This is a genomic window from Microvirga calopogonii (assembly GCF_003347665.1).
GTDB classification, from domain to species: domain Bacteria; phylum Pseudomonadota; class Alphaproteobacteria; order Rhizobiales; family Beijerinckiaceae; genus Microvirga; species Microvirga calopogonii.
Window position 1 is genome coordinate 56,430 of sequence record NZ_QDGA01000014.1, and the last position, 55,794, is coordinate 112,223.

Genomic DNA, 55,794 nt, shown 5'->3' on the forward strand with positions numbered 1-55,794 from the left:
ATCAGGATTCCCATCCCCCTATCCAGGATTGACATCCTTCGCATGGAACGGGGCCGCCCCTGTGCCGTTAAGCGCTAAGCTTGACCACGCTGAGGAGATCACCATGCGCCGTGCCGTTCTCTCCGTTGCCGCCCTTGCTGCTCTTGCTGCTTTCGGGGCCACCGAAGCCCAGGCTCAGAACCGGGGGCGGGTCGGCGTCCTGTCCTGCAGCGTCTCGGGTGGGATCGGCCTCATCGTCACGTCGCAGAAGACCACGCTCTGCACCTTCAATCCCCGGCGTGGGCGGCCTGAGCGCTATGTGGGTGCGATCCGGCGCTTCGGGCTCGATATCGGGGCGACGCGGCGGGGCATCCTGACATGGGCCGTGTTCTCCCGCGGCAGCGTGGCGCCGGGCTCGCTCGCCGGAAGCTATGTGGGCGGAACCGCCGAGGCGACGGCCGGTGCCGGCGTCGGCGCCAATGTCCTGGTCGGCGGCTCGAACCGGAGCATCTCCCTCCAGCCCCTGTCCGTCAGCGGCCAGACCGGCTTCAACCTCGCCCTCGGGGTCGCCGATTTCGAGCTGCGCCCGGCGCGATAGGCGGCCACCGGGGTATTCGCGAGCGGGCCCAGGAGTGCGGCGGGGAAATCGGCCCGCCGGGACGTCACGCTTCGGACATGGATTCGACCAGCTCGACCACCCGCCGCCGAAGCTGCATGTTTTCGATGGCCGAAAAGGCTTTCGCCAGACGCTGGCCGTCCGCGGTCGCGAGCGTGTCCGAGGCGATCCTTTCCGCTGGATTGGAGAGAGCCCTGTCTCTGGTCAGGTCCTCAAAGAAGTACTCAATCGGTACCTGGAGGATCCTGCTGATCTCCAGGAGGCGCCCCGCTCCGACGCGGTTTGCCCCCTTTTCGTATTTCTGGACCTGCTGAAAGGTGAGATTGAGCAGGGCGCCGAGCTTTTCCTGGCTCATCCCGATCGCGGTCCGACGAGCCCGAATCTTTTGGCCAATATGGCGATCCGCATCATTCGGTGACTTCTTCATAGGCTCTTCAATCCTGCACCGTTTCAATGCAGGCCATTTGGACGTGGCGGTGCCCAGAAACTCAGGATACGGCTCACGTCCTCCGTCAGCCGCTCCTGGTCACTCCCGGGCATCATGGCAATTCGATCAGCCACATAGGCCAGGATCCGCTGCCAGTCGTCGCCACAATGTTGCGCTGCCTCTTCACATAGCTCAGCCAAGGTGGGAGTCCCATGACTATTGCTTTGGGTCATAACCCTCTTCCGTTCAACGCTGGTGTTCAACCGCTCCACATCTTAGCGTCTTCAAAGCTCTTGGGCACCCGTGCTCACTATTCGCATCCAATCTGGCTTCAAGGGCTTATCCATGGATCAGACACCCCCAAGTGCGAGGTATGACAACCTCATCCGGGTCGAAGTTGTGACAACGCCGGAGCAGCTGCTCCACGCCCATGCCATTCGCGCGATCTGCTTCATGGAAGAGCATGGAGTAGCGGCCCGGCAGACCTATGACGGGAACGATTATCAGGCGACCCACATCATCGTTTATGCGGGAAGCGAGCCGGTCGGCACTGCACGGATCCGCTGGTTCAAGGATTTCGCCAAGATGGAGAGGACGAGCTTCCGCAAGGCATGGCGCGATCCTCGGATCATCAAACGGTGCGCAGAATTCATTTTTGAGCATATCAGCCGCAAGGGCTACGACCGGGTGATCACCCACGCGCAGCCGGTCTATGCTCGCCTGTGGCAGCGAATGCTCGGGTTCAAGCCTGCGTCAGGCAAGGAGCCTGTCTTGTTCGAAGGTCACGAAGAGCCCTACATCGAACTCGTGAGAGACCTTTCGCCGCCGCAAAACGCCATCACGGTTGACACCGATGCGACCGTGCTGTTTCGCATCGAAGGATATTGGGATGCTCAATCCGAATTCGAGACGGTGGGATCATGAGCACGGCCCCTGTTCCAAACCTTCCCGATCTCAAGCAAATCGATGCAGCCACCATCATGGACTTCTTTCGAGCTTACCTTCAGCAGGTCGTGACGTTGCACACGGCCACATTCCAAAAGCTGCTGTTCGAGGGGGAAGGAGTATCGCTCGAGTTGGCCGAACTCTTCGAGGATGTCGGCAACACCTATATCAGCATATCGGAGAGCATCAGCACTCACCATCTGCAACGGCGAGCTTCACAGATTAAAGAGAAGCTTGATGCCGACGTCGAACCGGCTCTGGGGCGGGTCAAGCCGAAGCTTGGGGCTAAACCACGGGTTCGCCGGGCCAAACATCTCGCACAGCCAGTCAAAGACTAAGCGGACGGGCCGTGCATTGAGGCGCTCCGTCAGGACCAGCGCGTAGAGCGGCACCGATACCTTCACGTCCAACTCCAAGGGGACCGCGTTGGGCTCCAGGATCGTGTAGCTGCCGAGCAGACCGATGCCGAGCCCGGCTTTGACGAGCATGCCATAGGCCATGGAGTTGTCGCAGAAATGCGCAACCTGCCCTTGGTCGACGGCACGGTTCCAATCGCTCCACAGGCCCGTCTTGGCCGAATAATACTCCGACTGCAGAAAGAAGTGCTGCGAAAGGTTCGACCGTGTCGGGATGCCATGCTGCTGGATGTATGACTTCGCCACGATCGGGATGAAATGAAGATATCCCAGCTTCTGCATCGAGATGTCGGCCGCTTCGATGGGGCTGAAGCCGATCATCATATCGGTCTGATTGTCCCGCAGGCTGACGACGTTTGCCGGGCTTTTGAGATGGAGCTGTATCCTCGGGTGCTCCGCGGCAAAAGTGGACACGGCAGGGGCCACGAAGAACGTGTTCAAGCCGTCCGTTATGCTGACCCGGACAATCCCCTCCGCTTCCTTGTTCTCGGCACGAAGATCGTTGGTCAATGCGAAGAGGGAGTGATCGAGCGCCGTGAGGGCTTGCGCGAGGGCTTGTCCCTTTGGCGTCAGCTTCACGCCGTTTTGGGTCGGGACGAAGAGCTGGGACCCCATCAGGTCCTGAAGCCGCCGGACCTGACGGCTGACCGTCGGATGGCTGGTGTTGAGAATCTCAGCCGCCCGATTGAAAGACTTGGCCTTGGCGACGGCCAGGAAGACGCGGAGCTCGCCCCAGAACTGACCGCTCAGTATGTTCTCGTTATCGAGAGGGGAGCGGACGAGATTCCGCTGATCGGGGTCAAAGGGTTTCATGCGGCTCCGGTCAAAGCGACAGTCCCGCGCTGCGTTTCCACTCGGGATACACTTCTGAGTGTCATGTCATTACAGCCAGTTGCGGGGCGGGAGTCAACTACACCGGAAGGATGTCACGGGCCTTAACCTACCGTTGTGGAAGGTTGCGACATCAAAGGAAAAGTGGCTCTCTCCACGGCCTGTCGCGGCCGTCAGCAAGGATCGTGCAGCAAGGATCGTGCCAGAACCCTCTTGGCCCGGACGCTTCGATGGGCAGCCGGGCGCCTCCTTGGCTCGCCCGTATTCAGCCATCGATACAATCCCTCTTGCCATTCCGCATCGAGAGGCAGAGCATCGACCTAACGCGCCGGCTAAAAAGGGCGTCGGGTCGGTTCTGAACGCGGAACCCAGTTATTGCGTCCGATGCTCTGGAAGAGCGCGCCGATGAATGGGGGCGGGAGGATCATGTCCTATGGCACCCAACGGCAGACTAGGTACGGGCCCACGATGCATCGCAATCGTCGGCCCGTTTCAGAGCGGCAAGACCACGCTTCTGGAAGCCATCGTGGAGCGGACCGGAGCGATTTCACGCGCGGGCCGCGTGTCCAATGGCGACAGCGTCGGCGACGCGAGCGCGGAGGCCCGCGCCCATGCCATGAGCATCGAGCCCAATGTCGCGACGGTCGAGTTTCTCGGCGAGAGCATGACCTTCGTGGACTGCCCCGGCTCGACTGAATTCCTGCACGAGATGCGCAACGTCACGCCGGTCTGCGACGCGGCGGTCGTCGTCTGCGAGGCGGACGAGCGTAAGATCCCGGCGCTTGAGATCATCCTGCGGGAGCTGGAAGAGGCGGATATCCCGCGCTTCCTCTTCATCAACAAGATCGACACCGCGACCCAGCGTATCCGCGAGACGCTCGCGCTGCTGCAGCAGGCCTCGCGCACGCCGCTGCTCCTGCGCCAGATCCCGCTCTGGAAGGACGGCATCGCCATCGGCTTCATCGACCTCGCGCTGGAGCGCGCCTTCATTTACCGCGAGCACGCACCGAGCGAGATCGTGGACCTGCCGGAGGGCGAGCTGCCCCGGGAGAAGGAAGCGCGCTTCGCCATGCTCGAACGCCTGGCCGATTACGACGACGAGCTCATGGAGGAGCTGATCTCGGAGATCGAGCCGCCGCGCGATCAGATTTTCGACGACCTTTCGAAGGAGCTGAGGGAACGGCATGTGGTGCCGGCCCTGATCGGGTCGGCCGAGCGCGGCAACGGCATCACGCGGCTTCTCAAGGCGCTGCGCCACGAGGCGCCGACCCTCACGGAGACCCGTGCCCGCCTGGGGCTTCCCGAGGAGGGGGCGCCCCTGGCCCAGGCCATGAAGACCCTGCATATGGGGCAGGGCGGCAAGCTCACGATCGCCCGCGTCATGCGCGGCGCCTTCCACGAGGGCGACACGGTCGTCGGCTCGCGCGGGGCCGAGGCGCGGATCGGCAGCCTCGTCACGCTTCTCGGCAACACCCTCAATCGCAAGGCGGAGGCGGTGGCCGGCGACACGGTCGGCTTCGGCCGGCTGGAGGGGATCGCGACCGGAGATGCCTTCGCGGCGGGCAAGGGGAGACCCGAAGCCGTCGTATCGCCAGCGCCGCCCGATTCCGTCTACGTCCTGGCTCTTAAAGTCAGGGATCGAAAGGACGACGTGCGCCTCTCGAGCGCGCTCGCCAAGATCACCGAGGAGGACCCGTCCCTTGTGGTCGAAACGCGGCCGGAGATGGGGGAAATCCGTCTTCACGGGCAAGGCGAGATGCATCTGCGCGTCGCCGTAGAGAAGCTGGCATCCCGTTTCCAGGTCGGCGTCGAGACGGCCAAGCCCCGGGTGGCCTATTGCGAGACGATCAAGCTGCCCGCCGCGGCACGCGGGCGACATCGCAAGCAGACTGGAGGGCACGGCCAGTTCGGCGACGTGATGATCGAGATCAGGCCGCTGCCGCGCGGGGAAGGATTCGCGTTCCAGGACCAGATCACCGGCGGTGTCGTGCCGCGCCAGTACATCCCGTCGGTCGAGACCGGGGTGCGGGACGCGCTCAAATGCGGTCCGCTCGGCTTTCCCGTGGTCGATCTCGCGGTGACGCTGACGGACGGTTCCTACCATACGGTGGATTCCTCGGACGCAGCCTTCCAGGCGGCCGCCAAGCTGGCCTTGGCGGAGGCCCTGCCGAAGGCCAAGCCCGTGCTGCTGGAGCCGGTGCTGTCGGTCGAGATCACGATCCCGTCCGAGGCCCTGTCCAAGGCAACGGCCCTCGTGACCGGACGGCGCGGGCAGATCCTGGGCTATGACGAGCGGCCCGGCTGGACCGGCTGGCAGGTGTTGAGCGCCACCATCCCGGAATCCGAGATCGGCGACCTCATCGTGGAGTTGCGCTCGGCTACGGCCGGCGTCGGGAGCTTCTCGACCCGCTTCGACCACATGGCGGAAATGAGCGGTCGCCCGGCCGACATGGTGCTGCACAAGACGCACTGAGGATATGGGGGGCTGACACCCACCACGTCATGGCCGGCCTTGTGCCGGCCATCCCAAGGCGGTGAGGCTTGGCGTTTCAACCAATCGGGATCACCGGCACAAGGCCGGTGATGATGTGGTAGAGCGTACTTTGACGGTACCGGTCGTGCACAGTGCTCCGACTTTATGGCTTCCATCCTCGCAGACCTTCAGGCCGGACCACTCTCATCCAATCGTTCAGGTATAAACTATTTCCATCGACAAATGGGGTGGTCCGCGCCAAGTTATCCTCTTATGGAGACGCCATCTCCCAGGAAGCCAACCTCGCCGCGAAGCGGAGGACAACAATGACCGTGTCGACCCCGGCCCCTGCCACGGCAGGTGCGACGGATTCTTATGCCGCCCGTCCCTGGCTTAATTCCTATCCGGCGCAGGTTCCCAAGACGATCGACGAGGCCGGGATCGGCACGCTCAACGACATTTTCCGCCAGGCCGTCGCCGATTTTCCGAACCGGGCCGCCGTCGAGAGCTTCGGCACGCGCATGACCTACGCGGTCCTGGGGCGGGAGGCCGATGCGGTGGCTTCATGGCTTCATGGGCAGGGGCTGAAGAAGGGCGACAGGGTTGCGATCATGCTGCCGAACGTCATGGCTTTTCCGGCAATCCTGTTCGGGGTGCTTCTGGCCGGGGGCACGGTGGTCAACGTCAATCCGCTCTATACCCCGCGGGAACTGACCTATCAGCTCAAGGATTCCGGGGCACGCTTTCTCTTCGTGCTCGAGAATTTTGCCACGACGGTCGAGGAATCGCTGCCGGAGCTGAAACTGGACCGGGTGGTTCTGGTCACGCCCGGCGATCTCCTGGGTCTCAAGGGAGCCATCGTCAATCTGGTCTCGCGCCATGTGAAGAAGGCGGTGAAGCCCTTCAGCCTGCCGCAGGCCGTCGCCTTCAAGACCGTCATCGGCACCGGCGCCAGGCAGAAGCCGCAGGCGGTGGCCGTGTCGCCCGACGACGTTGCCTTCCTGCAATATACCGGCGGTACCACGGGCATCGCCAAGGGCGCGACCTTGCTCCACCGCAACGTAGCGGCCAACGTGCTCCAGTGTGAGGCCTGGATGCGGCCGTTCTTCGGCGACCGCGAGGATCACGTGATGGTCACGGCCCTGCCGCTCTATCACATCTTCGCCCTTACGGTCTGCGCCATGCTGATGACGAGGATCGGCGGGTGCCAGCTCCTGATCGCCAATCCGCGCGACATTCAGGGCTTCGTCAAGACCCTGCAGAAGAGCCGGATCACCCTCATGTCCGGCCTCAACACGCTCTACAACGCGCTGGCCAACGCGCCCGGCATCGAGAAGGTCGATTTCTCCCAGATGGTCTTTGCGGTCTCCGGTGGCATGGCCACGCAGGAGGCGGTGGCGAAGAAATGGAAGGCGGTGACCGGGCAGCCCATCGTCGAGGGCTACGGCCTGTCGGAGACGTCGCCGGTGGTCTGCGCCAACAGGCTCGACGTCGAGGAGTTCACCGGCACGATCGGTTATCCGCTGCCCTCGACCGATGTCTCGATCCGCTCCGGCGATGGAACCGCTCTTCCGCCCGGCGAGCGCGGAGAACTCTGCGTCAAGGGTCCCCAGGTCATGGCGGGTTACTGGCAGCGTCCCGACGAGACCGCGAAGGTCATGACGGCGGACGGCTGGTTCCGGACCGGGGATGTGGCCGTGATGCTCCCCGACGGCCAGATCAAGATCGTCGACCGGATGAAGGACATGGTCCTCGTCTCCGGGTTCAACGTCTATCCGAACGAAGTGGAAGACGTGATCGTCAAACATCCTGGCGTCATGGAGGCGGCCGTCATCGGCCTGCCAGACGAACATTCAGGCGAGGCTGTGGTGGCTTATGTGGTCAGAAGGGACCAGGCCCTCACCATCGAGGAGCTGCGCGAATTCTGCCGCGAGAACCTCACCGGCTACAAGGTGCCGCGCCGGATCGAGTTTCGGGATACCTTGCCGAAGACCAATGTGGGCAAGGTCCTGCGTCGCGCGCTCAAGGAAGAGGTGGGGCAGAGCCGATCCTGAGCCCCTGAAAAGAAAAAAAGCCGGGCACGAAGCCCGGCTAAAGTAGAGGTCCGACAAAAGTCAAAACCTTCCAGAGGGAACGGCCGACACGGCAGCGCCGGGAGGAAGAAAAGCGGTGCCGCGTTGAAATCAGCCACGGGTGATATCGACCGCCGGCCGCCTATTTGCAATGCAGCATGCCTCATAAAAGGGCTGCGCAAAGCGCATGGCTCTTGTCATCCGGGGAACAAAATTGGAGCAGCTATCGAGCTTGGCAGGGGATTCGGGTCAGAACGTCCAGCGCTGGGCCTTGGAGATCAGGAAGTCACGGAAGGCCTGAACGCGCGCAACGGAACGCATTTCCTCCGCATAGACGAGATAGCTGTCGAGCGACGGCATTTCGACGTCCCGAAGAATCTGGATCAGGTCTGGATTGCCGACCACCGCATAATCCGGCAGCACGGCGATGCCCGCGCCCGTCTCGACCGCCAGCTTCAGGGCAGTGATGTTGTTCACGACATAGTGATACTGCCGCGGCTCACGTCCCTCGCGCCCGGCCGTCGAGAGCCAATGCACGGCCATGAGATAGGACGGCTGGTCGCCGCCGAACGAGACGATCCGGTGCTCGTCCAGATCCTCCAGGGTCTTGGGCTCGCCGAACCGCTTCAGGTAATCGGCTGAGGCATAGACGTGGAAATGCACCGTGAAGAGGCGGCGCTGAATCAGATCGGGCTGAGCTGGGCGACGCAGGCGGATGGCCACATCGGCCTCGCGCATGGCAAGGTCCAGCTCCTCGTTGGATAGGATCAGCTCGACCCGGACGTCAGGATAGAGGTCCAGGAACTCGGCGATCCGCTGGGCGAGCCAGATGGAGCCGAGACCGACAGTCGTCGTCACCTTCAGCTCGCCGGAGGGCCTCTCGCTCGTCTCGACGAGCCGCGCCTTGGTGGTCTCCAGCCGCATGCGCATGTCGCGGGCAGCCCTGAACAGCAGGTCTCCCTGCTCGGTCAGGATGAGGCCTCGGGCATGGCGGTGGAAAAGGGGAGCCTTCAATTCGCGCTCGAGAGCGCTGATCTGGCGACTGACGGCCGATTGGCTCAAACCCAGATCGTCTCCGGCCCGGGTGAAGCTGCCTGCTTCAGCGACCGTATAGAAAATCCGGATTTTATCCCAGTCCACGGCGTTCCCCTCATGCCTCGCATGCTCGTGACGCAAGGCAACCCTTATCTCTTATGAGCCGAGGGTCCTATGCAACAGGAAATCGACTAGAGGACTAACCAGTTGTTAATAAACTCTATTCGGCGGCTTCCTGCGTAGCCTCCAGGGCGGCCAGATAGCGCTCCGCATCCAGGGCCGCCATGCAGCCCATGCCTGCCGAGGTGACGGCCTGCCGGTAGATGTCGTCCGTCACATCACCGGCCGCGAAGACGCCGGGAATGTTGGTCTCGGTCGAGCCGGGCTTCGTCAGCAGATAGCCGCCGGACTTCATGTCGAGCTGTCCGGTGAAGAGTTCCGTCGCCGGCTTGTGGCCGATGGCGATGAAGACGCCGTCGGTCTTGAAGTCGGAAGCCTCGCCCGAAACGAGGTTTTTCAGCCGCACATGGGTGACGGAGGAGGGGTTCTCCGAACCGCAGATCTCCTCGACGGCCGAGTTCCAGACCACCTCGATCTTGGGGTGCTTGAACAGGCGATCCTGCAGGATGCGCTCGGCGCGCAGGGAATCCCGGCGGTGCACAAGCGTGACCTTGGACGCGAGGTTGGCGAGGTAGAGCGCCTCCTCGACGGCGGTGTTGCCGCCGCCCACCACCACGACTTCCTTGCCGCGATAGAAGAAGCCGTCGCAGGTGGCGCAGGCCGACACGCCGAAGCCCTGGAACTGGCCCTCGGACGGCAGGCCCAGCCACTTGGCCTGGGCGCCGGTGGCGACGACCAGCGCGTCGCAGGTATAGGTATCGCCGGAATCGCCCTCAAGACGGAAGGGACGCTGCTTCAGGTCCACCTTGGTGATGTGATCCGAGATCATCCGGGTCCCCACATGCTCGGCCTGCATGCGCATCTGCTCCATGAGCCAGGGGCCCTGGATCACGTCGGCGAAGCCCGGATAGTTCTCCACATCCGTGGTGATCATGAGCTGCCCGCCCGGCTGGAAACCGGAGATCATCACGGGTTCGAGAAGGGCGCGTGCCGCATAGATCGCCGCCGTATAGCCAGCTGGTCCCGAGCCGATGATGATGAGCTTGGCGTGAGAATGGGCCATCAGGGGGTCTCCAATGAAAGGGCGATATCCGGCAGGCCGAGAGCGTGGCGATGGCGCCTGAAGCCTTCGGCGATGGCCTTCGCGACCGTGGGTGTTGAATTTAGGGGCTCATAGGGCTGTCCTTCAAGACGGCCCTCGAATGGATGCACAACTCCATGGGCTTTAAGGGCCCGCGTGTAAACATCGAGTTTAGGGTGGCCCCCTGAAGGCTCGAAGGCCAGGATCGGCCGTCCCGTCGCGGCGGCCTCGCCGATCATGTTGAAGGAATCCGCCGTCGCGACGATGAAGTCGGCCTGAGCGAGAAGATCCACATAGGGGTTCTCGCCGGCGCCGTCCCAGAAGAAGCCTTCGTGCGCGGCGGCCAGGCCCATCAGGGCCTCCCGCAGGGCCGGCGGCGTGCGGCGCGAGGCGGTGACCATCAGGCCGGCCCCGGTCTCGGCCACGGCTGTCAGGCGTCGAATGAAGCGGGCGACGTCCTCGTCCGTAAACCGATGATGGCGAGAGTTGCCGCCGGTCAGGACCGCGACGCGTGGCCGGGGGAGGTGGGCAAGGCGAGGATCCGAATGAGCGCGGGACGCTTCGAGCTTTCCGGCCGAGATCCGGTGCGGCGGGGTGAGAGTGTTGAGGACGTTGGAGCCTCGCAGGCGGTCGTACTCGGGCGACCAGATGAAATCGGCCGTTTCCGGGCCCGTTCGGGGATCCTTGAGGAACACGGTGTAGGTTCGTCCGCTCGTGGCTTTCTTCACATAGCGCAGATAGGCCACGGCCCGGCGGCCCGAGGCGACGAGCAGGTCCGGGAAGGGCGGTGCGAGAGGGCTGTCCGGGACGCTTGGCCGCTCCCGAGGGTCGATGGGGCCCCAGGGCATGAACCAGGTGAACGGCGGCCTCGGCTTGATCCGACGGAGCTCGGGAGTGATGCCGAGGGCCTCGGTGACGCTCAGGGCCTGCAGCTCGTCCCCCGCCTTGCCATCGGTCAGCACCCAGGTGATAAGGCCGGTATCCTTGCGCAACATTCGATCAATGAGCCTGTGGAGTTCATGAAGTTCGTTGCGACTTAATCGCCTGTCCTTCTTGTGCAGACCCTCTACACGGTCTACTCAGCCAAGACGAGATTTTTTGACCTGATGCCGTATGGTCAAGCAATGGCGGCCCGCCGGTTCCCTTGCCTGATCATGCATGAGCGGAGTTACCGTGCGCGGACGCCTCGATTCCATAGACTGGGCCATTCTGAGAGAGTTGCAGGCCGACGGCAGCATCACCAATGTGGAGCTCGCCCGCCGGGTCGGCCTGTCGGCGCCGCCGTGCCTCCGCCGGGTGCGGGCGCTGGAAAGCGCCGGGATCATCAAGGCCTACCGGGCGATCCTCGACCCGAAGAACCTCGGTTTCGAGATCGTCTGCTTCGCCATGGTGCAGCTTGACATCCAGGGCAAGAAGGAGCTGCAGGAGTTCGAGCAGCGGGTGAAGGATTGGTCCATGGTCCGCGAGTGCTGGACCCTCTCGGGCGATATCGACTTCATCCTGAAATGCGTGGCCCCGAACCTCGCGTCCTTCCAGGGTCTCGTGTCCGAGCTGACCTCGCTGCCGAACGTGCGCAACGTCCGCACCGCGCTCACCCTCGACCTGATCAAGGACGAGCCGCTGGTGCCGATTGAGGACGTGGCGGAAGCCGAGGGGGCTTGACGCCCCTCTCGCTAGATCACGAAGAAATCCGCCGCGGTGAGCGCCGGCTTGTTCGAGAACACCGCGATCTCGACCGCCTTGGCCGCGCCGCTGCCGTCCTTGTCGTAGGACAGCACGCCGGTCTTCTTGTCGTAGACGACATAGTCGTTCTTGTCGTGCGCCGCGCCGAGGGCGAAGAAGCCCTTGCTCAGCTTGGCCGGGGCTGACACGGAGCCCTTCTTGCCGAGCTTGGTGAAGATGGCGTTGTCGAGATGGATCGAATCCTTCTTCGGATCGAAGTCGGTGATCGTGTCGCGGTTGGTCTTGCCGGGCTTGGTGTCGAACACCACGATGTCCTTGCCCGTGCCGGTGAGGATTCGGTCCTTGCCGAGATCGCCGCCGAGGATGTCGTCGCCGGCCAGACCGGTGAGGGTGTCGTTGCCGAGCTCGCCGCGCAGGCTGTCGTTGCCGGGCGTGCCGGTCTTGCGGAAGGGGGTGGTCTCGAGCACGTTGGTGACAGTGACGGTGACGTCCTGGATGTAGCTGCCGCCGAAGGCATCGGCGACCTTGACGCGCAGGGTGTGGGCCGTGGCGGTCTCGAAGTCGAGCGCGCCGCCGGCCTTGACCCGCACCGTGTTGCCGACGATCTCGAACAGCGGATGGGCGGTGGCGGCGCCGGCCGCATCGACCAGCGTGTAGGTGAAAATGCCCGCTTCCGTCGGATCCGCAGCCGTGGCTGAAAGGCTCCCGGCCACGAGACCCGCTGCGGCGTTCTCCTTGATTGTCCCTGACAGCGAGAGGCTCGTCGGGGCGGTGCTGAGGCTGAAGCGCTGGAAGAATATGCCTGCGGAATCTTCCTGGCCCGGCTGGGTCCCGTTGCCTTCCCACCCGATGATCCAACTCCCGTCAGGCAGAACTTTGAATTCCATCGCAACCTGTGATCCGGCGGTGGTCGTGTTGACCAGGATCTCGCTGCCGATGCGGTTGCCGTTGTTGTCGAAGACCTGCTGGTAGACGTCGAACGTCCCGTCTGCGTTCTGGCTATTCCATACGCTGACCCAGCCGCCATTGGGCAGGGCTTCGTTATACATGGGCGTTTGCGTGCCTGCGGTCGTAGTGTTGACGCGGATCTCGGAGCCGATCTTGACGCCGTTGCCGTCGAACAGCTGCATGAAGAAGCCTACGTCGTCCTCCTGGCCCGGCTGCGTCCCCTTGCCTTGCCACGTGACGACGAAGCGCCCATTCATCGTAAGGGACGTTGATTTGATGAATGTCGTCGCAAGTGAGCCTTCCGTCGTGGTATTGACGCGAACCTCCGAGCCGATCTTGGCGCCACTGGCATCAAGCATTTGGATGAAGATGCCGTCGGAGTCCTCTTGGCCCGGCTGCGTTCCGTTGCCGTACCAGAGAAAGACGGTCTTGTCCTTGACGCGCTGCCCGTCTTGAAGGGTCAGGTAAGTGTCCGAGACCTTTGTCACAGTTTGTGAGCCGGTGTTGGTAGCGCAAAGGCGCGTCTCGCTGCCCACCTTTGCGCCGTTCGCGTCGAAGCGTTGGTAGAAATAGCCGCTATCGTCCTCTTGGCCGGGCTGCGTTCCTTTCCCTCGCCATAGGAACAAGAAATGTCCGTTCGGGAGAGACACGCTATAAGCTGAACGAGTCTGATTGCCTTCCGTCGATTCCGTCGCCAGGAACTTGTCGCCTGAAACGCTGCCGTCGGCATTGAAGACTTGGGAGTAAAGATCGTATGGTGTGGCGCTGTTGCCTTCCTCCCAGAAAGTCATCCACTTCCCATTGGCCAGCTCCTTCACGCCAGGGCGAAATGAGGTAGTCCCTCCTTCGGACGTGAGCTTGATTTCGCCGCCGCGTTTCGTGCCATCCGCATTGAAGGCTTGCTGCCAAAAATCATAGACATTGTTCGTCTGATCGATCTGGGAGCGGTAGACAGCGACCCATCCCCCGTCGGATAGAGGCGTAAGGAGGAGCAAGTCCTCATTGCGCTCCCGCACAAAGGAATTCATGCGCGTCTCGGAGCCGATGGTCCCGTCCGCTCCGATCAAACGGAAGAAAATACCGGCATCGTCCTCCTGGCCCGGCTGCGTTCCCGAGCCGTCCCAGGTTATGAGGGAGTTGCCGTTCGCGAGCTTGTAGACGTCCGGGTAGCTTTCGCCTTGGCCTGGCGTGGAACTGATGCGGATCTCGCTGCCTGCCTGCCCATTGGCCTGGAAGACCCGAAAGTACGTATCGTAGGCTGCGTCGGTCCCCGAGCTGTCCACGCTCCAGAACGCCATGTAACGGCCATTGGAGAGCGGAAGATCGTATCCTGAATCTGTCACGATTCCGGTAGTCGTGCCGTTGACCCGAACCTCGCCGCCGATGCGATTCCAATTGGCATCGAAGATCTGCTGGAACATGCCGTCGTCGTCCTGCTGGCCGGACTGCGTACCTTTCCCGAACCAATTTGCAACGATCCGCCCATCCGTGAGAATGGTGTAAAAGACGTTCGTCTGATTCCCGTCTATGGACGTATTAACGCGGGTTTCGCCTCCGCGGCGAGCAACATTGACGGACATGGATCCCTCCGAGGCTGTTCCGAGCGGCGGAGGTTATACTAATGCTATAACAAATCAAAATGTTAGGTTTGAGCCGAGGCTCTTTTCCCTGGAAATGTGGCCCGAAGCTTTCGCTCCAGAGGCTCCCGACAGGAGCTTCGCGTCCTTCCAGAGGCTTGTATCCGAACTCACGTAATTGCGGAACGTGCGTGCCGCGCTCCCCTCGATCTGATTAGGACGAGCCGCTGGTGGCGATCGAGGATATGGCGGAAGACGACGGTTGCCTTCAGGCGCCGAAAGGCTGCAGGGCTGATGCCCGGATCATATAGGACGGATTAAATCTGCCGCCTGAGCCAGCGCACGTAGTGCTGGGCCACCTCCACGGCGCGGCCCTGCTCGTTCGGTGTCAGGGGGCTGGTGTTCACGTCGCGGACCGCCAGCATCGGATGGCTGGCCAGGATCTCGCCCCTGCGGCCGACGGCCATGGCCTCGCCCTCCAGGGCATCGTGCCCGCTGTTTCCTCCGCCGCCCCTGCCTTTGTATCCGCTGCTGTTGTCGGGGAACGCCGTCATCGTGACGCTCGTGAGGCGCAGCACCAGACGAGGACCGCGCGGGTCGGTACGATCGGCGAAGGAGCGGCGCAGTTCGTCGAGGGCGGCCGCGCCGATGATGTCGGCGAAGGGGCCGAGGCCCTTGGCCTTGAGCTCGCTGACGTCGACGGAGAAGGACGAGAAAGCCTGCGGGAAGCTCTGGGCACGAGCAGGCACGGCAAAGCCTGCGCCGGCGAGACCGGCACAGGCGAGAGCCTTAAGAATGGTTCGCCGGGAGAAGGGGGGCATCATGGGATTGCTCATCGTTCCTGCCCCCTTCGCGGATCAGGCGCCGAATTGGACGCCGACGACCTCGTAGGATTTGCCGCCGCCGGGGGTCGAGACCTCCACCGTATCGCCGATGGTCTTGCCCATCAGGGCGCGGGCGATGGGCGAGGCGACCGAAACCCGGCCCGAGCGGACATCCGCCTCGGGCTCGCCGACGATCTGGTAGGTCTTCTCTTCCTCGGTGTCCTCGTCCACGAGCTTCACCGTGGCGCCGAACTTGATCCGGTCGCCGGAGAGTTTTGCGATATCGATCACCTCGGCGCGGGAAATCAGGCTTTCAAGCTCAAGGATCCGGCCTTCGTTGAGGGATTGGGCTTCCTTAGCGGCATGGTATTCGGCGTTTTCCGACAGGTCGCCAAGCGCGCGGGCTTCCGCGATCGCCTGGATGATCCGGGGGCGTTCAACCTGCTGCCGGTGCTTGAGTTCGTCCTCGAGCGCCGCAAAACCCTTGATCGTCAGAGGGACCTTGTCCATCGTTTGTCTCGTCCAAAAAGAGGTACGAGGCCGCTGTTTCCAGCGCCCTCGCATGTCAACGAAAACTTACCAGAAGCTTCGCAGTTCCAATGTGAGGCCGGATGCCTCAGGCAAAGTATTCCTGAAGCGCCCGGACTTCGAGATCGCCGCTGAGGTATGCCTTGATGCCCTCGGCCGCGGCAATCGCTCCTGCAAGAGTGGTGTAGTAAGGTATCTTATGCAAGAGGGCAGCTTGTCGTAGCGAACGGGAATCCGAGAGGGCGCCTGCCCCTTCGGTGGTATTGAAGACCAGCTGAATATCGCCGTTCTTGATGGCGTCCACCACGTGCGGGCGGCCCTCCAGCACCTTGTTGATCCGCGTCGCCTTGACGCCGTTTTCCTCAAGAAACTTTTGGGTTCCGGCCGTTGCCATGATCCGGAAGCCGATTTCCTCCAGCATCCGGACGGTGGGCAGGATGCGGACCTTGTCAGAGTCGCGAACCGAGACGAAGAGCGTTCCGGTCTTGGGAACCTGGCTGCCGGCGCCGAGCTGACTCTTGGCGAAGGCCACGCCGAAGCCGCGGTCGAGGCCGATCACCTCGCCCGTGGAGCGCATCTCGGGCCCGAGCAGCACGTCCACCCCCGGGAAGCGGGCAAAGGGGAAGACCGCTTCCTTGACGCCGATATGCGGCAGGTCCTTCGGGGTGAGGCCGAACTTGGCCAGGGGCTCGCCGGCCATGATACGGGCCGCGATCTTGGCGATGGGCTCGCCGATGACCTTGGCCACGAACGGGACCGTGCGCGACGCGCGCGGGTTCACCTCAAGCACGTAGATGACACCGTCCTTGATGGCATATTGCACGTTCATGAGGCCGCCCACATCGAGGCCCAGGGCCAGGGCCTTTGTCTGGCGTTCCAGCTCGGCGATGGTCTCGGGCGAGAGCGAACGGGGCGGCAGGGAGCAGGCGGAATCGCCCGAATGGATGCCAGCCTCCTCGATATGCTCCATGATGCCGGCGATGAACACGTCCTTGCCGTCCGCAAGGCAGTCCACATCCACCTCGATCGCATCCGAGAGATAGCGGTCGAAGAGCAGCGGGTTCTTGCCCAGGACCGTGTTGATCTGGCCGGTCTTGTCGTTGGGGTAGCGCGCCTTGATGTCGGACGGGATCAGGCTGGGCAGGGTGCCGAGCAGGTAATCCTCGAACTGGGTCTCGTCGCGGATGATCGCCATGGCCCGGCCGCCGAGCACGTAGGACGGGCGTACCACGAAGGGCAGGCCGAGATCGGCGGCGATCAGGCGGGCCTGCTCCACCGAATAGGCGATGCCGTTCTTCGGCTGCTTCAGGTGCAGCTTGTCGAGCAGACGCTTGAACCGGTCGCGGTCCTCGGCGAGGTCGATGGCGTCCGGCGAGGTGCCGAGAATGCGCACATCCGCCTCTTCCAGCGCGCGGGCGAGCTTGAGCGGGGTCTGGCCGCCGAACTGGACGATCACGCCGTGGAGCGTTCCCTTCGAGCGCTCGGTCTCGATGATCTCCAGCACGTCCTCCTGCGTCAGCGGCTCGAAATAGAGCCGGTCGGAGGTGTCGTAGTCGGTCGAGACCGTCTCCGGGTTGCAGTTGATCATGATGGTCTCATAGCCCGCGTCCTTGAGCGCGAAGCAGGCATGACAGCAGCAGTAATCGAACTCGATGCCCTGGCCGATCCGGTTCGGGCCGCCGCCGAGGATGATGACCTTGTTGGCGTCGGAAGGCGTGGCCTCGTCGGCCGGCTGGCCGGCGAAGGGAGCCGCGTAGCTCGAATACATGTAGGCGGTGGGCGAGGCGAACTCCGCCGCGCAGGTGTCGATGCGCTTGAAGACCGGCCGGACGGAGAGCGCACGGCGCGCCTCGCGCACCTCGGCTTCCGTCTTATGGACGAGAACGGCAAGACGCGCATCCGAGAAGCCCATGGCCTTCAGGTGCCGGAATGCGCCCGGCGTCTGCGGCAGGCCGTGCGCCTTCACCTTGGCCTCCAGGTCGACGATGTCCTGGAGCTGCTCCAGGAACCAGCGGTCGATCTTGCAGGACTCGTAGACCTCGTCATGGCTGATGCCGAGGCGCAGCGCCTGCGCGACCTTGAGGATCCGGTCCGGGGTCGGGGTACCGAGCGCCGCCTTGATGGCGTTCTTGTCGTCGCCTTTGCCCATGCCCTCGATCTCGATCTCGTCGAGGCCGGTGAGGCCGGTTTCGAGCGAGCGCAGGGCCTTCTGGAGCGATTCCGGGAAGGAGCGGCCGATCGCCATGGCCTCGCCCACGGATTTCATGGCCGTGGTCAGCGTCGGCTCGGCGCCGGGGAATTTCTCGAAGGCGAAGCGCGGGATCTTGGTGACCACGTAGTCGATGGTCGGTTCGAAGGAGGCCGGCGTCGCTCCGCCCGTGATGTCGTTGGCGATCTCGTCGAGCGTGTAGCCGACGGCCAGCTTCGCCGCGACCTTGGCGATGGGGAAGCCCGTGGCCTTGGAGGCGAGCGCCGAGGAGCGCGACACGCGCGGGTTCATCTCGATCACGATCATGCGCCCGTTCTCCGGGTTGATCGCGAACTGCACGTTCGAGCCGCCGGTCTCGACGCCGATCTCGCGCAGCACCGCCAGCGAGGCGTCGCGCATGATCTGGTATTCCTTGTCGGTGAGCGTCAGGGCCGGGGCGACGGTGATGGAATCGCCCGTGTGCACGCCCATCGGGTCGAAGTTCTCGATCGAGCAGATGATGATGCAGTTGTCCGCCTTGTCGCGGACGACCTCCATCTCGTACTCCTTCCAGCCGAGCACGCTCTCCTCGATCAGGACCTCGTTGGTCGGGGAGGCATCGAGGCCCCGCTCCACGATGTCGAGGAATTCCTCGCGGTTATAGGCGATGCCGCCGCCGGTGCCGCCCATGGTGAAGGACGGACGAATGATGGCGGGCAGGCCGACCTCGGAGAGCGCGATCAGCGCCTCTCCCATGGCATGCTCCTGGTAGCGCTTGCGGCGGTCGTTCTCGCCGGCGTCCCACTTGAGCTTGTAGGCGGCGATCATCCGCTTCTTGTCGCCCGGATGCATATCCATGGCTTCCATGCGGGCGAGTTCGGCCAGATAGGCGTCCCGGTCGGCCTTCTTGAGGGCCGAGGCATTGGCGAGTCGGGATTTCGGGGTATCCAGGCCGATTTTGGTCATGGCCTCGCGGAAGAGCTGCCGGTCCTCGGCCTTGTCGATGGCTTCCGCCGTCGCGCCGATCATCTCGACGTTGAACTTCTCGAGCACGCCCATCTTCTTGAGCGACAGGGCGCAGTTCAGCGCCGTCTGGCCGCCCATGGTTGGCAGGATCGCGTCCGGGCGCTCCTTCTCGATGATCTTGGCGACGATCTCGGGGGTAATCGGTTCCACATAGGTGGCATCCGCCAGATCGGGATCCGTCATGATCGTGGCGGGGTTCGAATTCACCAGGACGATGCGGTATCCCTCCTCCTTCAGGGCCTTCACGGCCTGCGTTCCCGAGTAGTCGAACTCGCAGGCCTGACCGATGATGATCGGACCGGCGCCGACGATGAGGATGGAGGAGATGTCTGTCCGCTTTGGCATTGGGCCACCCAGGCGTGTCCAGCCGCGCGGCCGTAGAGCTACGGCGCTTCAAGCGCAGCCGGGATGTGATCGGATTGTAGGTTGAGAGAGGCTCTTACACGGACCTTGAGCAAATTCAAAGGCCTGAGCCATGATTTAGACAGGCAATGCCCATGCGGTATGAGGCGCAGGGTGTCGCCCTGGAGGAGAACTGGGAAAAGATGGTCATGACGAAAGAGCCGCGCTGGGCGCTAATCACGGGGGCATCCAGCGGGATCGGCGCTGAATTGGCGCGGGTTTTCGCCGGCAGGGGCTATTCCCTTGTGCTCACGGCCCGCCGGCACGAGCGCCTGGAGGCCCTGGGCGCGGAGATTGGGCAAGCTCATGGAGTTCCCGTCGAGGTCGTCGCTCTCGACCTCGAGGACAGGCAAGCCCCGCAGGATCTTCATGAGCTGCTCCTGGAACGGAAGATCGCGGTCCATACCCTGGTCAACAATGCAGGATTCGGCCTGCGGGGCTATTTCGCGTCTCTTCCGCACGAGAAGCAGCTTGCCATGATCGACCTCAACGTCACGGCTCTGACCTCGCTTTGCCGCCTGATGCTGCCGGGAATGATCGAGCGCCGGAGGGGAGGGATCCTGAACGTGGCCTCCATCGCGGCCTTCCAGGCCGGACCCTCCATGGCCGTCTATTACGCCACCAAGGCCTTCGTCCTGTCGCTGTCCGAGGCTCTGCACGACGAGGCGAAGCCGCATGGGGTGACCGTGACGGCCCTCTGCCCGGGGCCGACCGAGAGCGAGTTTGGCAAGACGGCAGGCCCGAAGGGGACGGGGTTGTTCAAGGGAGGTGCCATGTCGGCCGCCGAGGTCGCCCGCGCCGGGATCGAGGGTTACGAGGCCAGGCGGGCGATCGTCATCCCGGGAGCCGGGAACCGGATCGGGGCCGTCGCGGCGAAGTTCGCTCCACGCTTCATGTCCCGCAGGATTGCCGGGCTTCTGCAGGGAATGAGGTGACGGAGGCTCGGTAAGCCGCTATCGAGAGGACGTGACTGCATCCCGCTCCCTTCATCGTCTCACCCGTCAATTCACCGCCTTCTTCGGGGTCGGCCTGGCGGCTGCCCTGGCGCATTACGGACTTCTCATCGCTCTCGTCGAGGGTGCGGGAACACATCCCGTGCCGGCGACGCTTGCAGGCTACGTAGCGGGAGGGCTCGTATCGTATGTCCTCAACCGCAAGCATACCTATGAGAGCGACCGGCCTCATCGGGAGGCCACATGGCGCTTTGCTCTCGTGGCCTTCGTTGGCTTCCTCGTGACCTGGTTCCTGATGCATGCGTTCACGGTGTGGCTCAACGGTCCTTATCTGCCCTCGCAAATCATCACGACAGGCGTCGTGATGCTGTGGAGCTTCATGGCGCATAAAAAGTGGACATTTGCATAGGCTCCGGGCAAGCAAGGGACCGGTTTGCCAGGTTCCAGGCTTTCAGCGCAGCCCTGGCTTGCATTCCTGCGAGTCCCGCGAATCTTTTTGCAATGCAATATGAATGTCGCAGGGGCTTCCCACAATTGCTCCGCCGCTCATCTCACATCCGCACCGCCTAAAAAGCTTAGGGGCTTCATGTCCGATCTGGCCATTGCCGAGGAAGCCTGTCTCGCACAGGGCAAGGCTCCCGCCGTTCCGCAATCTCGTCTCGCCGTCGCCCTGATCGAACTGGCGCTTGCAGTCGGCAGCTTCGGCATCGGAACTGGCGAGTTCGCCATCATGGGATTGCTGCCGAACCTCGCGCAGGAATTCCACGTCACGACGCCCCAGGCGGGATATGCGATCAGCGCCTACGCGCTCGGGGTCGTGGTCGGCGCTCCGATCATCGCCGTCCTGGCAGCCAAGCTCGCCCGCCAGACGCTGCTCCTCGCACTGATGGCCGTCTTTGCTGTCGGCAACGCGGTCAGCGCCTTGGCGCCGAGCTTTGAGTCCTTCGTGTTCCTGCGCTTCCTTACCGGCTTGCCGCACGGCGCATATTTCGGCGTGGCCGCTCTGGTTGCGGCCTCGCTGGTTCCGCCCAACAAGCGCACCCAGGCAGTGGCACGGGTCATGATGGGCCTGACCGTCGCGACCCTGCTCGGCACGCCGGTGGCGACGTGGTTCGGCCAGATCCTGACCTGGCGGCTTGCCTTCGGCGCCGTCGGCTTCATGGGCGCATTGACCGTGGTGCTGATCTGGCTCTTCCTGCCCAAGGACAAGGTCCAGGAGGGTGCGAGCCCGATGCGGGAACTCGGTGCCTTCAAGCGTAAGCAGGTCTGGTTCACCCTGGGCATTGGTGCCGTGGGCTTCGGCGGCCTGTTCTCCATCTTCTCCTACATTGCCTCGACGGCCACGGAAGTCGCCCAAATGCCGGAAAGCGCCGTTCCGGTCATGATGGCTCTGTTCGGCTCGGGCATGATCGTAGGCAATCTCGTCGGCGCCTGGTTCGCCGACAGGAACCTGATGGCTACGATCGGCGGCGTGCTCGCCTGCAGCGCCGTGGTGATGACGGTGCTGTGGCTGACGGCGGAAAACCCTTACATGCTTTCGGTCTGCGTGTTCCTGGTCGGCTGCAGCGTCGCCATCGGACCCGCGCTGCAGACCCGCCTGATGGACGTGGCAGCCGATGCCCAGACCCTGGCGGCGGCTCTCAACCACTCGGCCTTCAACATCGCCAATGCGCTTGGCGCCTGGCTCGGCGGCCTCGCCATCGCGGCCGGCTATGGCTTTGCCTCGACAGGTTGGGTCGGCGCGGCTCTGGCCGTTGCAGGGCTCGGCGTGTTCGGCCTGTCGCTGGCGAGCGATCAGCGCTCGGCGAAGTCGTCCGCGTCGAGGGCCTGAGCGGGCCGGCCGACGAAGGTCATGCGGGCCTGATTGTGCCCGAGGTTCCTCTCCGCGCGCTCGGGCACGAATCCGGCATCGTCGAGAAGGTCGAGGATCTCCTCCTCACTGTACTGGGCGAGGCCCAGTTCCTCGCGGATCTTGCGGTATTCGGAGAAGGCCGTGCGGGCGAGGCCGGCTAGCGCGGCGCTCATGAAGCCCCCCTGCCATGCGAAGGAAAGCAGCGCCTTGGCATCGGTGAGAGGGCTGATATCAGGCGGGATGACGTCGCCTAGAACCAGCCTGCCGCCGGCCTTCAGCTTCTCGCCTAGGAGCTTCAGGAGCCCTCGGAACTCGTCGAGCGAGAGGTACTGGACGAGCGAGTTCACCACGATGAGGTCGAGCGAGGAGTCCCCGAGGCTGGCGACATCGTCGGTCGCAAGAACCGTGATCCGCTCGTTGCTTTGGAATCGCTCGTTCAGGCGCTCGCGGACGAGCGGCGCGGCATCGCTCAGGTAAAGCCTCGCGCATCTGGCAGCGACCTTGTCGGCCAAAAGCGCCTCGCCGCAGCCGTAATCCAGGACGACGGCATCCGGGGAGGGGATGAGCCCGACGATGTCGTTGGCGATCAGGCGATAATGCAGGAGCTTGTGCCGCTCGTTCACATAGATCGGCGTATCCTGGTTCCAGTAATCGCGCCAGTTCATCGAAAGGCTGTCCTTGTTGACGTCAGGTGTCGTGCGAGAGCGTGGCCGAGTCATGGAGCCTGCGGCGCAGTTTCGCAACCTCTTGGGTCAAGGCACGGGCCTCGTCGGCCGATATGCCCAGCACGCAGCCAACCTGCTGGGGAATCTCTTCTGCCTTCTCGCGCAAGGCATGGCCGGCCTCGGTCAAGTGGATCCTGACCTGCCGCTCGTCCTTCTTGTCTCGCATTCGGCGAACGTGGCCGGCACTCTCGAGACGCTTCAGCAGCGGGGTCAGGGTGCCGGAGTCCAGAAACAGCCGTTCGCCTATCTCCTTGACCGTCAGTTCGTCATGCTCCCAAAGCACCAGCAGGACCACATATTGCGGGTATGTCAGGCCGAGGGGATCCAAGAGCCTCCGATAGGCCCGGCTGAAGGCATGAGAGACGGAGTAGAAGGCGAAGCACAGCTGGTTGTCGAGCGCCAAAGTCCTCGGTTTTCTCGTCATCATCTCCTCCGTGGAACCAACCTACGAAAGAAATAGGTTGCGCACAATTTAATTCGCGGTTACGCCTATATGTAGATTGTGCGCGATTGAATTGCGAGCGTACGATTGATCCGGCGAATTCGCTTGTCCGGCCTTTCAAGGAGCTTCTCGATGACCCCTCTCTACACAGCCCATGCCTCAGCCCGTGGTGGACGTGAAGGCGTTGCCGCTTCCAACGACGGAAAGCTGGAAGTTCGCCTCTCCACGCCGAAGGAACTCGGCGGTGCCGGCGGGGAGGGGACCAATCCCGAGCAACTGTTCGCCGCCGGATACTCGGCCTGTTTCCTTGGGGCGCTGAAGTTCGTCGCTTCGCAGAACAAAATCACCCTTCCGGCCGATGCCCATGTCGAGGCCAAGGTCGGGATCGGCAAGCGCGACGACGGCGCAGGCTTTGGTCTGGTGGTCGAGTTGAAGGCGAACCTGCCCGGTCTGTCCCAGCAACAGGCGACGGATCTGGTGCAGAAGGCCGATGTGGTCTGCCCCTATTCGCATGCCATCCGCGGCAACGTGCAGGTCACGCTGTCGGTCTAACACAACACAACAAGCCGGAGGGGCAAGGGCCTCCTGCCTTTCGGGGCCGGGGGCCTTATCGCGTTCAGGTCCACAGCTTCATGAGCGGCCCGTCCGCACCGTCGACCGGATCGGCATCCGGCAGGGGGACCTGGGCGATCCGCTGCTGCGACATCGTCAGGGCAGCGGGGTCGTCGCGGACCGTGTCGTAATCGGCGCCGCCCGGATATGCGCCGACCACGGAGAAATCGTCGCTCGCGTTGATGCACGCATGAGCGACGCCAGCCGGGATGATCACCACGTCTCCGGCGCTCACGGCCACGAGATCGCCGTCCTCACCGCCGAAGCGGACCTGAGCCGAGCCCGACACGATGCCGAGCACCTCATGGGTGTTGGGATGGTAGTGATGATAGTCGTGAATGCCGTTCAGCCACGCATTCGTCCAGCCATGCTTGGCGAAGGTCGCCTTGAAGCTTCTGACGGCGTCGTGTTCGGAGGGTGAAATCGCCCCGCGGCGCACGATCAGCGGCAGGGAGGAGTTCGGCACGATACCGTTGCTGCGGAAGACGTAGGTCTCCGTGCCGAGCGGCGCGTTGTAGCCTTGTGGATCGCCGTAGCCTTTCGCCTGAGCCATGCTTCTCTCCCTTCGATCGGGGAGGGAACGCTTGGTTCAGGCGAAAGATCGAGCGGGACCTTAAAATCCGGCCGGTTCTACATGCCGATGAACATAGCCGCGACCGCGCGGTCGATCGACAGGTAGAACATCCCGAAGGCCACGACCGCCGCGATGGCGAACTCCACGATCTGGCTCTTGAAGATGCGGAACTTGGCGAAGAGGTTCTGGCCGAAGATCGAGATCAGCCAGGCCGTCGTGAGCACGACCGGGAAGATGAAGAGATACGACCAGGTGCTCTCGACCGGGCCCACATTGCCAGGGTCGATCAGCGGGCGGATGTTGCGCACCCAGGGAGCGTAGAGAGCGGCGTAGAGCGACGTCAGCCAGGAAAGCGTGACGGCGATGCCGAGGTGAAACGTGAACAGGTTGTGCAGTCGGCTGAATTCGCCGGAATCGTCATCGAAATCCATTGGATGAAACCCCCAAACCAAGGTCCGGAATCATTTTGTTTTTATGGTTAATGATCGGTTACCGTGATTTGGGCGGCTGGCGCAACAGACGCGTTTGTCGCGGCGCCAGCCCTCACAATTTTGTTAAGCCCGCACCTTCTTCTGGTCCATCAGCTGCACGAAGCGGTCGAACAGGTAATGGCTGTCCTGCGGGCCGGGGGAGGCCTCCGGGTGGTACTGGACCGAGAAGGCCGGACGGTCGGTGAGCGAGATGCCGCAATTCGAACCGTCGAACAGGGACACGTGGGTCTCCACGGCGTTCTTCGGCAGGGTCTCCGGATCCACCGCGAAGCCGTGGTTCATCGAGGTGATCTCGACCTTGCCGGTGGTCTTGTCCTTCACCGGATGGTTCGCGCCGTGATGGCCCTGGTGCATCTTCTTGGTCTTGGCGCCGACGGCCAGGCTCAGCATCTGGTGGCCGAGGCAGATGCCGAAGGTCGGGATCTTCTCGTCGAGCACCTTGCGGATCACCGGAACCGCGTACTCGCCGGTCGCCGCCGGGTCGCCGGGGCCGTTGGAGAGGAACACGCCGTCGGGCTTGAGCGCCAGCACGTCCTCGGCCGAGGCGGTGGCGGGGACCACCGTGACCTTGCAGCCGGCGCGGGCGAGGAGGCGCAGGATATTGCGCTTCACGCCGTAATCGATGGCGACCACGTGGTGTTTCGGGGCTCCGTCCTGGTGGCCGTAGCCTTCGCCGCGCGTCCAGGTGGTCTCGTCCCAGTCGAAGCGCTGGGCGCTGGTGACGAGGGGCACGAGGTCGAGGCCGTCCATGGAGGGGAGGGCGGCGGCCCGGGCCTTGAGGGCCTCGATGTCGAACTTGCCCTCGGGGTCATGGGCGATGACGGCGTTCGGCATGCCCTTGTCGCGGATCAGCGCGGTGAGCGCCCTTGTGTCGATCCCCGAGAGGCCGACGATGCTGCGGGCCTTGAGCCAGGCGTCGAGGTCGCGGGAGGCGCGCCAGTTGGACGGCTCGGTGATGGTGGCCGCCAGCACGACGCCGCGGACACCCGAGGACGAGGCGGCATTGACGCTCTCGATGTCCTCCTCGTTGGTGCCCACATTGCCGATATGCGGGAAGGTGAAGGTGATGATCTGGCCGGCATAGGACGGGTCGGTCAGGATCTCCTGGTAGCCCGTCATCGCGGTGTTGAAGCACACCTCGCCGGTCGCCTCGCCCACGGCGCCGATGCCGAAGCCTTCGAGAACCGTTCCGTCCTGGAGCACGAGAACCGCGGTCGCGCGCGGCTCGGCCCAGCCACCCGAGGAGGACCCGGTGGTGTCTTTGTCTTGCAGCATCGTCATGATCTCTTGTAAGTCCGGGGCCAACAGGCCGTGCTTGAGCAGGCCGTACCCGGGCCGTCCTTGAACTACCCCCGTGACTTAAGGGGCCGTTCGCGTTCCGTCAACGCTCAAGCGCATCGTGCGGAAAAGTGGATCCGGTTTTCCGCGTCAACGATGCGCCAGACTGAAGAATAAGCATCGGATGGATCCCAAAAGTGGAATCCACTTTTGGGTCCGATGCTGTAGCGACTTAAAACCAAGGAGAACTCCATGCTGCGCGAACGCTTTACCGCCGAGATGAAGGAAGCCATGAAGGCCGGCGACAAGGGCAAACTCGGCGCCATCCGGCTGATTCAGGCCGCCCTCAAGGACAAGGACATCGAGGCTCGCGGCAACGGCAAGGAGCCCCTGTCCGACGAGGAGATCCTGGCCCTCCTGCAGAAAATGGTGAAGCAGCGCCAGGAATCGATCACCATGTACGAGCAGGGCGGCCGCACCGAACTCGCCGATCAGGAGAAGAACGAGGTCGCGGTGATCTCCTCCTACCTGCCGCAGCAGATGGACGAGGCCGAGACCAAGGCCGCCATCGAGGCCGCCATCGCCGAGACCGGCGCCGCCTCCATGAAGGACATGGGTAAGGTCGTGGGCGCCCTGCGCGCCAAGTACGCCGGCCGCATGGACTTCGCCAAGGCCAGCGGTCTCGTGAAGGACATGCTGCCGAAGGGGTAAGTGCCCCGGTCGTCCCCGGGCCGCGCTAGGCTTCGCCCGGGTGTGTGCTGATCCGTCTCTGTCAAAGAGCCAGCACCTTGAGGCCCGCAGCTTGCGCTGCGAGCCTGCAGGGCTCGAGGGAGGTGCGAGAGGCCGCCGGCTCGATGCTAGGGTTGAGTGGAAGAGCCGGACGGCGCCTCGCACGCGGGATTTTTAGGCGTTTCGACTTGGCAGCCCACAGGCACCAAGGGCCTCCTGTCCGCCGGCTGCGTGACCGGCGGGCAGGCCCGCTCCCTGCCCCGACACTCGTGACGCCTCGCGAAGCGCGCCCCTCGGCGGGCGGGAATGGGCAATGATATAGCCGAGCTTGAGCCCGCTGTCAAGAACAAAGTGAGAACATAACGTTGTGCAATCCTCTGACCTCATCCTGAGGAGCAGCGCAGCTGCGTCTCGAAGGATCCTCCAGTGCGCTCGGGAGACGCCCTCGTCCTTCGAGACGGTCTCTGACGTGACCTCCTCAGGATGAGGGCTGTGGGGGTGCCCGCAGACGTGGATGTACATCCCCGGATCAAGTCCGGGGACCGGTGACGGGCAGGGTGTCAGTCCTTGACCTAACGGATCAGGAGAGGGCGTATCCGCTCGTTCACGTCATCCAAATCGTGCTAAGACGGAACGGTTCTCTTTCAAGACGCGGCATCGCGCGCGGGCATCGGTGACACATGAGCCTTGAACTCTGGTTGATCTATCTGGTCGCTGCTGTCGGCCTCTCGCTCACGCCGGGCCCCAACGGGCTTCTGTCGCTGACGCACGGCGTCTGCTATGGCTTTCGGCCCACAATCTATACGGTTCTGGGTGGGGCCCTCGGGTTCTTCGTTCTCATCGCGGCGTCGCTCGCCGGCATGGGCGCGCTGCTCGCCGCTTCCGAGAAGGCCTTCACCATCGCCAAGTGGATCGGCGCCGCCTATCTGGTCTACCTTGGCATCCGGATCTGGCGGTCGCCCGCTTCCGTGCTGGACGTTGGTTCCCGTGACCAGGGGCCGCGCAGGGCTCGGCCTCTGTGGATGTTCAACCAGGGTTTTCTCGTGGCGGTGTCGAACCCGAAGGCGCTGATCTTCTTCGCGGCCTTCCTGCCGCAATTCATGGTGGCGGGCGTGTCCTTTCCCGTCCAGCTCGCCATCTTCGGCGGCACCTTCGTGGTGGTGGAGATCGTGTACGAGCTGCTGCTCGCCGGCATGGCCCAGCGCATCGCACCCTGGCTGACCCGTCACGGCCGCTGGTTCAACCGCGGTGCCGGCGCAACGTTTGTCGGCATCGGGGCGGCGCTGACGACCGCGAGCCGCTGACAGTTGCCATCAGCCTGGAGAGATTCCAGACGTTCATCCCTGAAAGTGAACGGAAAACGAGCTCGACCGTTGTTCTTCTACAAACATTGTTAGATGTGCGATGGACAAACTCTTCGCCAGGTTCGCGACCACGACAGCCAGGGTGACAGGCAGTCCGGCGGCGTTCCTGCTTTGCGTCGTCGTCGTGTTGGCTTGGGCGGTCTCGGGGCCCTTCTTCGATTATTCGGAGAATTGGCAGCTGGTGATCAACACCGGAACGACCATCGTGACCTTCCTGATGGTCTTCCTGATCCAGAACACGCAGAACCGCGATGGCGCCGCCGTTCAAACCAAGCTGGACGAGCTGATCCGGACATCGAATGCCGATGACGCCTTCATGGGAATTGAGAAGCTGACCGACAAGGAACTTGAAGCTCTCCACGAACAGTGCGAGCAGATGGCCAGGCAAACCCAGGCTGCCCTGGAGAAGACCAAGGCGGAACGCGCGAAACGAGCGAAAAGAAATGGCTCGCACCGGCTCAGCGCGTGACGAGGCTCTGGTCGAGCCGTTCGTCGAAGCGTATCATCGATCCATCACCAGCTGATCGAACCCCGTAGGCGCTGGTGGCGGAGAGACCTGTGCTCCCGCCTGCATGGTCGAGGAGCATCCTCATGACCAATCTGCAACAGGAACGCGACGAACTGATCCAGGCCGACCGACACCTCGCCGAGGGCGAGCGCCGGATCGCCGAGCAGATCGACCTGATCCAATGGATGAACAAGCACGGCTACGACACAATCGTGGCTCAGGACCTGCTGCGGCTGCTGGAGGAGACCCTGACGATCTGGAAGGAGCACCGCCAGCTCATCATGACGGCCATCGCGCGACACGAACTGTCCGAGCTTGAGCGTCCTAGGAACCCCTCTCCTCGGCCAAGAGTTTTCTGACGGCCTGAATCTCGCTGGGCGGGTGGGGCAGCAGAGGATCCAGTTCGGCCCCGATCCGGGCCAGCTCCTTGGCCTGATGCAGGGTCTTCTCCCGAACCTGAGCCAGAGTTTGACGGAGGCGCGAGGCCTCGGACAGAGCGGCCTCCGCGCGCCGGAGCAAGGGATCATCCTCGATAGCCATGACGAGACCTCAAGCCGGTTGTCGGCTCTAACGCGACGGGCGTGACGGCTGTTCCAGAGGGGCGACGTGATCGGCAGGCGATGGCACGGCTGTGGATTGCGGGCACAGAAAAGCGTGGCCTTGGGGTTTTTAACTCTGCCGTGACCGCACTAGTTTATGGAGCAGGTTTGGAGATTCACGCCTCGTGCGCTACCCGCCCCAAATCCTGGAAGAGATCCGCGCCCGGCTGCCGACCTCGGCGGTCGTGGGAAAGCGCGTGCGCCTGAAGAAGGCAGGGCGGGAATGGAAGGGGTTGTCGCCCTTCAACGCGGAGAAGACGCCGTCCTTCTACGTGAACGACCAGAAGCAGTTCTATCACTGCTTCTCCTCGGGAAAGCACGGGGACATCTTCACCTTCCTGATGGAAACGGAAGGCCTCTCCTTTCCCGAGGCCGTGGAGCGGCTGGCCGGCGAAGCGGGCGTGCCCCTGCCGACGCTCTCGCGCGAGGACCGGCAGCAGGAGGTCAAGCGCAAGAACCTCCACGACGTCATGGAACTGGCGGCGGAGTTCTTCGAAGCCTCGCTCCAGGGGCGCTTGGGCGGCAAGGCGCGGGACTATCTCGCCGGGCGCCAGCTCAGCCGCGAGACGCAAGCCCGCTTCCGCATCGGCTATGCGCTGTCCGAGCGCTATGCGCTGCGCGACCATCTCGCCGGCAAGGGCGTGCCGGTCGAGATGATGGTGGAGGCGGGTCTCGTCCATGCGGGCGAGGAGGGGAAGATCCCGGCGGACCGCTTTCGCGACCGGGTGATGTTCCCGATCTGCGACGTGCGCGGCCGGGTCATCGCCTTCGGCGGCCGGGCCATGAGCGCCGACGTGCCGGCCAAATATCTCAATTCGCCCGATACGCCGCTCTTCAACAAGGGCCGGCTCCTCTACAACTACCATCTCGCCCGCCAGCCGGCTCATGAGAAGGGCACGGTCATCGCCGTGGAAGGCTATGTGGACGTGATCTCCCTGAGCGTCGCGGGCTTTCCCCATGCGGTCGCGCCGCTCGGCACGGCATTGACGGAGGACCAGCTCACCCTGCTTTGGCGCCTCGCGGAAGAGCCGATCCTCTGCTTCGACGGCGACAAGGCCGGACAACGGGCTGCCTACCGGGCGCTCGACGTCGCCCTGCCGAACCTGATGCCGGGCAAGTCCCTTCGCTTTGCCATGCTGCCGGAGGGGCAGGATCCGGACGATCTCGCCCGCGCCGGAGGAAGCGCCGCCGTGGAACGCGTCCTCGCGTCGGCGCGGCCCCTGGTCGATGTGCTCTGGACCCGGGAGCTCGAGGCCGGTCCCCTCGATACCCCCGAACGCCGGGCGGCCCTGGAGCGCCGCCTGCGCGAATCACTGGCGCTGATTCGCGACGAAACCCTCAAGAAATACTACCGGGAGGACATCGCGAGCCGGATTTCGGCCTTGAATGCGGATTCAAGGCCGAAAAGGTTCGACCGCCAGGGCGGGGGTGGCCGGCGGGATTTCGGCAAGCCCCAGCCCATGACGCCAAGTTCCCGCCTGAGCGTCTCGCCGCTGCTTGCCCGCAACCCGCTTTTTGCCGGCAGCACGGCCGAGAGCCCCCGGGAGGCCATGATCCTCTGCACCTTCCTGGTCCACCCGGAACTCGTTCAAAATCATGTAGAAACCCTTGCAGATCTTGAACTTGAGGGCCGGTCCACCCAAATGGTGCGCAGTCTCCTGCTCGATGGAGCGGCGAGCGGCGAACCGGCCGATCCGACCGTCATGAGGGCCCGCCTTGAGCGGGCCGGACTGACCGGGGCGGCCGAAAGATTGACGGCTCTGGTCCGTCCAGGCGACCGGTGGATGCTGGATCCACATGCGGATCCCTTGCGGCTTGAGGACGCATTGAGGCAAGCCATCACCTTGCATCGCCGCGCACGCACGTTACATAGCGAACTTCGAGCTGCTGAGCGCGCGCTCGCCGAAGAGGACAACGAGGCCAATCTCGCCTGGCTGCGAGAGGTCCAAAACCAACTGTCCTCCGTCGAGGGTGCCGAGGCCGACATGGACAATGCGGGGGCTCTCGGTCTCTGACATCCGTGAATGGCAGAGTGCGGCAAGCTGGGCGGTTGGAGCAGGGGATGGTTAACGGTTAGTCAAGCGACTCACTGTTTATAATTGGCAATGAATTTCGGGTGGCGGAGCTCTGCAGGCTTGGCCGCCCATTCGCGCATCGCGGGTCCTGTAGGGGGGATGAGCGGGGCGCTGGAGTTGAGCAAAGCATGGCAACGAAGGCAACCGAACGGGACGAAGGCGAGACGACGGCTCCGGAGCAGCAGAGCGACGGGCCCCTGCTCGACCTGAGCGATGCCGCCGTTAAACGGATGATCAAGCTCGCGAAGAAGCGCGGGTATGTCACTTATGACGAACTGAACGAGGTTCTGCCTCCGGAGGAGTTCTCCTCGGAGCAGATCGAGGACGTGCTCGGCCAGCTCTCCGAGATGGGCATCAACGTCGTCGAGTCCGAGGAGACCGAAGAGGGCGCCCAGCCGGAAGCCGAAGAGGAGGAGGCCGATGGCGGCGACCTCGTCGAGGCGTCGCAGACCCGCGCCGTGGCGGTGCGGGAAACCACGACCAAGGAGCCGACCGACCGCACGGACGACCCGGTGCGCATGTACCTGCGCGAGATGGGCTCGGTGGAGCTTCTCTCCCGCGAGGGCGAAATCGCCATCGCCAAGCGCATCGAGGCCGGCCGCGAGGCGATGATCGCGGGCCTCTGCGAAAGCCCGCTCACCTTCCAGGCCATCATCATCTGGCGCGACGAGCTCGTCGAAGGCCGGGTGCTCCTGCGCGACATCATCGACCTCGAGGCCACCTATGCGGGCCCCGACGGCAAGGGTGCGCCCAAGGTGGAAGGCATGGGCGAAGGGGAGGCCGAGGAAGAGACGGCCGAGGGTGAAGAGGGCATGACCCCGCCCGAGGGCGAACTCGACGACGACGACATGGAGAACAACGTGTCGCTCTCGGCCATGGAGGCCGAGCTGAAGCCGCGCGTTCTCGAGACCTTCGATTCCATCGCCGACAACTACAAGAAGCTGCGCCGCCTGCAGGTCGAGCATGTGGAACAGCGCATGCAGAACAAGCAGCTGACCCCGGCCCAGGAGCGCAAGTACAAGGAGCTCAAGTCGGATATCGTCACGTCGGTGAAGTCGCTGTCGCTGAACAACAACCGCATCGAGGCCCTGGTCGAGCAGCTCTACGACATCAACAAGCGCCTCATCTCCCATGAAGGCCGCCTGATGCGCCTGGCCGAGAGCCACGGCGTCGCCCGCGAGGAGTTCCTCAAGCACTACCAGGGCTGGGAACTCGACCCGAAATGGGTGCTGCGCGTCTCCAAGCTCGGCGGCAAGGGCTGGAAGGACTTCGTCGCCAAGGCGAAGGACGGCATCCACGACCTGCGCGAGAACATCCACAACCTGGCGAGCGAGACCGGTCTGGAGATCCAGGAGTTCCGCCGCATCGTCATGATGGTGCAGAAGGGCGAGCGCGAGGCCCGTCAGGCCAAGAAGGAAATGATCGAGGCCAACCTGCGCCTCGTGATCTCCATCGCCAAGAAGTACACGAACCGCGGCCTGCAGTTCCTGGACCTGATCCAGGAGGGCAATATCGGCCTCATGAAGGCGGTCGACAAGTTCGAGTACCGGCGTGGCTACAAGTTCTCGACCTACGCCACGTGGTGGATCCGGCAGGCCATCACCCGCTCGATCGCCGACCAGGCCCGCACGATCCGCATTCCGGTGCACATGATCGAGACGATCAACAAGATCGTCCGCACGTCGCGCCAGATGCTGCACGAGATCGGCCGCGAGCCGACCCCGGAGGAGCTGGCCGAAAAGCTCGCCATGCCGCTGGAGAAGGTGCGCAAGGTTCTCAAGATCGCCAAGGAACCGATCTCGCTCGAGACGCCCATCGGCGACGAGGAGGATTCGCATCTCGGCGACTTCATCGAGGACAAGAACGCGATCCTGCCCATCGACGCGGCGATCCAGAGCAATCTTCGCGAGACGACGACGCGAGTTCTCGCGTCGTTGACCCCGCGCGAGGAGCGCGTGCTGCGCATGCGCTTCGGCATCGGCATGAACACCGACCACACCCTGGAAGAGGTGGGCCAGCAGTTCTCCGTGACCCGCGAGCGTATCCGCCAGATCGAGGCGAAGGCCCTGCGCAAGCTGAAGCATCCTTCACGGAGCCGGAAGCTCAGAAGCTTCCTGGACAACTGAGCGAATTGAAAAAGGCGGGTTTTAAGACCCGCCTTTTTTATTGCATGGGTGATTGTCGAGGACACTGCGTGGGTGAGACTATTTTCGAAGCGTGGTATGATCTCGCCGACAGCAGCGTTGCCTTGCTTCCGTTGAGCGAGGTCCATCGGTTGCAATCTATCGGGCGTTGGCTGACGGAACCTGTTTTCCTTCATCGGATCCATGCCGAGTCTCTGGAAGCTGCCGTCGAGATTCATGAGCAGAAGATGGATTGGGAGAACTTTTGGGCCCAGAAGGATCTTCTTGCCGACTGCCCTCACTGCGGTGCTCGCTACTTTGTGCGACGCTCCACCACATGCCCTCGTTGCGAAAGCACTTCTTGAGCATCGAGCGTTCGTCATCAGCCGAACATCATGAAAGCCGCGCCGCCCGCCGCGATCGCGGCGGCGCTCGCAGCCGAGACGATCCAGCCTGCTTTTCCCGTTCCTAGGCTGAACGTCATTCCCGCCTTCACCACCGTGTTCACTGCAACGGCGGTGCCGATGCCGAGCGCCGCCGTGACGGGCGTGATGCTGTCATTGGCGAGACGCGCGAGCGAGAGCGTGATGGCATCGACATCCGCGATGCCGGAGAGGGCCGCCAGGATGGTGATGCCCATGTTGCCGGCGGAACTGCCGATCACCTTCGCCAGCAGGCTGATCACGGCGATCAGGCCCGCGAGCTTCAACGCGGTCCCGAGATCGAAGGGGCTCTTCATGCCGAGCTGAGGACGCTCCGTGCTTCCCTGGCCGTGAGTGAAGAAGAGCAGCCCGGCCGCCGCGATCAGAACAATGCCTCCGGCGCCGAGAGGCCAGGCGAGCGGCACGAGCAGGGCGTTGTTCAGGACGCTGGCGATGACCAGCACGCGGATGACCATTACCGATCCCGACAGAAGGATGCCGCCGGCGAGCAACGGGCTCGCGGCCGGATGCTCGCGCGCCAGCCGGGCGAGGGTGACGGTCGTCGCGGTCGACGACGCCAATCCGCCCGCGAGCGCCGCGAGCGCCACGCCCGCCTGACTGCCCATGATCTTCACCGCGATGTAGCCGGCGAAGGAGATGGCCGCGATGATGGCGAGCAGCCAGATTTCGAACGGGTTGACGGCATCCCAGGGATCGACCGTCCGGTTCGGGAGCAACGGCAGCGCCAGGAACGTCATCGCAAGGAGAATGAGCGCCGACCTGATCTCCAGCCATGTGAGCTTGCGCACCCATTGGTGAAGGGGCTGCTTGAGCGCGAGGATGAGGGTGACCACGACGCCCGCGGCGGTCGCGATTTCGAGGTTGCCCAGCACCGCATAGGCGCCCAGGCAGAAGGTGAGGAGGCCGGCGACGACGCCCGTGACGCTGAAGTTCTCCTCGGCCTTCGCCTCCAGCCAGGAAAAGGCGCTGAACGCGAGAGCGAAGCCGAGGAAGGAGAGAGCCAGAAAGGCCGGGCTGGTATAGCCCGCCAGAACGGCCGACAGGGCGCCGAGCAGGGCGATCAGCGTATAGGTCCGAAGCCCGGCGGTGCGCTCGCCCTCCGCCTCCTCACGTTGCTTCCAGCCGCGCTCCAGGCCGATCAGCAGGCCGATGGCCAGGGCAACGACAAGACGGAAAAGCAGAGACGTGTCGGTCATGACGCTTGTTGCCCAGCCGGCCAAGATGACAGACGGATATCTTCAGCCGTTCCGGTTCATTTAGCACGGGCAAGTTTCAGGAGACAGCCCAGCTTCACCGGATGCTGCCATCGGTGCTTTGCACGAACCCTGCATCACGATAACTCTAGCATCACGTCCGCTCCCGAGGCCGCTCATGATCGTCAGTCTGACCGTAATTCTTCTCTGCCAGTTGCTCGGCGAGATCGTCGCCCGCGGCTTCGGCTGGCCGCTTCCGGGACCCGTGCTCGGAATGCTGTTCCTGCTCGGTTTCCTGAGTCTGCGCGACCGCATCAGGACGAAGATCCCGGAATTCGGCAGGGCCCTCGACTCGACCGGGAAGGGGCTTCTGGCCCATCTCTCGCTGCTGTTCATCCCGGCGAGCGTCGGCGTGATCCAACGGTTCGACGTTCTGGCCGATTATGGCGTCGGGCTCGGCGTCGCGCTCGTCGTCTCGACCTTCGTGACGCTCGTCGTAACGGTCGTGGCTTTCGTCGTGGTGTCGCGCCTCACCGGCTCCTCGATGGAAGCGGCCGAGGAGGGCAAAGCCCGTGACTGATCAAGCCTTCTCCCTCTGGGTTTATCTCTCGCAGACACCGCTGCTGTGGCTCGTGGTGACGCTCGGGGCCTACGTCATCGCGGACCGCATCTCGCAGGCCTTCAGGCGGCATCCGCTGTGCAATCCGGTGCTGATCGCCGTGGCGGCCGTCGCTCTCGTGCTGTGGGTCACGGGCACGTCCTATCCGGTCTATTTCGAAGGCGCGAAGTTCGTTCACTTCCTGCTCGGTCCCGCGACCGTCGCGCTCGCCATACCGCTTTACGAAAACCGCGCCATCGTGCTGCGCTCGATCGTACCGATGATGGTGGCGCTCGTGGTGGGATCCGTCACGGCCATCGTGTCGGCCGTCACCGTCGCGCAGCTGTTCGGCATTCCCAATCCCATCCTCATCTCGCTGGCGCCGAAATCCGTCACCGCTCCCGTGGGCATGGGCATCACGGAAGCCCTCGGCGGCGATCCGGCTTTGACCGCGATCCTGATCATGCTCACCGGCGTCACGGGCTCCATCATGGTGACGCCGCTGATGAACGCGTTGCGCATGAAGGACTGGCGCGCCCGCGGCTTCGCCGTGGGTCTTGCTTCGCACGGCATCGGCACCGCGCGCGCCTTCCAGGTCCATTCCCTTGCCGGCACCTTCGCGGGCATCGCCATGGCGCTCAACGCGCTTGTGACGGCACTGCTCCTGCCGCTGGTGCTGAAGCTGCTGCTGGACTAGGCTTTTCCTGACGCGAGACGCAACGGGGCGGAAACGGACATGAAGAAAGCGACGGCAGAAGCGGTGAAAGAAGGCGGATCGGACGGTGTCCTTCAAGGCGAGACGCCCTCCCGGCTGATCGACGCGAGAATCGGGGAGCTGCGCGATTGGCGCGGCGAGACGCTCGCTCGGGTCCGGTCCCTCATCAAGCAGGCTGTCCCCGACGTGGTCGAGGAGTGGAAGTGGAGAGGGGTTCCCGTGTGGTCGCACGGTGGAATCATCTGCACCGGCGAAACCTACAAGAATGTCGTGAAGATGACCTTTGCCAAGGGCGCCTCGTTGGAGGATCCGTCACGCCTCTTCAATTCCAGCCTCGAAGGCAACACGAGGCGCGCCATCGATATTCATGAGGGCGAGGAGATCGACGAGAGAGCGCTGATGGCGCTCATTCGCGCAGCGGCGGCACTGAACATGTCGAAGAAACCCGCGGCTCGTTCCTCCCGTTCGTAGAAGGCAGGCGACCAGGAACGACTTTGCCGTCATGGCCGGCCTTGTGCCGGCCATCTCGATCCGAAGAGCGCTGCGCTTAAATCAATCGGGATCACCGGCACAAGGCCGGTGATGACGTAAGAGAGGTCAATGAGCCTACCAATCAGAACAGGAAGTCGGAAGCTCCGATCAGCGCATGTTTCACGTTGAGCAGCGTGATCGATTGGCCGCCGGCCTTGATGAGCACGTCGTCTGCCCTGCCGTCGCTGTCCGCGTTGAAACCGCTGATGCTGAGGCCTTTGAAGCTCAGGCCCGTGCCGTGCAGGTCGATGAGGTCGATGCCGTCCCGAAAGTCGGTGATCTTGTCCGCTCCCCAGCTGCCGTGGAACCGGAAGGTGTCCGCATCCGCGCCGCCGGTCAGGGTGTCGTTCCCGCTTCCGCCAGTGAGGATGTCGTTGCCGCTGCCCCCGGAAAGGGCATCGTTCCCACTGTCTCCGAAGAGCCGGTCGTCTCCACCATTGCCGCTGAGCGCATCGTTGCCGGCTCCGCCATAGAGCTTGTCGTTGCCACCGTTGCCGTGGACTTTATCGGTGCCGCCCAGCGCCTTGATCGTGTCGTCTGCGGCTGTCCCCTTCAGGGTGTTGTTGCCGGCAGTGCCTTTGATCGTGGTCGATACGGTCGGAGCTCACTGTGCCGGGTTGATCAGGTCCAGTTTCACGTTCGAGGCGCCGATGCTCACCTGCTTGGTCACGGGAGCATAGCCGCCGCCGGAGAAGGTGACCGAATAGGTTCCGGCCGCCAGTGCCAGGGTGTAGCCGCCGGCGCTTTGCGTCGTCGTGCTGTATTGGGCGCCGGTCGAACTGACGGCGGTCACGGTCAATCCGCCGAGCCCCTCGCCGATGTCGTAGAAACGGTCGCCATCCTTGTCGGCCATGCCGACGCCGGTGAGATACACCGCCGTGCCAGACTTTGCGAAGTTCTCGGTGACGAAGGCGCCGTCCCAGCTCTGGTAGGGGCCGGTGTCGAAGCCGATGCCGATTTCGCTGTAGGTCCCGTTGAGGATATTGGCCTTGTGGCCCGGGCTGTTCATCAGGTTCGTGTGCAGCAGCTCGACCTCGTCCTGAAGGCCCTCCGGCGCTCGCGTGCTGACCCAGGCGATGTTTTCAGCCGATGCCCAGGAGCCCAAGAAGGCATAGCCGGCCTGGGTCATCCGGTCGGTCGGCGTCGAGCCGCCCGATCCCGTATGGGAGAACGTGTCCGTCGCGATCATCCAGCTGCTGTGCGAATCCGCCGAGTCGTTCAGGTTGGCGTTGAAGGCAAGCGGCTGAGCTCCGGTCGTGGCGCGTTCGCGATTGACCAGTTCGAGCATGAGCTGCTCATAGGCCGTGGCTTGCGACATGAAATACCCCTTGATGCTACGAATTTTTTCATAATTGCCGGGACGGTCCCCCGAAGATTGGGACTTAGAGCCTAAATGGGAAAAAGTTGTGGCTCCCGGCTATATCGTTGCGGATTGTGCCGGCTCTCGGAGCGACTGAAGGAAATTCGCCCTACCTGCGCCGTAACCCTGTCCTGCAGCACGAGAGGGAGATCGGAAACGCATTCTGGTCTATAGCGGAACCTGGAAACGCCTTAAGGCTGGGCTTGGCCGCAAGCTTGGCAGCATAACGAAGAATGTCGATGACCAATCAAACGCCAGCCATGCCTCTCGGCTCCCGCCCTGCGCTCGTGGAGCGGACCGCCGTCCCGATCCTGGCCGCCATCAGCGTTTCGCATCTGCTGAACGACCTCATCCAGTCGCTGCTGCCGGCGATCTACCCCATCCTCAAAAGGGATTTCCATCTCGATTTCGGCCAGATCGGGTTTCTGACGCTGACGTTCCAGCTCACCGCGTCGCTGCTCCAGCCCATGATCGGCACATTCACGGACCGTCGGCCGCAGCCGTTCTCCCTCGTCGTCGGCATGGGCTTCACCCTGATCGGCCTGCTGACGCTCTCGCGGGCAGGGTCTTATTCGCTCCTGCTCCTGGCGGCCGCCCTCATCGGCATGGGCTCCTCGGTCTTCCACCCGGAATCCTCCCGCGTCGCGCGGCTGGCCTCGGGCGGACGGCATGGCCTGGCCCAGTCGGTGTTCCAGGTCGGCGGCAATGCCGGGAGTGCGCTGGGGCCACTGCTTGCGGCCTTCATTGTTGTTCCGTTCGGCCAGCCGAGCATCGCCTGGTTTTCCGCCGTGGCCCTGCTGGCGATGCTGATCCTCTTCGCGGTCGGTCGGTGGTATCAGGCGAAGCTCGTGGACCTGCGCGCCAAGCCGCGCACGGTCGAGACGGGATCGCTGTTCTCGAGGCGCCGCGTCGTGGTCTCGCTCGTGATCCTGGTGATGCTGATCTTCTCGAAGGACTTCTACGTCGCGAGCTTCACCAACTATTTCACCTTCTACCTGATCTCCAAGTTCCAACTCCCGGTGCAGGACGCGCAGATCCACCTCTTCATCTTTCTTGGTGCGCTTGCCGTCGGCACGTTGCTCGGCGGTCCCATCGGCGACAGGATCGGCCGGCGTTATGTGATCTGGCTTTCGATTCTCGGCGTCCTGCCCTTCACGCTCCTGCTGCCCTTCGCCAATCTGTTCTGGACGACCGTGCTGAGCGTGATCATCGGCGTGGTTCTGGCCTCCGCCTTCTCGTCCATCGTCGTCTATGCCATCGAACTCGTGCCGGGGCGCGTCGGCATGATCTCCGGCTTCTTCTTCGGCTTCTCGTTCGGCATGGCTGGGCTGGGCGCAGCGGCTCTCGGACATCTCGCCGACGTCACGAGCATCGCGACCGTCTATACGGTGTGTTCCTTCCTGCCGGCTCTGGGGCTTTTCGCGTATTTCCTGCCGAAGATCGAAAAGAAGCACGTCTGAGACGCAAGCTCATGGATATTCGAACGCTCTCCGAGGATCCGCACCTCAGAGAGCGTACGAGTGTCCGAGTGTCGAGCTCTCGCTGGAGCGGTACTTCAGATCAGGGCTGCTCGCGCGGCATCCTCCAGAGCCTTCATGGCCATGCGATACGGGCCCGGACCATGGCTGATGCGCGCGACGCCGAGTTCCGCGAGCCGGGAAGCCGCAGGCGTCTTCGCGCTCGCCATGATGTTCACAGGCAATGACGAGCCCTCGACGATTCGGGATATCAACGTCTCGTCAGCCAGGCCGGGCACAAAGAACCCATCGGCGCCGGCATCGGCATAGGCGCGGGCACGTTCCAGGGCTGTGGCGACGAGGCTCTTATGCTGGTCCGCCGCGGCCACTAGGAACACGTCCGTGCGCGCATTCAGAAAGGCTGGAACGCTGAGCCGGTCGGCCGCCTCCCTGGCACTTTTGAGTCGGGCCACCTGATCGGAGATCTCGCGCAACGGGCTGGTTTCGCGAGAGCTGTCCTCGATGTTGTAGCCGATGGCGCCGGCCTGCACCGCACGAGTAATGGTGACGCCGACCTCTTCGGGATTGGACCCGTATCCGCTTTCCAGGTCGATGGTGACCGGCAGATCCGTTGCCGCCACGATGCGCTCCAGATTGGCGAGGGCGAGGTCGAACGGCATGTCCTCGCCGTCGTCGAAGCCGTGCGCGGCCGCGACCGACCAACTACCTGTGGCGAGAGCCTTCGCTCCGCCCGCCGCAACCGCCTTGGCGCTGCCCGCATCCCAGACATTGAAGAGAATAATCGGGCTTCCGGGAACGTGGAGAGCCTTGAACGTTCCGGCCCTCGTGACTTGATCCGTCATGTCTTTCACCCCTTGGACAATGTTGTCGCGACACGCCGCTCGTGTTCGAGCAGCCATTGCTTGCGCCAGATCTTGCCACCATAACCGGTCAGCGATCCATCGGCGCCGATCACCCGGTGGCAGGGCACGATGACCGCCACTTGGTTGGCGCCGTTCGCCCGCGCCACGGCCCGCGGCGCATCGGGACGGTCGATGAAACGCGCGATCTCGCCGTAACTGCGCGTGGTGCCCGCGGGAATCCGGCGCAGCGCATCCCAGACCGTCGCCTCGAACGGCGTTCCCTTCTGCACGATGGGCACGTCGAAGGAGATCGAGCGGCCGGCGAAATATCGCTCTATCTGATGGGCCAGCGTGTCGAGCATCGGGTGCCGCCCGAAGCAGATCGGCCCGACGCGCTTGCGCAACCGCTCGATCTCGGTCGGAAGCGCCTTGCGTTCCGCGAATTCGAGCAGATGCACGCCCGCATCGTCCGCGACGGCGAGCATCGCGCCGATGGGCGTATCGAGCCATTGCGCGATCAGGATCTGACGCGCCGGCGCGCGGACCGGCGCGTCGCCGATGAGCTTGCTGATCGCATCGCGAAAACCGCTGCCGGATTCGTAGCCGGCATCGAGCTGGGCATCCATCACGGAGCCTCCCTGCTGCAAGGTATTGACCGCCAGACCGAGCCGCTGCGAGCGCGCATATTGCGCGAAGGTGACGCCGTATTCGCGCTGGAAGGCACGGCGCACGGTGGAGGGATCGTAGCCGAGAGCCTTCACGTCCTCGGCGCTCCACCGTCGGTCCGGCTCGACCCTGATCCTGTCCCTCAAAACGTCGAGCGCTCCGCTCGTCGGCCGCTTGATGTCGAGGGGTTTGCAGCGCAGGCAGGGGCGAAAGCCGGCATCCTGCGCCGCGTCCCTGCAGGAGAAGAACACCACGTTGTGGCGCTTCGGCTTGCGGGCCGGGCAGGTCAGGCGGCAGAAGATGCCTGTCGTCTTCACGCCCACATAGGCAAATCCTTCGTAGGAAGGATCGCGGGCGATCAGGGCGGCAAAGAGGGTGTCGTCGTCGCGGAGCATTGGCATGAACCCGTTTTAGCGCATCCCTCGGAGCCATGTCGCCGGAAACGAGGCGTGTATTTTTCTTTTGTCCGGTGCCGCTCACCGGACCTGGGCGACCTCCACGCTCAGGCGCATCTCCGGATGGATGCCACAGATCACATCGTAGTGGCCGGGCTCGTCGAATCCGATGGTCACGGTGTCGCCGGGGTTCTGGGCGTCCGAGTTGAAGCTCCTGCCCCGACCGTCGAGGCGCACGTTGTGGACGCGCGTATCATCGTTGACGATGCGCAGGGCCTCGCCCAGCTTCAAGATGATCGCGCCCGGCGTGAAGCGCTTGTCCTTCTGCCCGACGGTGGATGTCGGAATGGCTCTCTCGTCCGTCCCCCAGGACATCGCTTTCGCAGGCAGGCTCGCGGGGCGGGGAGGATCGTCGCTGGACAGGGTGGCGAGGAAGGCGACGAGTTGCGCGCGCTCTTCGTCATTCAGTTCGATCCGGCGCGGCAGGTCGGCCGAGACAGTGGGGCGCTGCACCACGTGTTCCGCGTAATGCGCGACGACATCGTCGAAGGTCGCAAGCGAGCCGTCATGCATGTAGGGCGCGGACCAGACCCGCTCGCGCAGGCTCGGCGTCTTGAAGGCATGGTTCGCGGCGTTCACCCCGAGGATGGGGCCGCGGCCCTTGTCCTCACCAGGCAGACCAATGTCGTGGAAGGCTTCGTCGGTGAACCGCCAGCCCTGATGGCAGGCCACGCATCCGGCTTTGCCGACGAAGAGCGAGAAGCCCGCAAGCTCGTTCGGTTCCAGAGCCTTGTCGTCGCCCTTCACCCAACGGTCGAAGCGGGTTTCCGGCGAGACGAGCGTTCGCTGAAAGGCCGCGAGCGCCTTTGCCAGGTTGGCCTGCGTCACGGTGGGATCATCGGGGAAGGCGGCCGCAAACGCCTTGCGGATCTTTGGGTCGGCATCGAGCGCCCGCAAGGCCGTCTGCAGGTTGCCGGCCATCTCGCGTTCGTTCTCGATCGGCCCCATGGCCTGAACTTCCAGGCTCGAGGCTCGGCCGTCCCAGAAGAAGGACAGGCCCCAGGCCAGATTCCACAGGGGAGGCGTGCGCCGGTCGAGGGGCTGTCCGTCGTGGCCGATATGGCGGTCGACACCGTCGGAGAACGACAGGTCGGCCTGATGGCAGGTCGAGCACGCCATGTCGCCTGAGCCCGAAAGGCGGGTATCCTCGAAAAGCTTCGCGCCGAGCGCGATCTTCTCCGGAGTTGCCGGATTCTCCGCAGGCGTCGGAGCATGATCCGGACGCGCGAAAGCCTGCCTCCAATGCGCGGCGTCGAGCGAAGCGGGCTTGTCGGCCGCTCCGCCCACGAGACTTGCGAGCACGAAGCCCGCCAGCACCCGACCGACTTTGGTGAAGCTCGCGCGCCACATCGAGGTTAGTGGAAGTTGCTGAGCTGCAACTCGAACTTGGCGACCGCGCTCAGGAATTGTCCGGAATCCTTCACCGCCTGCTTCGGCGGCGTCACGGCCGGGAAGGTCGCCTTCAGGTCGTCGAGGCTCGCCTGTAGGGCCTTGGCCGCGTCGGCATTCTTGGCGGAGGCGGCCGGCATGACCGTTCCGACGAGGCGGTCCACCTCGAACACGAAGCCACGCGCGTCCTGGTACTCGACCACGTTTGCGATGCGGCCTTTCTCGACGGCCTCCTCGTATTCGTCGGCAGCCTGCTGCAGCACTTCGAGGGCCGTTTCGAGCACGAAGTAAGTGCCGTCCGCTTCCTTTGTCTTCACGGCCGTCTCGGCCGCCGCCAGGCGCTCGTCGAGCGCCGCGCGGGCCCGGACATAGGCTTCCTTGTTCTTGGCCTTCACGGTCTGCGACAGGGACTTCAGGGCGACCTGGAACGGCGCGATGTTGAGGGGTTTCAACTGCTCGCGGATGCTGCCGTAGATCTCTTCCTCCGGATGCAGGAAGTGGGGCAGGGCGTCGGCCCAGCGGCCGGCCTCGATCAGCTCGGCACCGACGGTGAGATGGCCGCGAATCATTTCGATGCCGCGATAGACATGGAGCGGCGCCGGCAATTGGACCGCGCCGCCTGCTCCACCTTCATCGCCCTCGCCACCGGATGTGGCCGCCGGGGCGGCGTGGCCCTGGTGCTGAGCGAGCTGAAGCAGGGTCTGGCCGGCCTTGGCCTCGATCCCGACCTGCGGCTCGACATGTGGAGCCGCCGCCTGCACGGCAACCGGCGCGGCAACAAGGACGGCGGAACTCAGGCCCGCCCAGATCTTCCGTTTCTTCATGGATCCCCCTCGGCACGCTGGCTGCCGCGGCTAGTTTAGAAAAGCTAAAAACTGCGTGTCTTTACAAGAACTTAGCTACATAATATGGGGAGCTCGTGCAAGCCCGAAGGTGCTCTCCCATGCTGATCACGATTGCGGACGTCCTCCTCCCGGCCGATCTCGAAGAGGTTCGCGGGATGCTGAGGTCCATGCGCTTCGAGGACGGCCGCGCGACGGCGGGGTGGAGCGCCCGGTTGGTCAAGGACAACGAACAGGCCCGCGAGGGGGCGGCTCTCACCCTGCTGCGGGAGAAGGTGTCGACGGCCATTCTGAACAACGAGGTCTTCAACCTCGCCGCGCGGCCGAAGGCCCTGACGCCGCTGATCTTTGCCCGTTACGGTGCGGGCCGGGAATATGGCTCCCACGTCGACAATCCACTGATGAACGGCATCCGCACGGACGTGTCCTTCACGCTCTTCCTGGCCGATCCGGACTCCTATGATGGCGGGGAGCTCGTGATCGAGTCCGTGTCCGGCGAGGAGGAGGTGAAGCTCCCGGCCGGGCATCTGGTGGCCTATGACTCGACGAGCCTGCACCGGGTCGCCCCCGTCACGCGGGGAGAGCGCATGGTGGCCGTGGGCTGGGCGCAGAGCTATGTGCGCGACAGCGCCCGACGCGAGCTTCTGTTCGATCTCGAAACCGCCAGGCGCAACCTGTTCGCTCAAGCGGGCAAGACCCCGGAGTTCGACCTGCTGGCAAAGAGCAGCGCCAATCTGTTCCGCATGTGGGCGGAGGTTTGAACGTTCGGCTTTTGCCAGGATGAACCACATCCCGTCCTGTGCCGCCGATGGCTCTGATGGTCCTTATTGTCAGGCGAGAAGGCGTTCGGATTCCCGCTTCGCCTGCAACGACAAGATCAACGAGCCTGTTCTTTGGATCTGTCCTTCAGCGCATCCCTGATGCGCCGGATGATGACCCCTTTAGCCTTCCTGTCGGCCGCCGCATCGACGGCTTCACTGATCTCGAGAAGCAATTGCGCATAGTCGTTGTGCCAGTCGCGATGTCCGGCGCTCGTGCTCGGCAACCGGCCGTCCTGGCTTTCGACCCGAACAGCGTGATCGCCCGTCAGATCATAGATGTCATCGATCTCCGGAATGATGGCGCCGGGCGCGTGACCGATATCAGCGAGAGATTTTTGCAGGGCCTTCAGGGCCGGGTCCTCTCCGTGAACGAGGAAGATGCCGCGCCGAACCGGAAGGCGATCCGCAAGCCAAGCCTTCAGCTCAGGCCCGTCCGCATGTCCCGAATAGAGATCCAGGGTTCGCATGCGTGCCCGAACCTTGACCTCCTCGCCTTGGATCCGGACCGTCGAGGCGCCCTCCTGAAGGATCCGGCCGAGCGTTCCCTGAGCCTGGAAGCCGACGAAGAGGACGGTGGCTTCGTCCCGCCAGAGCCACGCCTTCAGGTGATGACGGATGCGTCCCGCCTCGCACATGCCGCTCGCCGCAATGATGATGTGGAAGCTGTGGATCCGGTCGATGGCCTTGCTCTGCTCCACAGATTCCGTGAAATGGACCGAGCGTGAGTCGAGCGCCTGTATCAGGTCCGAGCCGTTCCGGAGTTCACCTGCATGGCGCTTGAAGACGGCACTGGCCTTCGAGGCCAGAGGGGAATCGATGAAGATCGGAATGGCCGGCAATTCGCCCGCTTCCATCAGCTCCAGAAGATCGACGAGGAGTTCCTGGGTCCGCTCGACCGCGAATGATGGAATGAGCAGCACCCCGCTCGGGTGCATCGCCGCGCGGACCTCGTCGCGCAGCATCCGACGGCGGCGCTCGATGGTGGTGCCGGACCGGTCCGTGTCGCCGTACGTGGATTCGAGAACGACATAGTCGAGGTCGCGCGGGCCGTCCGGATCGGGCTGAAGGAGCTTGTGATCGGGGCCGACATCGCCGGAGAACAGGAGGCGAAGCGGCTTCTCGGCACCGCCGGACGTCACCTCCATCTCGATGGAGGCCGAGCCCAGGAGATGGCCCGCATTCCAGTAGCGCGCCCTAAATCCAGGGACGACATCCTGCCATCGGCCATAAGTCACCGGCCGAAAATATCGGAGAGACGCGACGGCATCCTCTTCCGTGTAGATGGGAGAGACGGTCTCGCGTCCGCGGCGACTGTTGCGGCGGTTGAACTGGTTGACCTCCATTTCCTGGATGTAGCCTGAATCCGGAAGCATGAGGGACGCCAGATCGGCCGTCCCGGCCGTCGCATAAATCGGTCCATCAAAGCCCGCCTTCACGAGCTTCGGTACGAGACCGCTGTGATCGATATGCGCGTGGGTGAGGCACAGTGCATCGATGCCGGCGGCCCGAAAGGGGAAGGGCTGGTAATTGAGCTCCCGCTCGGATTTGGACCCTTGGAACATTCCGCAATCGATCAGGACGCGGGCGGTTTCCGTTTCGAGCATGAAGCAGGATCCGGTCACCGTGCGGGCGGCACCGTGGAAGTGAAGGTGAAGCGACAAGAAAACCTCCTGGATATGAGGAACTGCGCAGCAGGAACCATCGCATCTTGGTCCATGCCCGTCGAGCTGATGTCAGGTGGTGCGGATTTCGATAGCTGCCGATTGCCATCAGGACGGCTCCGGTCCCCACAGGGCTCGCAGGGCGTTGAGGATCACCGCGACGTCGATGGCCTCCTGGATCAGGGCTCCCTGCACGGGTGTCAGGAGGCCCAATCCGGCGGCGATCATGCCGATGACCGAGAGGCCTAATCCCGCATAGACGCTCTGGAGCGCGATGTGGCGCGACCGGCGCGCCGCGAGAACGGCGGCAGGAAGCTTGTCGAGCTGGTCCACCAGGAGCACCACGTCGGCCGCTTCGGCGGACGCGGCCGCGCCTCTCGCGCCCATGGCGACGCCGACATCGGCGGCCGCGAGGGCCGGCGCATCGTTGACGCCGTCACCGATCATCATGACGGGCCCGTATCGTTTCTCGTCCTGCACGATGGCGATCTTCCGATCCGGCGTGAGCTCGGCATGAACCTCGTCGAGATGCAACCCGACCGTGACGGCCTGGGCTACCTCGCGGCGGTCGCCCGTCGCTAGGACGATCCGGGCGATCCCCAGGCGACGAAGAGTGTCGATCACCCGGGCCGCCTCCATCCGCAGGGGATCGGCCAGGATCAGGATCCCGGCCTCCTCGCCGTCGACCGCCACGGCGACGATGACCGCCCCGGAGGGACGTCGATTTTCGGAAACCGTCTGGGCTATTCTGGGAACGCGCTGCGAAACGTACCGGACACCGCCTACGGCCACGCGGCGGCCGTCCACGATCCCTTCCAGTCCTTCGCCCGGAATCTCCACGACCTCCGTCGGCGGCAGGAGATCGAGCCCTCGGTCCCGCGCCTCCGCAACGAGCGCCTGCGCGATGACGTGTTTCGATGCCTGATCGAGGGATGCCGCAAGCTGGAGGATCCGGTCGGACGACATGGCCGCCACGGGGAGGATCTCCACGAGCCGCGCCTGTCCGTGCGTGAGGGTCCCGGTCTTGTCGATGACCAGGCCCGTGACACGGGTCAGCCCCTCCAGCGCCCTCCCGCCCTTCACCAGCACGCCGGCCTTCGCCGCACGGGACACTCCGGAGACGATCGCCACGGGAACGGCGAGGATGAGTGGACACGGGGTTGCGATGACGAGCACGGCCAGCGCCCTGATCGGATCGCCGCTCCACAGCCAGGCGCCGCCGGCGAGCGCGACGGTCAGGGCCAGAAACGCCATGGCGTACCGGTCCGCCAGCCGCGCCATGGGCGCCTTGGAGCGCTGGGCGGCCTCGATCAGGCGAACGACTCCGGCATAGGTACTCTCGGCGGCCCGGCGCGTGGCCGTCAGGTCGAAGGCATCGCCGGCATTCGTGACGCCGCTCATGACCGGTTCGCTCGCCTTCTTCCGGACAGGAATCGACTCGCCTGTCAGCGCCGACTGGTCGAGGATGGCGACGCCGCTGTCGACAAGCCCGTCGACGGGAACCACGTCACCCTGACGGACGAGCAGGCAATCGCCGGGCGCGATGGCTTCGAGCCCGACCTCTTCGAGCCTGCCGTTGCGATGCCGAATGGCGACGCGCGGCACACGCGCCAGGAGCGCCGTCATCTCGCGGTTGGCGCGGCGCTCGGCGAAACTCTCCAGGTACTGCCCGCCGGCATACATCAAGGCCACGACGACGGCCGCGAGGTACTCCCCGAACGCGAGGGCGCCGGTCATGGACAGGGCTGCGACAATGTCGAGGCCGACATCGCCGCGCCGCAGGCTGACGACGATCTCGATCAGTAGCGCAACGAGGACCGGAAGGGTCGCCAGCGCCCAGACCATGCCGCTCCTCTGTCCGCTGCCGGCGAAGCGCATCCCGAAGCCCAGCACGAGGCCGAAGGCGGGTGCGATGACCAGAATCGGGCGAAGGAATCCTTGAAGGCCCTGCAAGGATCGAAGGACCGGGCAATTGCTCCGAGAGGATATCAATGTGCGATCAGCACAGGTCTTGCCGCGGTGTGGAGCACATCCCGCGTCGCACCTCCGAAAACCTGCTCTCTCAGCCGGGCATGGCCGTACCCACCCATGACGATGAGATCGGCCGACAGGCGGTTTGCCTCGTCCATGATGACATCGCCGATGCCGCGGTTCCTGCTCTCGGCAGAGACCACTTCCGCGACCACGCCGTGGCGCGCGAGATGGAGCTCCACCTCGCTCCACGGTTGGGTGCCTTCCGGAGGGTCGATGACGAGCACGATGGTGCGCGCCGCCTGCTCGATGAAGTCCAATCCTTCGCGCAGGGCACGGGCCGCCTCGCGGCTGCCGTTCCAGGCCACCAGCACGGTCCGGATCGGACCTTGCCGACGGCGCCCGGGCGGCACGAGCAGGAGCGCCCGCCCGCTGCCGAAGAGCACCGCCTCGGCGAGATCGGACCAATCGGTCCTATCGGGCTCGCGCTGGGGACGCGTGGCGATGAAGAGGTCGGCGCACCGCGCCAGTTCCGCAACCTCGGCGGACAGGACGCCGTAAGTCCCGTCGAGCCGGCAGAATTCATGCGGCACTTGAAGCGTGGCGAGCCGCTCCGTCAGACGCTGCGCGGTTACGTCCCCATCCCGCCGGGCCCTTTCGTCGAGTTCCGCAAGGACCTGAATGGCGGCTCCGCCTCCATCCATCGGAATGGGAACGGTGAGGTCAGACAGCAGGTTGGTGAAGATCCCGATCAGATGGGACTGGCTTGCCGTCGCAATCGCCTGCCCGTACTCCAACCGGATCTCGTCCTCGGCGCTCCCGTCGAGATGCACCATGATGTCCTTCGTCATCGCCTCGTTCCTCCATCGGCTCGGACACGGCTTCGTGCCGGAGCCCTTGAGGCCATCATGCGATCATAAGCAGGGCCTCGCTTTGATCTGGCGCAATCTGTCCACCGCAGGCGGCATCGTGGCTGCAGATCGGGGGCCTCACGCTACGGCCTCGGGTTATGGCGTGATCGCCACCTTCAGTACGCCGTCGCGCTGGTGGGAGAACAGGTCGTAGGCCTCCTCGATCCGATCGAGCTTGAAGCGATGCGTCACGAGAGGGCGCGTGTCGACACGCCCCGAGGCGATGGCGCCGATCAGCCGGCGCATCCGTTCCTTGCCTCCTGGACAGAGGGTTGTCCGGATCGTGTGATCTCCCAGCCCCGCCAGGAAGCCGTCAAGCGGGATCTTCAGGTCGCCCGAATAGACGCCGAGCGACGACAGGGTGCCGCCGGGACGCAGCACGCGCAGCGCCGCCTCGAAAGTCTGCTGTCGCCCGAGCGCCTCGATGGAGACGTCGACGCCGCGCCCATCGGTGAGGCGCCTGATCTCCTCGACCGGGTCCGCTTTCGTGAAGTCGACCACATGGTCCGCGCCCATCCGTCGCGACATCTCGATCCGCTCAGGTACGCTCTCGACCGCGATGATGGTGGTGGCGCCCATCAGCCTTGCGCCCGCCGTGGCGCAGAGCCCGATCGGGCCTTGGGCGAACACAGCCACCGTGTCGCCGATGCGGATGCGCCCGCTTTCCGCCCCGGAGAAGCCGGTCGACATGATGTCCGGGCACATGAGCACCTGCTCATCGGTGAGCCCGTCCGGGACCGGAGCGAGGTTCGCCATGGCGTCGGGCACCCGCACGTATTCGGCCTGGCAACCGTCGATGGTGTTGCCGAACTTCCAGCCGCCCATGGCTTTCCAACCATGTTTCGTGCCGGCTCCGTCCTGCGAGTGACAGCCGCAAAGACAGGCCTCGCTGTGCCCGCTCGGCGTGATGGCGCCGGCGATGACCCGCTGGCCCTCGCGGTAGCCCTGCACGGCCGAGCCGAGCTTCTCGATGATGCCGACAGGCTCGTGCCCGATGGTGAGCCCACGGGCCACCGGATACTCGCCTTTGAGGATGTGGACATCCGTGCCGCAGATCGTCGTCGTGGTAATGCGAACGAGCGCATCGAGCGGTCCGACATCCGGGATCGGCTTTTCATCGAGAACGATGCGTCCGGGTTCGACGAAAATGGCCGCTTTCATCTTGGGCATGTTCATCTCTCCCAAGGCTGATCGGTCTTCATCATACCACAGGACGGGGCCGGACCCACCATTCTTGGCGGGATGGCGACCGGATCACGCACGAGCCGTTGATGGGATGGTCTCCGTAGATACGGGATTTCCCGTCACAATGGCCGGGAACGGTCTGAATGAAATCGGGATTCAAACGCCATCGTCGGACAAAAGCCGGCCGCCGCATCAAGAGGGACTCCACGGCGGCTGCGCAGTATTGCTGCGACCGCAGAGACTGTCGCCGATGCCGAGCGTGAGAACGGAACGCCGCTCGCGACAGAGAGGCTGTCGAGGTTGTGAAGTGGCGTTCCGACGTGACATTCGAGTAGGGCCGCCATCGCCGAACCCGGCAAAACGAGGTCGAATGTGATGAGCGTCGCCGAGACGGCGAACGGCTTCCGGTGGGCGTTCCTGGTCACGCTGCTATCATCGTTGTTCGGTTGCCTCCTGCTCGTGAAGGCGGGAGTGCTCCGGGGCCATGACAGATCATAGACGGAGCGGGCGCGTCATCGCCCTGTCAAATGATTCCTTTAAGTGGCCGAACCGTGATGCAGCGCTATTACTTCCACCTTACAGATGGGCGGCGATTGTACCCGGATCCCACCGGACACATCCTGGCTGGCCCTGTTGCAGCACGCCAGCATGCGCTCGAGGACGCACGATCTCTGCTTGAGAGTTGGATGGTTCGCAGCACGTCGCCTTGGCGGGTCGAGGTGCATGACGGTCTTGGCATCGTCGTATGCAGCATTGCCCTGGCTGATGCTTCTGTTTCAGAGGCTCGTCCCTTGTTTCATGAAGAGGTGGAGGCGAGCGAATGCCTGAATCAAGCTTCTGCGAATGCCTGTTAGGACGTAGACCTGATTAGTCTGCGGCATCCACCCGCGTTCGATCCAGAGATGCTATTTGCTGGCGTCAGGCATCGGCTGATTTTCACCTGTCGCCAGGTCCGTTCTGGCAGGCTCTTTCTTGCGCGAGCGCCGGACGGGCTTTTCCGACGCGTCTGACGGAGTGACCGCCTTCGACGCGGGCTTTCTTTGAACGAGTTCTTTCTTCGCATCCGAAATGGGTGAGCGCTCGGCCTTTTTGATCTCCTTCTTCAAGATCTTCAGACCCTGCTGAACAGATTTGGCGAGATTCTCGATGTCGGAGCCCGGCTCGCTTTGCGCGATGATCTTGAGAAGAGTTTTCTCGAACTTCTTGCCACGGCGCACTGCCTTCTCAAAGTCGGCAAGCCGGCCTTGGAGGAGACTCTGCTTATCTACACCCATCGTATTCTCTCCTGAAATCAACGCGGGGTCGATATCAGATGTCACAGAACCGTTACAGTGAAGTTTCGGTGACAGTTTCATGACAGTCCGGGCGGGCACTGGAGAATCGGACCCGGCGGCGAGCGGCCTTTCGGGATCCATCCGATGCGCTAGCTTACGTGGCCCTTAGACCACGCTCCAGGACATTCGATTGACGCACGATGCTCGATCAGCGCGGCACTGGAAGACCCGCGTGAGCGCGGAGGCCATAGCTCACGATTCCGAAGGGGAGACGAGGTCGCGGCGAACTGGGCAGGAACGCCGCTATGCCGGCACCTGACAAAAAGCCAAGCTGATGCATCCGACCCCACGAGGAAGATCGGAAACCATCGTGGACACATTGTGAGATGATCGTCGAGTTCCATTTCCGCTTACTTCGTCCCTTGTCGCAGAAGGAGTGGGCGGACCGCAGTACATCCGTACTGACCCACCTCAAGCCCCGCAGCGGGGCTTAGGTCCGGTCCATGACAGGGCAATGACGTCCCATCACTTCCAAGGCTCTGGCTTCTGCGACAATTGTGCGATGCCCGATATCGGCATCTCTGCGTTGGCGTCCTAGCTCGCTCAACCCACGTCGAAAGTCTTCTCCCGCGCGTCCGCAGGTGCTCACGCAGCAGGCGGTCTCATGGCGTCGTGAGTTTGCGTGCGAGGGCCACGGCTGCGCCGTCGACGGAATTCCCTGTTGCCGTTGGCATGAGGTTGCCGGCCTTGAGCGTCAGTTCGGTCATGACTTGAAGGATCCGTTCGTTCGATTCCGTGATGCCCGCTTCGTCGAAATCCTTGCGGATCTTGCTGAACACGTCGCTGCGTTCGGGGTCGACCGTGGCTCTGGCCAGAGTATCGGAGTAGGCCTCAAGCTCCGGGCCTGTCAGGCCCAGTTTCTCGGCAGCCCACCGGCCGAGGAGCTTGTTGCGGAGGATCGTCTTTCCCACATCGTCGACGCCGGTCATCGAAGCGCTCCGGTTGCCTGCATGGAATGCACCTGCCGGTGAGCAGGCGCTACGACTCGCACTGGGATCGGAAGCATAAGCAATGAGGATATAGGTGCTTGCATCGTCCCTGCATGCTCTCCCTGCACATTGCGCCCGCCGCCCACGGCTGGCAAGCCCTTCGGGGATGTTCAGACCCCGGCTGATCGTTCCCGGGAACCAAGCTGCCCGAGCGCGACAGGGCAGGTAGCGAATCAGGACTCCGGCGGATGCGCTTTCCGGTCCCGGGAGGCGAGGTCCCCCTTGACGCATTCGCACTCCGGATCCATCCGCAAGGGGAACACCATACGTCGGCCTGCGTGGGGAAACTCGATCACTCCGACAAGGCAGCCTTAAGTCCTTGAGAGGGAGTGGTGGGCCCGGCAGGACTCGAACCTGCAACCAGACCGTTATGAGCGGCCGGCTCTAACCATTGAGCTACAGGCCCTTCCAAGGAAGGCAAGGGGTATCTAGGGGGATAGCCTGTCGTCACCCCTTGTCATGACGTCAGGCCGCGTCCTTTCCATGAGCAGGACGCAAATGAAAGGGCACACCGGAAGAGCCCGGAGACCACCCATGTTCCTGTAATACATCTCACTGTCCGTCAAGCCGGTTTTGTCCTGCACCCGTCCGGGCCGATGCACCGATCCTCGACGCCGTGATGACCCGTCCCCCTTGACGCCCGCCCGGATCCTCCATCTGTCTGCTTTCCCGGCAGGGCCGAGCCCTTCCCATATGGGGACGGGACGAAAGGTGGAGAATGGGATGGGATTGCTGATCGACGGGGTCTGGCACGACCAATGGTACGACACCAAGGGCACTGGCGGGCGTTTCGTCCGCAAACCGTCGGCCTTCCGCAACTGGGTCACCGCCGACGGTTCCCCCGGGCCCTCCGGAACCGGCGGGTTCAAGGCGGAGCCGAACCGCTATCATCTCTATGTCTCGCTCGCCTGTCCCTGGGCGCATCGCACCCTGATCATGCGCAAGCTGAAAGGCCTGGAGGGTATGATCGATGTCTCCGTCGTGCACTGGCGCATGCTCGACCACGGCTGGACGTTCGAAGACGGGCCGGGCGTCGTTCCCGATCCCATCAACCGGGCGCAATATCTCTATCAGGTCTATACGGCGGCCGTACCCGACTATACCGGCCGCGTGACGGTTCCCATCCTCTGGGACAAGGCGACCGGCGCCATCGTGAACAACGAATCCGCCGAGATCATCCGCATGATGAACTCCGCCTTCGACGGGCTGGGCGCCAAGCCGGGCGATTACTGGCCGGATGACCTGCGCGGTGAAATCGACGCCCTGAACGGGCGCATCTACGACAATGTCAACAACGGGGTCTACAAGGCCGGTTTCGCGACGACGCAGCAGGCTTACGAAGAGGCGGTTCGTCCGCTTTTCGAGGCGCTTGATTTCCTCGACGAGCGCCTGTCCTCACGCCGCTATCTCTGCGGCGGCAGGCTGACCGAGGCCGATATCCGGCTCTTCACCACGCTGGTGCGATTCGACCCGGTTTATGTGGGCCACTTCAAGTGCAACCTGCGCCGCATCGCGGATTACCCGCATCTCTCCGGCTATCTGCGCGACATCTACCAGACGGGCGGTATCGCCGAGACCGTGAACATGGCGCATATCAAAGGGCATTATTACGAGAGCCACAGGACCATCAATCCCACGGGGATCGTGCCGCTCGGTCCAATCCTGGATCTCGTTGCGCCGCATGGGCGCGAGCGGATCTAGAACATCGGACGTGTGTCCGATGCTCTACGGTTTGTAGATCTCGATCGCCTCCGCGAAGCCTTCGACCTCGTGAGCGCCGAGCGGCGAGGGGTTGCCCCAGAGATGCTCGACAAAGGGCTTGGACATGAGCAGTGGCTCGCCGAGTTTCTTGTTCAGCTCCGCGATGCGGCTGGCGAGGTTCACGTCGCGCCCGATCACCGTGAAGTCGAGGCGCTGGCCGGAGCCCACGTTGCCGTAGGCCGCGTCGCCATGGTGAAGGGCCAAACCGACATTGATCGGTACCGGAAAGCGGCCCTCGTTGTTGGCGGCCTCGATCCGCCGAAGCGCCTTGGTGGCGGCCGTGAGCGCCGATTGGGCGGCCCCACCCGTATCGTCGCCCTTGTCGCGCACAATGGCGAGAAGCCCGTCGCCCAGATATTTCAACACCTCGCCGCCCTCGTCCTCGATGGGCGGCACGAGGCAGTCGAAATAGTTGTTCAACAGCTCGACCGCGCTTTCCGGGCTCAAGGTCGACGAGATATGCGTGTAGTCGCGCATGTCGGCGAACAGGATGGCCGAACGGATCCGCGTCACCTGTCCGCGTTGAATGGCACCGGAGAGGATCGCCTTGTGCGGGTCGTCGCCGACATAGATGCGCAGCACCTCGTCGAGCCGGTTGCTCGTCGCGCGCAGCTCGGTCACGAGGGAAAAGGATGGGATCACCATGCGCAGGATCGTCAGTTCGCGCGTGCCGAATCCCTGGGGGGATCTCGTCGCGAAGGAGATGGCATTCTCCGCTCCATTGGTGAAGCGAATCGGAATGGTGACGTAGTGGCGATAGCCCGCTTCCTTCAGCTCCGGAATGATCGGGAAGAGATCGTCGGGGGTCGTCGTGAGATCGAGGATGAGCCACTCCCCCGTGCGGTTCACATAGGCGAAGGGGCTCGTCTGGTAGACGGTCTCCCGGCGGTCCCCGTGCGGCAGGTAACGCACGACGGTCCCTTCCTCCCGTGTCCAGAACCGCCCGATGCCCGCATATTCCGAGTGCAGCGTCTCGATGGCGGACACCGCGCGGTCGATGGGCAGGCCGAGCTCGATCAGCCGGTTGAGGAAGCCCGACAGGACCTCGTTCGCATCTTCCATCTGGCCCGCCACCGTGATCAGCCAGTCCCGCAGGGCGATGACCCGCGCGAGGCTTTCCGCGTCGAGGCTTCGCGCCATGGTCAGGAGATCG

51 protein-coding genes and 1 tRNA gene are annotated in these 55,794 nt (G+C 63.8%); 22 read left to right on the forward strand and 30 right to left on the reverse strand.

What is annotated here, in order from left to right; genetic code table 11:
* The first annotated feature begins 103 nt into the window (after window positions 1-103).
* Entirely contained in the window at window positions 104-577 is a 474-nt protein-coding gene (locus DDF70_RS13550; RefSeq protein ID WP_114945392.1) for a DUF992 domain-containing protein, read from the forward strand.
* Window positions 578-641: 64 nt separating this feature from the next.
* Here the strand turns inward: DDF70_RS13550 and DDF70_RS13555 are convergent, their stop codons facing one another.
* Complete coding sequence (locus DDF70_RS13555; protein WP_114945393.1) at window positions 642-1,022, reverse strand: helix-turn-helix domain-containing protein; 381 nt, start codon at window positions 1,020-1,022, stop codon at window positions 642-644.
* Between the two features lie 345 nt (window positions 1,023-1,367).
* Between DDF70_RS13555 and DDF70_RS13565 the strand changes: the two genes are divergently transcribed.
* The gene (locus DDF70_RS13565; protein ID WP_114945395.1) at window positions 1,368-1,946 is read left to right on the forward strand and encodes a GNAT family N-acetyltransferase; all 579 of its coding nucleotides are present in this window, start codon (window positions 1,368-1,370) and stop codon (window positions 1,944-1,946) included.
* A 236-nt stretch (window positions 1,947-2,182) separates the two neighbouring features.
* Here the strand turns inward: DDF70_RS13565 and DDF70_RS13570 are convergent, their stop codons facing one another.
* On the reverse strand, window positions 2,183-3,196 hold the full coding sequence (locus DDF70_RS13570; protein WP_114945396.1) for a LysR family transcriptional regulator: 1,014 nt from the start codon (window positions 3,194-3,196) through the stop codon (window positions 2,183-2,185).
* 451 nt (window positions 3,197-3,647) lie between these two features.
* On the opposite strand from DDF70_RS13570, the gene DDF70_RS13575 reads away from it, so the two are divergent.
* Window positions 3,648-5,687 (forward strand): elongation factor G, encoded by a 2,040-nt coding sequence (locus tag DDF70_RS13575; RefSeq protein ID WP_114945397.1) that lies wholly within the window; start codon window positions 3,648-3,650, stop codon window positions 5,685-5,687.
* Window positions 5,688-6,013: 326 nt separating this feature from the next.
* Complete coding sequence (locus tag DDF70_RS13580) at window positions 6,014-7,741, forward strand: AMP-binding protein (RefSeq protein ID WP_114945398.1); 1,728 nt, start codon at window positions 6,014-6,016, stop codon at window positions 7,739-7,741.
* A gap of 267 nt (window positions 7,742-8,008) precedes the next feature.
* On the opposite strand, the gene DDF70_RS13585 is transcribed toward DDF70_RS13580, so the two are convergent.
* From DDF70_RS13585 to DDF70_RS13595, 3 genes are all read right to left on the reverse strand, one after another.
* Window positions 8,009-8,899 carry a LysR family transcriptional regulator gene (locus DDF70_RS13585; protein ID WP_114945399.1) on the reverse strand — a complete coding sequence of 297 codons (891 nt, stop codon included), beginning with the start codon at window positions 8,897-8,899 and terminating at the stop codon, window positions 8,009-8,011.
* 115 nt (window positions 8,900-9,014) lie between these two features.
* Window positions 9,015-9,977 carry a thioredoxin-disulfide reductase gene (gene trxB, locus DDF70_RS13590; protein ID WP_114945400.1) on the reverse strand — a complete coding sequence of 321 codons (963 nt, stop codon included), beginning with the start codon at window positions 9,975-9,977 and terminating at the stop codon, window positions 9,015-9,017.
* Complete coding sequence (locus DDF70_RS13595) at window positions 9,977-10,990, reverse strand: mitochondrial fission ELM1 family protein (RefSeq protein WP_114945401.1); 1,014 nt, start codon at window positions 10,988-10,990, stop codon at window positions 9,977-9,979. Before DDF70_RS13595 ends, trxB begins: the two co-directional genes overlap by 1 nt.
* A 163-nt stretch (window positions 10,991-11,153) precedes the next feature.
* On the opposite strand from DDF70_RS13595, the gene DDF70_RS13600 reads away from it, so the two are divergent.
* Window positions 11,154-11,657: an Lrp/AsnC family transcriptional regulator gene (locus DDF70_RS13600; protein ID WP_425374075.1), complete on the forward strand. Its 504-nt coding sequence runs from the start codon at window positions 11,154-11,156 to the stop codon at window positions 11,655-11,657.
* Between the two features lie 11 nt (window positions 11,658-11,668).
* On the opposite strand, the gene DDF70_RS13605 is transcribed toward DDF70_RS13600, so the two are convergent.
* From DDF70_RS13605 to carB, 4 genes are all read right to left on the reverse strand, one after another.
* Window positions 11,669-14,206, reverse strand: coding sequence for a hypothetical protein (locus DDF70_RS13605; protein WP_114945403.1), 2,538 nt, complete (start codon window positions 14,204-14,206; stop codon window positions 11,669-11,671).
* 314 nt (window positions 14,207-14,520) lie between these two features.
* Window positions 14,521-15,027 carry a hypothetical protein gene (locus DDF70_RS13610; protein WP_114945404.1) on the reverse strand — a complete coding sequence of 169 codons (507 nt, stop codon included), beginning with the start codon at window positions 15,025-15,027 and terminating at the stop codon, window positions 14,521-14,523.
* A 33-nt stretch (window positions 15,028-15,060) separates the two neighbouring features.
* On the reverse strand, window positions 15,061-15,537 hold the full coding sequence (greA, locus tag DDF70_RS13615; RefSeq protein ID WP_009764612.1) for a transcription elongation factor GreA: 477 nt from the start codon (window positions 15,535-15,537) through the stop codon (window positions 15,061-15,063).
* 106 nt (window positions 15,538-15,643) lie between these two features.
* Window positions 15,644-19,114 (reverse strand): carbamoyl-phosphate synthase large subunit, encoded by a 3,471-nt coding sequence (carB, locus tag DDF70_RS13620; protein WP_114945405.1) that lies wholly within the window; start codon window positions 19,112-19,114, stop codon window positions 15,644-15,646.
* Window positions 19,115-19,320: 206 nt separating this feature from the next.
* Between carB and DDF70_RS13625 the strand changes: the two genes are divergently transcribed.
* The 3 genes from DDF70_RS13625 to DDF70_RS13635 all read left to right on the forward strand — a co-directional run bounded on the left by DDF70_RS13625 (window position 19,321) and on the right by DDF70_RS13635 (window position 21,955).
* Entirely contained in the window at window positions 19,321-20,106 is a 786-nt protein-coding gene (locus DDF70_RS13625; RefSeq protein ID WP_205772429.1) for an SDR family NAD(P)-dependent oxidoreductase, read from the forward strand.
* A 31-nt stretch (window positions 20,107-20,137) separates the two neighbouring features.
* Window positions 20,138-20,533, forward strand: coding sequence for a GtrA family protein (locus DDF70_RS13630; protein ID WP_114945406.1), 396 nt, complete (start codon window positions 20,138-20,140; stop codon window positions 20,531-20,533).
* Window positions 20,534-20,710: 177 nt separating this feature from the next.
* The gene (locus DDF70_RS13635) at window positions 20,711-21,955 is read left to right on the forward strand and encodes an MFS transporter (protein ID WP_114945407.1); all 1,245 of its coding nucleotides are present in this window, start codon (window positions 20,711-20,713) and stop codon (window positions 21,953-21,955) included.
* Here DDF70_RS13635 and DDF70_RS13640 read toward each other — a convergent pair.
* Window positions 21,919-22,641 (reverse strand): methyltransferase domain-containing protein, encoded by a 723-nt coding sequence (locus DDF70_RS13640; protein ID WP_114945408.1) that lies wholly within the window; start codon window positions 22,639-22,641, stop codon window positions 21,919-21,921. The genes DDF70_RS13635 and DDF70_RS13640 overlap by 37 nt on opposite strands.
* Before the next feature lie 22 nt (window positions 22,642-22,663).
* Window positions 22,664-23,125: a MarR family winged helix-turn-helix transcriptional regulator gene (locus tag DDF70_RS13645; protein ID WP_114945409.1), complete on the reverse strand. Its 462-nt coding sequence runs from the start codon at window positions 23,123-23,125 to the stop codon at window positions 22,664-22,666.
* 150 nt (window positions 23,126-23,275) lie between these two features.
* On the opposite strand from DDF70_RS13645, the gene DDF70_RS13650 reads away from it, so the two are divergent.
* Window positions 23,276-23,695 (forward strand): organic hydroperoxide resistance protein, encoded by a 420-nt coding sequence (locus DDF70_RS13650; protein ID WP_114945410.1) that lies wholly within the window; start codon window positions 23,276-23,278, stop codon window positions 23,693-23,695.
* Window positions 23,696-23,759: 64 nt separating this feature from the next.
* On the opposite strand, the gene DDF70_RS13655 is transcribed toward DDF70_RS13650, so the two are convergent.
* From DDF70_RS13655 to carA, 3 genes are all read right to left on the reverse strand, one after another.
* Window positions 23,760-24,308, reverse strand: coding sequence for a cupin domain-containing protein (locus DDF70_RS13655; RefSeq protein WP_114945411.1), 549 nt, complete (start codon window positions 24,306-24,308; stop codon window positions 23,760-23,762).
* Window positions 24,309-24,385: 77 nt separating this feature from the next.
* Complete coding sequence (locus tag DDF70_RS13660; protein ID WP_114945412.1) at window positions 24,386-24,760, reverse strand: hypothetical protein; 375 nt, start codon at window positions 24,758-24,760, stop codon at window positions 24,386-24,388.
* A 123-nt stretch (window positions 24,761-24,883) separates the two neighbouring features.
* A complete protein-coding gene (gene carA / locus DDF70_RS13665; protein ID WP_114945413.1) occupies window positions 24,884-26,095 on the reverse strand; it encodes a glutamine-hydrolyzing carbamoyl-phosphate synthase small subunit in 1,212 nt (403 codons plus the stop codon).
* Between the two features lie 255 nt (window positions 26,096-26,350).
* Between carA and DDF70_RS13670 the strand changes: the two genes are divergently transcribed.
* The 4 genes from DDF70_RS13670 to DDF70_RS13690 all read left to right on the forward strand — a co-directional run bounded on the left by DDF70_RS13670 (window position 26,351) and on the right by DDF70_RS13690 (window position 29,058).
* Window positions 26,351-26,809, forward strand: a complete 459-nt coding sequence (locus DDF70_RS13670) for a GatB/YqeY domain-containing protein (protein ID WP_114945414.1) — start codon at window positions 26,351-26,353, stop codon at window positions 26,807-26,809.
* A 698-nt stretch (window positions 26,810-27,507) separates the two neighbouring features.
* Entirely contained in the window at window positions 27,508-28,131 is a 624-nt protein-coding gene (locus DDF70_RS13680; protein ID WP_114945416.1) for a LysE family translocator, read from the forward strand.
* A 100-nt stretch (window positions 28,132-28,231) separates the two neighbouring features.
* Window positions 28,232-28,660: a low affinity iron permease family protein gene (locus tag DDF70_RS13685; RefSeq protein ID WP_114945417.1), complete on the forward strand. Its 429-nt coding sequence runs from the start codon at window positions 28,232-28,234 to the stop codon at window positions 28,658-28,660.
* 122 nt (window positions 28,661-28,782) lie between these two features.
* Window positions 28,783-29,058: a hypothetical protein gene (locus DDF70_RS13690; RefSeq protein ID WP_114945418.1), complete on the forward strand. Its 276-nt coding sequence runs from the start codon at window positions 28,783-28,785 to the stop codon at window positions 29,056-29,058.
* Here DDF70_RS13690 and DDF70_RS13695 read toward each other — a convergent pair.
* The gene (locus tag DDF70_RS13695) at window positions 29,024-29,239 is read right to left on the reverse strand and encodes a hypothetical protein (protein ID WP_114945419.1); all 216 of its coding nucleotides are present in this window, start codon (window positions 29,237-29,239) and stop codon (window positions 29,024-29,026) included. The genes DDF70_RS13690 and DDF70_RS13695 overlap by 35 nt on opposite strands.
* A gap of 184 nt (window positions 29,240-29,423) precedes the next feature.
* On the opposite strand from DDF70_RS13695, the gene dnaG reads away from it, so the two are divergent.
* Both dnaG and rpoD read left to right on the forward strand, forming a co-directional pair.
* A complete protein-coding gene (gene dnaG / locus DDF70_RS13700) occupies window positions 29,424-31,313 on the forward strand; it encodes a DNA primase (protein ID WP_114945420.1) in 1,890 nt (629 codons plus the stop codon).
* Window positions 31,314-31,501: 188 nt separating this feature from the next.
* Window positions 31,502-33,499 carry an RNA polymerase sigma factor RpoD gene (rpoD, locus tag DDF70_RS13705; protein ID WP_114945421.1) on the forward strand — a complete coding sequence of 666 codons (1,998 nt, stop codon included), beginning with the start codon at window positions 31,502-31,504 and terminating at the stop codon, window positions 33,497-33,499.
* A gap of 379 nt (window positions 33,500-33,878) precedes the next feature.
* On the opposite strand, the gene DDF70_RS13715 is transcribed toward rpoD, so the two are convergent.
* Window positions 33,879-35,135, reverse strand: a complete 1,257-nt coding sequence (locus DDF70_RS13715) for an MgtC/SapB family protein (protein ID WP_114945445.1) — start codon at window positions 35,133-35,135, stop codon at window positions 33,879-33,881.
* A gap of 175 nt (window positions 35,136-35,310) precedes the next feature.
* Between DDF70_RS13715 and DDF70_RS13720 the strand changes: the two genes are divergently transcribed.
* Genes DDF70_RS13720 through DDF70_RS13730 form a run of 3 tightly spaced genes read left to right on the forward strand, consistent with a single transcriptional unit; the run spans window position 35,311 to window position 36,916 of the window.
* Entirely contained in the window at window positions 35,311-35,712 is a 402-nt protein-coding gene (locus DDF70_RS13720; protein ID WP_114945423.1) for a CidA/LrgA family protein, read from the forward strand.
* The gene (locus tag DDF70_RS13725) at window positions 35,705-36,427 is read left to right on the forward strand and encodes an LrgB family protein (RefSeq protein WP_114945424.1); all 723 of its coding nucleotides are present in this window, start codon (window positions 35,705-35,707) and stop codon (window positions 36,425-36,427) included. Before DDF70_RS13720 ends, DDF70_RS13725 begins: the two co-directional genes overlap by 8 nt.
* Before the next feature lie 39 nt (window positions 36,428-36,466).
* Window positions 36,467-36,916, forward strand: coding sequence for a DUF1801 domain-containing protein (locus DDF70_RS13730; RefSeq protein WP_114945425.1), 450 nt, complete (start codon window positions 36,467-36,469; stop codon window positions 36,914-36,916).
* 142 nt (window positions 36,917-37,058) lie between these two features.
* Here DDF70_RS13730 and DDF70_RS39205 read toward each other — a convergent pair whose 3' ends face one another.
* Window positions 37,059-37,559 (reverse strand): calcium-binding protein, encoded by a 501-nt coding sequence (locus DDF70_RS39205; protein WP_205772430.1) that lies wholly within the window; start codon window positions 37,557-37,559, stop codon window positions 37,059-37,061.
* A gap of 21 nt (window positions 37,560-37,580) precedes the next feature.
* Entirely contained in the window at window positions 37,581-38,294 is a 714-nt protein-coding gene (locus tag DDF70_RS37485) for a CAP domain-containing protein (RefSeq protein WP_205772428.1), read from the reverse strand.
* Between the two features lie 281 nt (window positions 38,295-38,575).
* Between DDF70_RS37485 and DDF70_RS13740 the strand changes: the two genes are divergently transcribed.
* Window positions 38,576-39,796 carry an MFS transporter gene (locus DDF70_RS13740; protein ID WP_425374076.1) on the forward strand — a complete coding sequence of 407 codons (1,221 nt, stop codon included), beginning with the start codon at window positions 38,576-38,578 and terminating at the stop codon, window positions 39,794-39,796.
* Between the two features lie 95 nt (window positions 39,797-39,891).
* On the opposite strand, the gene DDF70_RS13745 is transcribed toward DDF70_RS13740, so the two are convergent.
* The 4 genes from DDF70_RS13745 to DDF70_RS13760 form a co-directional block, all read right to left on the reverse strand.
* Entirely contained in the window at window positions 39,892-40,656 is a 765-nt protein-coding gene (locus tag DDF70_RS13745; protein WP_114945426.1) for an isocitrate lyase/PEP mutase family protein, read from the reverse strand.
* A 5-nt stretch (window positions 40,657-40,661) separates the two neighbouring features.
* Window positions 40,662-41,717 carry a bifunctional transcriptional activator/DNA repair enzyme AdaA gene (locus tag DDF70_RS13750; protein ID WP_114945427.1) on the reverse strand — a complete coding sequence of 352 codons (1,056 nt, stop codon included), beginning with the start codon at window positions 41,715-41,717 and terminating at the stop codon, window positions 40,662-40,664.
* A gap of 81 nt (window positions 41,718-41,798) precedes the next feature.
* Window positions 41,799-43,127, reverse strand: a complete 1,329-nt coding sequence (locus DDF70_RS13755) for a cytochrome c peroxidase (protein ID WP_114945428.1) — start codon at window positions 43,125-43,127, stop codon at window positions 41,799-41,801.
* A gap of 5 nt (window positions 43,128-43,132) precedes the next feature.
* On the reverse strand, window positions 43,133-43,990 hold the full coding sequence (locus DDF70_RS13760) for a hypothetical protein (RefSeq protein WP_114945429.1): 858 nt from the start codon (window positions 43,988-43,990) through the stop codon (window positions 43,133-43,135).
* 119 nt (window positions 43,991-44,109) lie between these two features.
* Between DDF70_RS13760 and DDF70_RS13765 the strand changes: the two genes are divergently transcribed.
* On the forward strand, window positions 44,110-44,769 hold the full coding sequence (locus DDF70_RS13765) for a Fe2+-dependent dioxygenase (protein WP_114945430.1): 660 nt from the start codon (window positions 44,110-44,112) through the stop codon (window positions 44,767-44,769).
* Window positions 44,770-44,885: 116 nt separating this feature from the next.
* Here DDF70_RS13765 and DDF70_RS13770 read toward each other — a convergent pair whose 3' ends face one another.
* The 4 genes from DDF70_RS13770 to DDF70_RS13785 form a co-directional block, all read right to left on the reverse strand.
* The gene (locus tag DDF70_RS13770) at window positions 44,886-46,490 is read right to left on the reverse strand and encodes an MBL fold metallo-hydrolase RNA specificity domain-containing protein (RefSeq protein ID WP_162820394.1); all 1,605 of its coding nucleotides are present in this window, start codon (window positions 46,488-46,490) and stop codon (window positions 44,886-44,888) included.
* Window positions 46,491-46,598: 108 nt separating this feature from the next.
* A complete protein-coding gene (locus tag DDF70_RS13775) occupies window positions 46,599-48,443 on the reverse strand; it encodes a heavy metal translocating P-type ATPase (protein ID WP_245435480.1) in 1,845 nt (614 codons plus the stop codon).
* A 35-nt stretch (window positions 48,444-48,478) separates the two neighbouring features.
* Window positions 48,479-49,312 carry a universal stress protein gene (locus DDF70_RS13780; RefSeq protein ID WP_114945432.1) on the reverse strand — a complete coding sequence of 278 codons (834 nt, stop codon included), beginning with the start codon at window positions 49,310-49,312 and terminating at the stop codon, window positions 48,479-48,481.
* Window positions 49,313-49,468: 156 nt separating this feature from the next.
* On the reverse strand, window positions 49,469-50,542 hold the full coding sequence (locus tag DDF70_RS13785; RefSeq protein ID WP_114945448.1) for an NAD(P)-dependent alcohol dehydrogenase: 1,074 nt from the start codon (window positions 50,540-50,542) through the stop codon (window positions 49,469-49,471).
* A gap of 569 nt (window positions 50,543-51,111) precedes the next feature.
* Between DDF70_RS13785 and DDF70_RS39210 the strand changes: the two genes are divergently transcribed.
* Entirely contained in the window at window positions 51,112-51,411 is a 300-nt protein-coding gene (locus DDF70_RS39210; RefSeq protein ID WP_425374078.1) for a DUF6894 family protein, read from the forward strand.
* A 51-nt stretch (window positions 51,412-51,462) separates the two neighbouring features.
* On the opposite strand, the gene DDF70_RS13795 is transcribed toward DDF70_RS39210, so the two are convergent.
* From DDF70_RS13795 to DDF70_RS13805, 3 genes are all read right to left on the reverse strand, one after another.
* On the reverse strand, window positions 51,463-51,912 hold the full coding sequence (locus DDF70_RS13795) for a hypothetical protein (protein ID WP_162820395.1): 450 nt from the start codon (window positions 51,910-51,912) through the stop codon (window positions 51,463-51,465).
* A gap of 581 nt (window positions 51,913-52,493) precedes the next feature.
* Window positions 52,494-52,820, reverse strand: a complete 327-nt coding sequence (locus tag DDF70_RS13800) for an ATPase inhibitor subunit zeta (RefSeq protein WP_114945434.1) — start codon at window positions 52,818-52,820, stop codon at window positions 52,494-52,496.
* A 390-nt stretch (window positions 52,821-53,210) separates the two neighbouring features.
* Window positions 53,211-53,286 (reverse strand) — tRNA-Ile (locus DDF70_RS13805).
* 317 nt (window positions 53,287-53,603) lie between these two features.
* Here DDF70_RS13805 and DDF70_RS13810 point away from each other — a divergent pair.
* Window positions 53,604-54,581 (forward strand): glutathione S-transferase family protein, encoded by a 978-nt coding sequence (locus DDF70_RS13810; protein WP_114945435.1) that lies wholly within the window; start codon window positions 53,604-53,606, stop codon window positions 54,579-54,581.
* 24 nt (window positions 54,582-54,605) lie between these two features.
* Here the strand turns inward: DDF70_RS13810 and DDF70_RS13815 are convergent, their stop codons facing one another.
* A complete protein-coding gene (locus DDF70_RS13815) occupies window positions 54,606-55,781 on the reverse strand; it encodes an adenylate/guanylate cyclase domain-containing protein (RefSeq protein WP_245435483.1) in 1,176 nt (391 codons plus the stop codon).
* Window positions 55,782-55,794 lie beyond the last annotated feature (13 nt).

What these genes read in the sequence shown, in the direction of transcription:
- DDF70_RS13740 (WP_425374076.1), top strand. Translation starts at nt 38,576, where the DNA reads ATGACCAATCAAACGCCAGCCATGCCTCTCGGCTCCCGCCCTGCGCTC.
- DDF70_RS13800 (WP_114945434.1), bottom strand. Translation starts at nt 52,820, where the DNA reads ATGACCGGCGTCGACGATGTGGGAAAGACGATCCTCCGCAACAAGCTC.
- DDF70_RS13660 (WP_114945412.1), bottom strand. Translation starts at nt 24,760, where the DNA reads ATGGATTTCGATGACGATTCCGGCGAATTCAGCCGACTGCACAACCTG.
- DDF70_RS13730 (WP_114945425.1), top strand. Translation starts at nt 36,467, where the DNA reads ATGAAGAAAGCGACGGCAGAAGCGGTGAAAGAAGGCGGATCGGACGGT.
- DDF70_RS13655 (WP_114945411.1), bottom strand. Translation starts at nt 24,308, where the DNA reads ATGGCTCAGGCGAAAGGCTACGGCGATCCACAAGGCTACAACGCGCCG.
- DDF70_RS37485 (WP_205772428.1), bottom strand. Translation starts at nt 38,294, where the DNA reads ATGTCGCAAGCCACGGCCTATGAGCAGCTCATGCTCGAACTGGTCAAT.
- DDF70_RS13720 (WP_114945423.1), top strand. Translation starts at nt 35,311, where the DNA reads ATGATCGTCAGTCTGACCGTAATTCTTCTCTGCCAGTTGCTCGGCGAG.
- DDF70_RS13625 (WP_205772429.1), top strand. Translation starts at nt 19,321, where the DNA reads ATGACGAAAGAGCCGCGCTGGGCGCTAATCACGGGGGCATCCAGCGGG.
- carB (WP_114945405.1), bottom strand. Translation starts at nt 19,114, where the DNA reads ATGCCAAAGCGGACAGACATCTCCTCCATCCTCATCGTCGGCGCCGGT.
- DDF70_RS13575 (WP_114945397.1), top strand. Translation starts at nt 3,648, where the DNA reads ATGGCACCCAACGGCAGACTAGGTACGGGCCCACGATGCATCGCAATC.
- DDF70_RS13715 (WP_114945445.1), bottom strand. Translation starts at nt 35,135, where the DNA reads ATGACCGACACGTCTCTGCTTTTCCGTCTTGTCGTTGCCCTGGCCATC.
- DDF70_RS13670 (WP_114945414.1), top strand. Translation starts at nt 26,351, where the DNA reads ATGCTGCGCGAACGCTTTACCGCCGAGATGAAGGAAGCCATGAAGGCC.
- rpoD (WP_114945421.1), top strand. Translation starts at nt 31,502, where the DNA reads ATGGCAACGAAGGCAACCGAACGGGACGAAGGCGAGACGACGGCTCCG.
- DDF70_RS13580 (WP_114945398.1), top strand. Translation starts at nt 6,014, where the DNA reads ATGACCGTGTCGACCCCGGCCCCTGCCACGGCAGGTGCGACGGATTCT.
- DDF70_RS13645 (WP_114945409.1), bottom strand. Translation starts at nt 23,125, where the DNA reads ATGACGAGAAAACCGAGGACTTTGGCGCTCGACAACCAGCTGTGCTTC.
- DDF70_RS13750 (WP_114945427.1), bottom strand. Translation starts at nt 41,717, where the DNA reads ATGCTCCGCGACGACGACACCCTCTTTGCCGCCCTGATCGCCCGCGAT.
- DDF70_RS13650 (WP_114945410.1), top strand. Translation starts at nt 23,276, where the DNA reads ATGACCCCTCTCTACACAGCCCATGCCTCAGCCCGTGGTGGACGTGAA.
- DDF70_RS13640 (WP_114945408.1), bottom strand. Translation starts at nt 22,641, where the DNA reads ATGAACTGGCGCGATTACTGGAACCAGGATACGCCGATCTATGTGAAC.
- carA (WP_114945413.1), bottom strand. Translation starts at nt 26,095, where the DNA reads ATGCTGCAAGACAAAGACACCACCGGGTCCTCCTCGGGTGGCTGGGCC.
- DDF70_RS13550 (WP_114945392.1), top strand. Translation starts at nt 104, where the DNA reads ATGCGCCGTGCCGTTCTCTCCGTTGCCGCCCTTGCTGCTCTTGCTGCT.
- greA (WP_009764612.1), bottom strand. Translation starts at nt 15,537, where the DNA reads ATGGACAAGGTCCCTCTGACGATCAAGGGTTTTGCGGCGCTCGAGGAC.
- DDF70_RS13755 (WP_114945428.1), bottom strand. Translation starts at nt 43,127, where the DNA reads ATGTGGCGCGCGAGCTTCACCAAAGTCGGTCGGGTGCTGGCGGGCTTC.
- DDF70_RS13745 (WP_114945426.1), bottom strand. Translation starts at nt 40,656, where the DNA reads ATGACGGATCAAGTCACGAGGGCCGGAACGTTCAAGGCTCTCCACGTT.
- DDF70_RS13570 (WP_114945396.1), bottom strand. Translation starts at nt 3,196, where the DNA reads ATGAAACCCTTTGACCCCGATCAGCGGAATCTCGTCCGCTCCCCTCTC.
- DDF70_RS13680 (WP_114945416.1), top strand. Translation starts at nt 27,508, where the DNA reads ATGAGCCTTGAACTCTGGTTGATCTATCTGGTCGCTGCTGTCGGCCTC.
- DDF70_RS13685 (WP_114945417.1), top strand. Translation starts at nt 28,232, where the DNA reads ATGGACAAACTCTTCGCCAGGTTCGCGACCACGACAGCCAGGGTGACA.
- DDF70_RS13600 (WP_425374075.1), top strand. Translation starts at nt 11,154, where the DNA reads ATGAGCGGAGTTACCGTGCGCGGACGCCTCGATTCCATAGACTGGGCC.
- DDF70_RS13595 (WP_114945401.1), bottom strand. Translation starts at nt 10,990, where the DNA reads ATGTTGCGCAAGGATACCGGCCTTATCACCTGGGTGCTGACCGATGGC.
- DDF70_RS13695 (WP_114945419.1), bottom strand. Translation starts at nt 29,239, where the DNA reads ATGGCTATCGAGGATGATCCCTTGCTCCGGCGCGCGGAGGCCGCTCTG.
- DDF70_RS13565 (WP_114945395.1), top strand. Translation starts at nt 1,368, where the DNA reads ATGGATCAGACACCCCCAAGTGCGAGGTATGACAACCTCATCCGGGTC.
- DDF70_RS13810 (WP_114945435.1), top strand. Translation starts at nt 53,604, where the DNA reads ATGGGATTGCTGATCGACGGGGTCTGGCACGACCAATGGTACGACACC.
- trxB (WP_114945400.1), bottom strand. Translation starts at nt 9,977, where the DNA reads ATGGCCCATTCTCACGCCAAGCTCATCATCATCGGCTCGGGACCAGCT.
- DDF70_RS39210 (WP_425374078.1), top strand. Translation starts at nt 51,112, where the DNA reads ATGCAGCGCTATTACTTCCACCTTACAGATGGGCGGCGATTGTACCCG.
- DDF70_RS13785 (WP_114945448.1), bottom strand. Translation starts at nt 50,542, where the DNA reads ATGCCCAAGATGAAAGCGGCCATTTTCGTCGAACCCGGACGCATCGTT.
- DDF70_RS13795 (WP_162820395.1), bottom strand. Translation starts at nt 51,912, where the DNA reads ATGAAACTGTCACCGAAACTTCACTGTAACGGTTCTGTGACATCTGAT.
- DDF70_RS13780 (WP_114945432.1), bottom strand. Translation starts at nt 49,312, where the DNA reads ATGACGAAGGACATCATGGTGCATCTCGACGGGAGCGCCGAGGACGAG.
- DDF70_RS13690 (WP_114945418.1), top strand. Translation starts at nt 28,783, where the DNA reads ATGACCAATCTGCAACAGGAACGCGACGAACTGATCCAGGCCGACCGA.
- DDF70_RS13555 (WP_114945393.1), bottom strand. Translation starts at nt 1,022, where the DNA reads ATGAAGAAGTCACCGAATGATGCGGATCGCCATATTGGCCAAAAGATT.
- DDF70_RS13765 (WP_114945430.1), top strand. Translation starts at nt 44,110, where the DNA reads ATGCTGATCACGATTGCGGACGTCCTCCTCCCGGCCGATCTCGAAGAG.
- DDF70_RS13610 (WP_114945404.1), bottom strand. Translation starts at nt 15,027, where the DNA reads ATGATGCCCCCCTTCTCCCGGCGAACCATTCTTAAGGCTCTCGCCTGT.
- DDF70_RS13815 (WP_245435483.1), bottom strand. Translation starts at nt 55,781, where the DNA reads ATGGCGCGAAGCCTCGACGCGGAAAGCCTCGCGCGGGTCATCGCCCTG.
- DDF70_RS13635 (WP_114945407.1), top strand. Translation starts at nt 20,711, where the DNA reads ATGTCCGATCTGGCCATTGCCGAGGAAGCCTGTCTCGCACAGGGCAAG.
- DDF70_RS13760 (WP_114945429.1), bottom strand. Translation starts at nt 43,990, where the DNA reads ATGAAGAAACGGAAGATCTGGGCGGGCCTGAGTTCCGCCGTCCTTGTT.
- DDF70_RS13605 (WP_114945403.1), bottom strand. Translation starts at nt 14,206, where the DNA reads ATGTCCGTCAATGTTGCTCGCCGCGGAGGCGAAACCCGCGTTAATACG.